Origin of the sequence: Paraburkholderia nemoris (assembly GCF_905221015.1) — a bacterium.
GTDB lineage: Bacteria > Pseudomonadota > Gammaproteobacteria > Burkholderiales > Burkholderiaceae > Paraburkholderia > Paraburkholderia nemoris.
Window position 1 is genome coordinate 56,810 of sequence record NZ_CAJNBO010000012.1, and the last position, 56,790, is coordinate 113,599.

54 protein-coding genes and 1 tRNA gene (2 of these 55 only partly in view) are annotated in these 56,790 nt (G+C 62.9%); 27 read left to right on the forward strand and 28 right to left on the reverse strand.

The annotated features are described in order from the left end of the window. Nucleotides 1-629: the 5' portion of a response regulator gene (locus KHO33_RS19635; RefSeq protein ID WP_054034404.1), read on the reverse strand. 34 nt of this gene lie to the left of the window's left edge; the window shows 629 of its 663 coding nt (coding positions 1-629); the start codon lies at nt 627-629; the stop codon falls past the left edge of the window. Nucleotides 630-845: 216 nt separating this feature from the next. Between KHO33_RS19635 and dacB the strand changes: the two genes are divergently transcribed. The 3 genes from dacB (at nt 846) to KHO33_RS19650 (ending at nt 5,004) form a co-directional block, all read left to right on the forward strand. Beyond that, nucleotides 846-2,510, forward strand: a complete 1,665-nt coding sequence (gene dacB, locus KHO33_RS19640; RefSeq protein ID WP_200565153.1) for a D-alanyl-D-alanine carboxypeptidase/D-alanyl-D-alanine endopeptidase — start codon at nt 846-848, stop codon at nt 2,508-2,510. A gap of 195 nt (nt 2,511-2,705) precedes the next feature. Beyond that, nucleotides 2,706-3,656 carry a sterol desaturase family protein gene (locus KHO33_RS19645; RefSeq protein WP_200565154.1) on the forward strand — a complete coding sequence of 317 codons (951 nt, stop codon included), beginning with the start codon at nt 2,706-2,708 and terminating at the stop codon, nt 3,654-3,656. A gap of 94 nt (nt 3,657-3,750) precedes the next feature. Further along, nucleotides 3,751-5,004, forward strand: coding sequence for an SGNH/GDSL hydrolase family protein (locus KHO33_RS19650; protein ID WP_200565155.1), 1,254 nt, complete (start codon nt 3,751-3,753; stop codon nt 5,002-5,004). Nucleotides 5,005-5,180: 176 nt separating this feature from the next. Here the strand turns inward: KHO33_RS19650 and KHO33_RS19655 are convergent, their stop codons facing one another. From KHO33_RS19655 to KHO33_RS19695, 9 genes are all read right to left on the reverse strand, one after another. Further along, nucleotides 5,181-6,233 (reverse strand): L-threonylcarbamoyladenylate synthase, encoded by a 1,053-nt coding sequence (locus tag KHO33_RS19655; protein ID WP_200565156.1) that lies wholly within the window; start codon nt 6,231-6,233, stop codon nt 5,181-5,183. A 10-nt stretch (nt 6,234-6,243) separates the two neighbouring features. Then, nucleotides 6,244-7,440 (reverse strand): 5-(carboxyamino)imidazole ribonucleotide synthase, encoded by a 1,197-nt coding sequence (locus KHO33_RS19660; protein ID WP_200565157.1) that lies wholly within the window; start codon nt 7,438-7,440, stop codon nt 6,244-6,246. Between the two features lie 98 nt (nt 7,441-7,538). Then, nucleotides 7,539-8,057 carry a 5-(carboxyamino)imidazole ribonucleotide mutase gene (gene purE, locus KHO33_RS19665; RefSeq protein ID WP_029968172.1) on the reverse strand — a complete coding sequence of 173 codons (519 nt, stop codon included), beginning with the start codon at nt 8,055-8,057 and terminating at the stop codon, nt 7,539-7,541. Between the two features lie 131 nt (nt 8,058-8,188). Continuing rightward, nucleotides 8,189-9,079 carry a phosphoribosylaminoimidazolesuccinocarboxamide synthase gene (locus tag KHO33_RS19670; RefSeq protein WP_028196245.1) on the reverse strand — a complete coding sequence of 297 codons (891 nt, stop codon included), beginning with the start codon at nt 9,077-9,079 and terminating at the stop codon, nt 8,189-8,191. Between the two features lie 132 nt (nt 9,080-9,211). Next, on the reverse strand, nt 9,212-10,276 hold the full coding sequence (gene fba, locus KHO33_RS19675; protein WP_054034414.1) for a class II fructose-bisphosphate aldolase: 1,065 nt from the start codon (nt 10,274-10,276) through the stop codon (nt 9,212-9,214). Nucleotides 10,277-10,503: 227 nt separating this feature from the next. Further along, complete coding sequence (gene pyk / locus KHO33_RS19680) at nt 10,504-11,940, reverse strand: pyruvate kinase (RefSeq protein ID WP_200565265.1); 1,437 nt, start codon at nt 11,938-11,940, stop codon at nt 10,504-10,506. A 427-nt stretch (nt 11,941-12,367) separates the two neighbouring features. Continuing rightward, entirely contained in the window at nt 12,368-13,561 is a 1,194-nt protein-coding gene (locus tag KHO33_RS19685; RefSeq protein WP_054034416.1) for a phosphoglycerate kinase, read from the reverse strand. 274 nt (nt 13,562-13,835) lie between these two features. Then, nucleotides 13,836-14,159 carry an AzlD domain-containing protein gene (locus KHO33_RS19690; RefSeq protein WP_054034418.1) on the reverse strand — a complete coding sequence of 108 codons (324 nt, stop codon included), beginning with the start codon at nt 14,157-14,159 and terminating at the stop codon, nt 13,836-13,838. After that, nucleotides 14,156-14,902, reverse strand: coding sequence for an AzlC family ABC transporter permease (locus KHO33_RS19695; protein WP_200565158.1), 747 nt, complete (start codon nt 14,900-14,902; stop codon nt 14,156-14,158). The genes KHO33_RS19690 and KHO33_RS19695 overlap by 4 nt, the downstream gene beginning before the upstream one ends. A gap of 190 nt (nt 14,903-15,092) precedes the next feature. On the opposite strand from KHO33_RS19695, the gene KHO33_RS19700 reads away from it, so the two are divergent. The 6 genes from KHO33_RS19700 to KHO33_RS19725 all read left to right on the forward strand — a co-directional run bounded on the left by KHO33_RS19700 (nt 15,093) and on the right by KHO33_RS19725 (nt 19,867). Next, nucleotides 15,093-16,016 carry a branched-chain amino acid transaminase gene (locus tag KHO33_RS19700; protein ID WP_200565159.1) on the forward strand — a complete coding sequence of 308 codons (924 nt, stop codon included), beginning with the start codon at nt 15,093-15,095 and terminating at the stop codon, nt 16,014-16,016. A 77-nt stretch (nt 16,017-16,093) separates the two neighbouring features. After that, on the forward strand, nt 16,094-16,288 hold the full coding sequence (locus tag KHO33_RS19705) for a zinc-finger domain-containing protein (protein ID WP_054034422.1): 195 nt from the start codon (nt 16,094-16,096) through the stop codon (nt 16,286-16,288). A gap of 152 nt (nt 16,289-16,440) precedes the next feature. Continuing rightward, nucleotides 16,441-17,466: a lipopolysaccharide heptosyltransferase II gene (gene waaF, locus KHO33_RS19710; RefSeq protein ID WP_200565160.1), complete on the forward strand. Its 1,026-nt coding sequence runs from the start codon at nt 16,441-16,443 to the stop codon at nt 17,464-17,466. Nucleotides 17,467-17,643: 177 nt separating this feature from the next. Further along, nucleotides 17,644-18,090, forward strand: a complete 447-nt coding sequence (locus KHO33_RS19715; RefSeq protein ID WP_054034426.1) for a nuclear transport factor 2 family protein — start codon at nt 17,644-17,646, stop codon at nt 18,088-18,090. A gap of 69 nt (nt 18,091-18,159) precedes the next feature. Further along, nucleotides 18,160-19,302: a hydrolase gene (locus KHO33_RS19720; protein ID WP_200565161.1), complete on the forward strand. Its 1,143-nt coding sequence runs from the start codon at nt 18,160-18,162 to the stop codon at nt 19,300-19,302. Beyond that, nucleotides 19,295-19,867, forward strand: a complete 573-nt coding sequence (locus KHO33_RS19725) for a DUF2946 family protein (protein WP_200565162.1) — start codon at nt 19,295-19,297, stop codon at nt 19,865-19,867. The genes KHO33_RS19720 and KHO33_RS19725 overlap by 8 nt, the downstream gene beginning before the upstream one ends. A gap of 63 nt (nt 19,868-19,930) precedes the next feature. Here the strand turns inward: KHO33_RS19725 and KHO33_RS19730 are convergent, their stop codons facing one another. Beyond that, nucleotides 19,931-21,664 carry a M48 family metalloprotease gene (locus KHO33_RS19730; RefSeq protein ID WP_200565163.1) on the reverse strand — a complete coding sequence of 578 codons (1,734 nt, stop codon included), beginning with the start codon at nt 21,662-21,664 and terminating at the stop codon, nt 19,931-19,933. Nucleotides 21,665-21,798: 134 nt separating this feature from the next. Between KHO33_RS19730 and moaC the strand changes: the two genes are divergently transcribed. Next, on the forward strand, nt 21,799-22,275 hold the full coding sequence (gene moaC, locus KHO33_RS19735) for a cyclic pyranopterin monophosphate synthase MoaC (RefSeq protein ID WP_175050798.1): 477 nt from the start codon (nt 21,799-21,801) through the stop codon (nt 22,273-22,275). Between the two features lie 69 nt (nt 22,276-22,344). On the opposite strand, the gene KHO33_RS19740 is transcribed toward moaC, so the two are convergent. The 8 genes from KHO33_RS19740 to recA all read right to left on the reverse strand — a co-directional run bounded on the left by KHO33_RS19740 (nt 22,345) and on the right by recA (nt 31,028). Beyond that, the gene (locus KHO33_RS19740; RefSeq protein WP_200565164.1) at nt 22,345-24,129 is read right to left on the reverse strand and encodes a PglL family O-oligosaccharyltransferase; all 1,785 of its coding nucleotides are present in this window, start codon (nt 24,127-24,129) and stop codon (nt 22,345-22,347) included. A gap of 137 nt (nt 24,130-24,266) precedes the next feature. Next, on the reverse strand, nt 24,267-24,827 hold the full coding sequence (locus KHO33_RS19745) for a pilin (RefSeq protein ID WP_328822802.1): 561 nt from the start codon (nt 24,825-24,827) through the stop codon (nt 24,267-24,269). A gap of 230 nt (nt 24,828-25,057) precedes the next feature. Beyond that, on the reverse strand, nt 25,058-25,762 hold the full coding sequence (locus KHO33_RS19750) for a TerC family protein (RefSeq protein WP_200565165.1): 705 nt from the start codon (nt 25,760-25,762) through the stop codon (nt 25,058-25,060). A 143-nt stretch (nt 25,763-25,905) separates the two neighbouring features. Then, nucleotides 25,906-26,787 (reverse strand): succinate--CoA ligase subunit alpha, encoded by an 882-nt coding sequence (gene sucD, locus KHO33_RS19755; protein WP_030101039.1) that lies wholly within the window; start codon nt 26,785-26,787, stop codon nt 25,906-25,908. Between the two features lie 126 nt (nt 26,788-26,913). Next, a complete protein-coding gene (sucC, locus tag KHO33_RS19760; protein ID WP_120303042.1) occupies nt 26,914-28,083 on the reverse strand; it encodes an ADP-forming succinate--CoA ligase subunit beta in 1,170 nt (389 codons plus the stop codon). Further along, complete coding sequence (locus KHO33_RS19765) at nt 28,080-28,829, reverse strand: DUF2889 domain-containing protein (protein ID WP_200565166.1); 750 nt, start codon at nt 28,827-28,829, stop codon at nt 28,080-28,082. The genes sucC and KHO33_RS19765 overlap by 4 nt, the downstream gene beginning before the upstream one ends. A gap of 185 nt (nt 28,830-29,014) precedes the next feature. Next, on the reverse strand, nt 29,015-29,944 hold the full coding sequence (gene recX, locus KHO33_RS19770) for a recombination regulator RecX (protein WP_407946187.1): 930 nt from the start codon (nt 29,942-29,944) through the stop codon (nt 29,015-29,017). A gap of 7 nt (nt 29,945-29,951) precedes the next feature. Beyond that, nucleotides 29,952-31,028, reverse strand: a complete 1,077-nt coding sequence (gene recA / locus KHO33_RS19775; protein WP_054034441.1) for a recombinase RecA — start codon at nt 31,026-31,028, stop codon at nt 29,952-29,954. Nucleotides 31,029-31,261: 233 nt separating this feature from the next. Here recA and KHO33_RS19780 point away from each other — a divergent pair, with 233 nt between their 5' ends. The 5 genes from KHO33_RS19780 (at nt 31,262) to KHO33_RS19800 (ending at nt 36,056) form a co-directional block, all read left to right on the forward strand. Further along, nucleotides 31,262-32,041 (forward strand): response regulator transcription factor, encoded by a 780-nt coding sequence (locus KHO33_RS19780; protein ID WP_054034674.1) that lies wholly within the window; start codon nt 31,262-31,264, stop codon nt 32,039-32,041. Between the two features lie 9 nt (nt 32,042-32,050). Continuing rightward, complete coding sequence (locus tag KHO33_RS19785) at nt 32,051-33,589, forward strand: sensor histidine kinase (RefSeq protein WP_054034443.1); 1,539 nt, start codon at nt 32,051-32,053, stop codon at nt 33,587-33,589. 230 nt (nt 33,590-33,819) lie between these two features. Further along, nucleotides 33,820-35,478, forward strand: coding sequence for an MFS transporter (locus tag KHO33_RS19790; RefSeq protein ID WP_054034445.1), 1,659 nt, complete (start codon nt 33,820-33,822; stop codon nt 35,476-35,478). An 86-nt stretch (nt 35,479-35,564) separates the two neighbouring features. After that, nucleotides 35,565-35,641, forward strand: a tRNA-Met gene (locus KHO33_RS19795). An 85-nt stretch (nt 35,642-35,726) separates the two neighbouring features. Beyond that, entirely contained in the window at nt 35,727-36,056 is a 330-nt protein-coding gene (locus KHO33_RS19800; protein ID WP_200565167.1) for a hypothetical protein, read from the forward strand. Nucleotides 36,057-36,184: 128 nt separating this feature from the next. Here KHO33_RS19800 and KHO33_RS19805 read toward each other — a convergent pair whose 3' ends face one another. Further along, entirely contained in the window at nt 36,185-36,628 is a 444-nt protein-coding gene (locus KHO33_RS19805) for a MarR family winged helix-turn-helix transcriptional regulator (RefSeq protein ID WP_054034675.1), read from the reverse strand. 137 nt (nt 36,629-36,765) lie between these two features. On the opposite strand from KHO33_RS19805, the gene KHO33_RS19810 reads away from it, so the two are divergent. After that, the gene (locus KHO33_RS19810; RefSeq protein WP_200565168.1) at nt 36,766-38,301 is read left to right on the forward strand and encodes a DHA2 family efflux MFS transporter permease subunit; all 1,536 of its coding nucleotides are present in this window, start codon (nt 36,766-36,768) and stop codon (nt 38,299-38,301) included. Between the two features lie 47 nt (nt 38,302-38,348). Here the strand turns inward: KHO33_RS19810 and KHO33_RS19815 are convergent, their stop codons facing one another. Continuing rightward, nucleotides 38,349-39,056 carry a FadR/GntR family transcriptional regulator gene (locus tag KHO33_RS19815; protein WP_200565267.1) on the reverse strand — a complete coding sequence of 236 codons (708 nt, stop codon included), beginning with the start codon at nt 39,054-39,056 and terminating at the stop codon, nt 38,349-38,351. Nucleotides 39,057-39,298: 242 nt separating this feature from the next. Between KHO33_RS19815 and dgoD the strand changes: the two genes are divergently transcribed. The 3 genes from dgoD (at nt 39,299) to KHO33_RS19830 (ending at nt 41,235) form a co-directional block, all read left to right on the forward strand. Continuing rightward, on the forward strand, nt 39,299-40,447 hold the full coding sequence (dgoD, locus tag KHO33_RS19820) for a galactonate dehydratase (protein ID WP_093635551.1): 1,149 nt from the start codon (nt 39,299-39,301) through the stop codon (nt 40,445-40,447). Nucleotides 40,448-40,675: 228 nt separating this feature from the next. Beyond that, nucleotides 40,676-40,978: a hypothetical protein gene (locus KHO33_RS19825; RefSeq protein WP_054034449.1), complete on the forward strand. Its 303-nt coding sequence runs from the start codon at nt 40,676-40,678 to the stop codon at nt 40,976-40,978. A gap of 26 nt (nt 40,979-41,004) precedes the next feature. Further along, nucleotides 41,005-41,235, forward strand: coding sequence for a YodC family protein (locus KHO33_RS19830; RefSeq protein ID WP_054034677.1), 231 nt, complete (start codon nt 41,005-41,007; stop codon nt 41,233-41,235). An 85-nt stretch (nt 41,236-41,320) separates the two neighbouring features. Here KHO33_RS19830 and KHO33_RS19835 read toward each other — a convergent pair whose 3' ends face one another. Both KHO33_RS19835 and copC read right to left on the reverse strand, forming a co-directional pair. Then, a complete protein-coding gene (locus KHO33_RS19835; RefSeq protein ID WP_200565169.1) occupies nt 41,321-42,253 on the reverse strand; it encodes a CopD family protein in 933 nt (310 codons plus the stop codon). Then, a complete protein-coding gene (gene copC / locus KHO33_RS19840) occupies nt 42,250-42,627 on the reverse strand; it encodes a copper homeostasis periplasmic binding protein CopC (protein ID WP_054034451.1) in 378 nt (125 codons plus the stop codon). The genes KHO33_RS19835 and copC overlap by 4 nt, the downstream gene beginning before the upstream one ends. 369 nt (nt 42,628-42,996) lie before the next feature. Here copC and KHO33_RS19845 point away from each other — a divergent pair, with 369 nt between their 5' ends. From KHO33_RS19845 to KHO33_RS19860, 4 genes are all read left to right on the forward strand, one after another. Further along, complete coding sequence (locus tag KHO33_RS19845; protein WP_054034453.1) at nt 42,997-43,728, forward strand: c-type cytochrome; 732 nt, start codon at nt 42,997-42,999, stop codon at nt 43,726-43,728. A gap of 21 nt (nt 43,729-43,749) precedes the next feature. After that, on the forward strand, nt 43,750-45,048 hold the full coding sequence (locus tag KHO33_RS19850) for a c-type cytochrome (RefSeq protein ID WP_054034455.1): 1,299 nt from the start codon (nt 43,750-43,752) through the stop codon (nt 45,046-45,048). A 118-nt stretch (nt 45,049-45,166) separates the two neighbouring features. Then, nucleotides 45,167-45,787 (forward strand): PAQR family membrane homeostasis protein TrhA, encoded by a 621-nt coding sequence (trhA, locus tag KHO33_RS19855; protein WP_054034457.1) that lies wholly within the window; start codon nt 45,167-45,169, stop codon nt 45,785-45,787. A 233-nt stretch (nt 45,788-46,020) separates the two neighbouring features. Then, complete coding sequence (locus KHO33_RS19860; RefSeq protein WP_200565170.1) at nt 46,021-47,601, forward strand: DEAD/DEAH box helicase; 1,581 nt, start codon at nt 46,021-46,023, stop codon at nt 47,599-47,601. A gap of 45 nt (nt 47,602-47,646) precedes the next feature. Here KHO33_RS19860 and KHO33_RS19865 read toward each other — a convergent pair whose 3' ends face one another. The 4 genes from KHO33_RS19865 to ggt form a co-directional block, all read right to left on the reverse strand. Further along, nucleotides 47,647-48,171 (reverse strand): pyridoxamine 5'-phosphate oxidase family protein, encoded by a 525-nt coding sequence (locus KHO33_RS19865; RefSeq protein ID WP_200565171.1) that lies wholly within the window; start codon nt 48,169-48,171, stop codon nt 47,647-47,649. 137 nt (nt 48,172-48,308) lie between these two features. Continuing rightward, complete coding sequence (locus KHO33_RS19870) at nt 48,309-49,136, reverse strand: ferritin-like domain-containing protein (protein ID WP_200565172.1); 828 nt, start codon at nt 49,134-49,136, stop codon at nt 48,309-48,311. A gap of 343 nt (nt 49,137-49,479) precedes the next feature. Then, entirely contained in the window at nt 49,480-50,844 is a 1,365-nt protein-coding gene (locus KHO33_RS19875) for an MFS transporter (protein ID WP_200565173.1), read from the reverse strand. Next, complete coding sequence (ggt, locus tag KHO33_RS19880) at nt 50,845-52,482, reverse strand: gamma-glutamyltransferase (RefSeq protein ID WP_175050773.1); 1,638 nt, start codon at nt 52,480-52,482, stop codon at nt 50,845-50,847. A gap of 342 nt (nt 52,483-52,824) precedes the next feature. On the opposite strand from ggt, the gene KHO33_RS19885 reads away from it, so the two are divergent. The 3 genes from KHO33_RS19885 (at nt 52,825) to KHO33_RS19895 (ending at nt 54,837) form a co-directional block, all read left to right on the forward strand. Further along, on the forward strand, nt 52,825-53,604 hold the full coding sequence (locus KHO33_RS19885; RefSeq protein ID WP_054034463.1) for a DeoR/GlpR family DNA-binding transcription regulator: 780 nt from the start codon (nt 52,825-52,827) through the stop codon (nt 53,602-53,604). A gap of 307 nt (nt 53,605-53,911) precedes the next feature. Further along, entirely contained in the window at nt 53,912-54,109 is a 198-nt protein-coding gene (locus tag KHO33_RS19890; protein ID WP_054034465.1) for a hypothetical protein, read from the forward strand. Nucleotides 54,110-54,210: 101 nt separating this feature from the next. Next, complete coding sequence (locus KHO33_RS19895) at nt 54,211-54,837, forward strand: TetR/AcrR family transcriptional regulator (RefSeq protein ID WP_200565175.1); 627 nt, start codon at nt 54,211-54,213, stop codon at nt 54,835-54,837. A 78-nt stretch (nt 54,838-54,915) separates the two neighbouring features. Here KHO33_RS19895 and KHO33_RS19900 read toward each other — a convergent pair whose 3' ends face one another. Continuing rightward, nucleotides 54,916-55,290 carry a hypothetical protein gene (locus KHO33_RS19900; RefSeq protein WP_200565176.1) on the reverse strand — a complete coding sequence of 125 codons (375 nt, stop codon included), beginning with the start codon at nt 55,288-55,290 and terminating at the stop codon, nt 54,916-54,918. 202 nt (nt 55,291-55,492) lie between these two features. Here KHO33_RS19900 and glpD point away from each other — a divergent pair, with 202 nt between their 5' ends. Beyond that, a protein-coding gene (gene glpD / locus KHO33_RS19905) for a glycerol-3-phosphate dehydrogenase (protein WP_200565177.1) crosses the window boundary here: on the forward strand, nt 55,493-56,790 show its 5' portion. The gene runs 232 nt beyond the window's last position; the window shows 1,298 of its 1,530 coding nt (coding positions 1-1,298); it begins with the start codon at nt 55,493-55,495; the stop codon falls past the right edge of the window.

Below are 56,790 nucleotides of genomic sequence, written 5' to 3' on the forward strand. Positions count from 1 at the left end.
CGCACGTTGCGGATCAGATCCGCGCCGAGCTTCTTGCGCAGCGCGTGGATGTAGACCTCGACCGTATTGCTGCCGATTTCCTCGCCCCAACCGTACATTTTTTCTTCGAGCTGGCTCTTTGAAAGCACTGCGCCGGGCCGTGCGATCAACGCTTCGAGCAGGGCGAATTCACGCGCCGACAACGCCACCGGCGCGCCGTCGAGCGTGACTTGATGCGAGGCCGGATCGAGCGTCAGATTGCCGTGGCGAATCGTCGAATCGCTGCGGCCCGATTGGCGGCGGATCAGCGCGCGCATGCGGGCGCCGAGTTCGTCGAGATCGAAAGGTTTGACGAGGTAGTCGTCCGCGCCGGCATCGAGGCCTTTGACGCGATCGGCAACCGCGTCGCGCGCGGTGACGATCAGCACCGGAATGGCCTGGCCCTTGGCGCGCAGCGTGCGCAGCACGTCGAGCCCGTCGCGTTTGGGCAGGCCGAGATCGAGCAGCACCAGATCGTAAGGTTGGCTGGCCGCGGCGCTGAGCGCCGCCTCGCCGTCTTCCACCCAGTCGACCGCGAAGCCTTCACCGCGTAGCGCCTTGCGTACGCCTTCGGCGATCATCCGGTCGTCTTCGACAAGCAATATGCGCATGGTTGGTACGGTCCCGAAACATTTGATGATGCCGCATTCTAGCGCCCAGCCCTAGCGTGCGCGCCACGCGACGCTTTTTCACCGCAGCGTGGCGGCATGTCTCTACAATGGGCGCTTTGCGTCGCGCCGCGGTTTTCCGCGCGCCACGCAATGCTTCGACACACTCTGGATTGCCGCGCGCCGCCGCGCCCCGAAATCTTGCCTCCTCGCCTGTCCATGACGCACGCTTTTTTGCCCGCTTTTTTGCACTCTCTCGCACGCCGTGTAGCGCTGCGTCCGCTGTCTTCTTGTGTTGCCGACTCTCTGCCTCGCCGGTTCGTACCGCGCACCGCAGCGTTGCTGCTCACCTGCGCCGCGCTCGGCAGCGGCGGCGCGGTGCTGCCGCTTACCGCACAGGCGCGCGTCAAGACCACGCATCCAAGCGTCAACGTCACCACGGTGCTGCCGCAGCCGGTGATGCTCGGCCTGCAGCGCGCGCACGTGCCCTTGTCATCAATCAGCGTCGTGGTCGAGAAAGTGGGCGACCGCACGCCGATCCTCGCCTTGAACGCCGGCAAGCCGATGATGCCCGCCTCGACGATGAAACTCGTCACCACCTACTCCGGCCTGTCGATCCTCGGCCCGGAGTATCGCTGGCGCACGAGCGCCTACGCGGACGGCACGCTCGACGCCAACGGCGTGCTGCACGGCAATCTGTACATTCAGGGCACGGGCGATCCGAAACTCGTGCCCGAAGAACTGATCGACCTCGTGCAGAAGATCCACAAGGCGGGGATCAATGGCATCGACGGTGCGCTGGTGCTCGACAAGCGCTATTTCGACGCCTCCACGCGCGATCTGCCGCCGTTCGACGACGACACCACTGCGCCGTACAACGTCGGCCCCGATCCGCTGCTGTACGCCTTCAAATCGCTGTCGTTCACGCTGACGCCTTCGCCGGACGGCAGCGTCGCCATCGACGTGCTGCCCGCGCTCTCGCAGCTGCAGATCGACAATCAGATGCACGCCGTCAACAGTCCGTGCCGCGGCGACGCCGCCTCCGTCTCGCCCACCGTCACGCCGCAGCCGAACGGCACCGTGGTGGCGTCGTTCGACGGCGATTACTCGGTGCGCTGCGGCCCGCGCACGATCAACGTCGCGGTGCTCGATCACTCCGCGTTCTTCGCGGGCGGTTTCCTCGCCCTGTGGCAGCAAACCGGCGGCACCTTCAGCGGCGCAACCCGCGAAGGCCCGGTGCCGGTCGGCGCGCGCCTCGTCGCCACGCACCAGGGACCGATGCTCTCCGACATCGTGCGCGACATCAACAAGTTCAGTAACAACACGATGGCGCGCAACCTGTTCCTGACGATCGGCGCCACGGAAGAAAAAGGGCCCGCCACGCCCGCGAAATCCGCGCGCGCCATCGAGGACTTTCTGCGCCGCGACAGCGTCGACATGCAATACCTGACGCTCGACAACGGCTCGGGCCTGTCGCGCGACGAGCACGTTACCGCGCTCTCGCTCGCCGATCTGCTGCAGCGGGCCAATGCGAGCCCGGTCGCCCAGGTGTTCGTGGAGTCGCTGCCGATTGCGGGCGTCGACGGCACGATGCGCAACCGCTTGACCAACCAGGGCGCGGGCGGCAACGCGCACATCAAGACCGGCACCCTGCGCGACGTGCGTGCGATCGCCGGTTATGTGGCCTCAGCGGATGGCAACAGCTACGTGGTAGTGAGCCTGATCAACGACCCGCATTCGGAGGCCGCGCGCGCCGCGCACGACGCCTTGCTCGAATGGGTCTATCAGGGACCGTCCCAAGGATTCACGAAGGTCTCCGACCCCGTCGCCGAACCGCGCGTCAGCAAGCCCAGGAAAAACCCGCACAAGCGCGGCGCCCATTGAGGATTCCTTCTATAGAACCCACGCGCGGCAATGCGCCCAAGCGTGTACGCTGTCGGGCAGTGTTTGAGGCGCGCGTAAAACGTTATGCGTAGCGCACGAGCCACGCAGCCGTTACGAAAGCGTGGCCCAATCAAACGATAACGACAACGTCCGCTGCGGCAAGCGCAGCGGCAAGGGACCGCGGAGGAAGACACGATGCAATTCGATGCCGAATTGCTGCTGCTCGCCATGGCGCCAGTCTTTCTCGCATGCATTGGCTGGGAGGCGTGGCACCTGCGGCGTACGCGCCCAGGCGCGCAGCTCTATAGCTGGCGCGACACGTTTTGCAACGCCGCGCTCGCGCTGATGCAGCAAGCCGCCGACAAGCTCGCGTGGCTCGTGATCATCCCCGTCTATGCATTTTTCTACGATCACTATCGCGTCTATACGTGGCAGGCGAGCTGGGTGTCGTTCGTCGTGCTGTTCGTTGCTCAGGATCTGCTCTATTACTGGTTTCACCGGTGCAGCCACCGCGTGCGCTGGCTGTGGGCCGCGCATGTCGTGCATCACTCGTCGGAGCGGATGAATTTTTCGACCGCCTTCCGCCAGAGCCTGATGTATCCGATTGCCGGCATGTGGCTGTTCTGGATTCCGCTCGCCGTGTTCGGCTTTCCGCCGAAGCAGATCGTCGCGATCGTGCTGATCAATCTCGGCTTCCAGTTTTTCGTGCACACGCAGGCGATCGGCAAACTCGGCTGGCTCGAATACGTGTTCAACACGCCGTCGATTCACCGCGTGCATCACGCGCGCAACGACCGTTATATCGACCGCAACTATGCCGGCGTGCTGGTGATCTGGGATCGCCTGTTCGGCAGCTATGTCGAGGAAGATCCGCGCGAAGCTCCGGTGTACGGCATCGTCGAACCGCTTCACACCTATAACCCGCTGAAGGCGACGTTTCATGAGTGGGCGTCGATGGCCGCCGATTTCGTGAGCGTGCGAGGCTGGCGCAACAAGTTGCGCGCGCTGTTCGCACCGCCCGCATGGGCCGCGGCTTATCACGCGGGCCGCGCTGCGGGTGCGGGTGCCGCTGCCGCGGCTTCCAGCGGCGCTACCAGCATTGAAGATAAGCATACGGCCGCGTTTCAAACACCGCGCAGGCCGTAGAAGATTCTGTAAGCTGTCGTCATGCCGCCGACGCGGTGGGCGCTGCCTGCAACACATGGCATAAGGGCCACACATACGAGGAGATGTAGTCAACATGAAACAAACAGCATCGAGGAAACGCAATTTCGTCCGCGTCACGCAGATCGCCATCGCCAGTGCGGCGTTTGCACTGCTCGCGGCTTGTGGCGGCGGCAGCGATAACAACAGCAGTTCGAGCAGCAGCACGCCGGCAGGTGGCGTGAAATTGCAGGTCGTTTCGTTTGGCGACAGCTTGTCCGATGTCGGCACGTACGCGCCGGTGATTCAGTCGAGCTTCGGCGGCGGCCGCTTCACGACGAACCCGGGTGAAGTGTGGGCCCAGAAGGTCGCGGAGTACTACGGCGGCACGTTGACCGCTGCGTATGTGGGCGGCTTCGGTCAACCGCTGGTTGCGACGGGCGGGCTCGGTTACGCGCAAGGCGGCTCGGATGTCGTGAACGCCCAGGGCGAAGGCTGGGCACCGAACAACGCGGCGGCTACAACCGTGCCGGTGGTGACCCAGGTGGCGAACTACCTGGGCGCGCATACGAGCTTCAACGCGAACCAGCTCGTGCTGGTGAACGGCGGCGCGAACGATATCTTCCAGTTCGCTGGGACCACCGCCAACCTGACCGCGCTCGCCACCGCGCTGCAGACGCAATATCCGCTGCTCGTACAGGCCGGCAAACTGCCGAACACGCAGGCAGGTCAGGTACAGTTCATCGCCGGCTACCTGCAGCAGCTGGCCAACCCCCAGATCGCGACAGCCGCCACGCAGCTCGCCGCGCAAATCCAGACCATCGTCAACTCGGGTGCGACCCACGTGGTGGTGTCGACGGTGCCGGACATCGGCAATACGCCGCAAGGCGTTCAGGCCAACGCAGCCTCGCCTGGTGCGGCTGCGCTCCTGTCGGGGATTACCGCGGCGTATAACGGCATTCTGGTCCAAACCATGACGTCCCTCGGCCTGCTGGGCACGGGCAAGGTCATCGTGGCCGACGCGTTCACGTGGATTGATCAGCAGTTGCCGAACTACCAGGCGCTGGGCTTCACGGTCTCCAACACTGGTACGGCGTGTAACCTGACGTCGATGGTGACCAACGCAACCGCGTACGCCACCGCCAATCCGAGCGCAACGAACGGGCTGACGCCGGCACAGTATGGCGCCCAGTTCGGCTCGTCGCTGTTCTGCTCACCGCAGACTTACACGGTGGCTGGCGCTGACCAGACCTACATGTTCGCGGATCTGGTGCATCCGAGCACGCACTTGCACGCCTTGTTCGCGCAGTACGTTCAGCAGCAGATCGCGGCCACGGGCTTGGGGAAATAAGTTGAGGGTTGCCGCGTAGCGGCAGCAGGATGTGAGTTCTGCGAACGCCCGGCTTGCTGGTCAAGCCGGGCGTTTTTTATTTATGTTTGTTGCGCGCGGCATAGTGGTTGAGACGACAGGTTGCCGCAACGGATTGTGGCGGCGCCGGTTAGCAAGCCGTACCAACCATGCAGTTCCTACCCTTGCGCTTCGAATGCAGCCGCGGCCCGGCCGAGCCGATCGTTCACAGCGATCCACTCGATCGTGTCCGGCAACTTCTCGATGAGAATCCGGCTCACATCCGCGCGATCGAGTGCCCTTAGCAGGCCATACAACTCGCGCGCATAAACATGCGGATCTTCAGGCGCGGCAATGAAATGCACGCCCTCGGCATGAGCCCACTCGCCTGCGCGGGAAGCACGGGCCACCAAGGCCACGCGTTCATCGCTCTGACGCGCCGCGAGCAAAATCTGCAACGCATCAAAAGGCAGCAAGGCCAACGGCGTGCGCGGCGCATAGTGCGCCTTTAACGTCCCCGAAGCGCGCGGTGCCGTGGCATCCGAACCGTCGGGCAGGCGTGGCGCCTCGCCGAGCACGTCGGCGATATCCTGCGGCGTTACGCGACCGGGCCTCAACAGCGCCGGAAATCCGCGTGACAAATCCAGAATCGTCGATTCGATCCCAACGTCGGATGCTCCGCCGTCCAGTACATGAATCGCACTGCCGAACTCGTCGCGCACGTGTTGCGCCGTAGTCGGGCTCACATGACCAAAACGATTCGCCGACGGCGCAGCCACGCCTCCATGTCCGCCGCGCAACGCACTGAACGCTTCAAGCAAAGCTTGGGCAACCGGATGTGACGGGCAGCGCAAACCCACCGAATCCTGGCCACCGCTGACAGCTGCATTGATCCGCTCGGCACGCTTCAGGATCAACGTGAGCGGCCCTGGCCAGAACGCATCGATCAAACGCTGCGCTTCCGCCGGCAAATGCTCGACCCAGTAGTTCGGATCGCCCTGCGGCGCCAGATGCACGATCACCGGATGATTCGCCGGCCTGCCCTTCGCCGCGTAAATACGAGCGACCGCGTCCGGACTTTCGGCGTCGCCGCCGAGTCCATAGACCGTCTCCGTGGGGAACGCAACGAGGCCGCCCGCGTCGAGCAGCGCGGCAGCGTGTTCGATCTGCTCGGCGCTCACAGGCAAGGCGCTTGCAGCGCCCCCATCGGCAGGTTTGCTTTGATCCGGCATGATGCTCACGTCAGCCCGTGATGATATGCAGGAGCCGCGCGCAATCGCGCGCCGACGTGCGGGCTTCTTCAAGTGTCGCCGCCGTGAAGTTCACGTGGCCCATCTTGCGGCCGCAACGTGCTTCTTCCTTGCCGTACAGATGCAAACGCGCCGCCGGCATCGCGGCGACTTCGTGCCACGGCGGCGTGACCGCGGCGCCCTTCGGGCCGCCTGGGAACCAGACGTCGCCGAGGATGTTCAGCATCACCGCCGGCGAATGCTGGCGCGTGTCGCCAAGCGGCATGCCGGTCATGGCGCGGACTTGCTGTTCGAACTGGCTGGTCGCGCAGGCGTCGACGGTGTAATGGCCGGAGTTATGCGGACGCGGCGCCATTTCGTTGGCGACCAGCGACCCGTCTTCGAGAATGAAGAACTCGACGCACAGCACGCCGACATAGCCGAGCTTGTCCGCAATTTGCAGCGCGGCCTGCTGTGCTTGCTGGACCAGCGTCGGGCTTGCATCCGGCGCAGGCACGATGGTGTGCGACAGCACGCCGTCGCGATGCGTATTCTGCGCCAGCGGATACACCACCGACGCGCCGCTCGCCGCGCGCGCGATCAGCGCGGACACTTCGAACTTCAGCGGCAAGCGCTTTTCCAGCACGCACGGAACGCCCGCGAGCGACGCATGCGCCTCGCGTACTTCCTCGGCGTTGCGCACACGGATTTGACCTTTGCCGTCGTAGCCCATGCGTGCAGTTTTCAGAATGCCGGGCAGCACCGCTTCGAGCTTCGCGTCGTCGAGCGCGGCCAGCGCGTCCGACGATTCGATCACCACGTGCGGCGCCACGGTCACGCCTGACGACGCGATAAAACGCTTCTCGGCGATCCGGTCCTGGGCGACGGCGACGCAACGGCCGGCCGGGCTCACGAAGGTGGTTTTCGCCATGAAATCGAGGCTCGCCGCCGGCACATTCTCGAATTCGGTAGACACCGCCGCGCACAGCCGCGCGAGTTCAGTGAGCGACGCTTCGTCGTCGTAAGCCGCCCGGATATGGCGGTCGGCAACTGTGCCCGCGGGACTGGTTTCGTCCGGGTCGAGCACGGCGACGCGATAGCCCATTGCCTGAGCGGCAAAACAGAACATGCGGCCGAGCTGGCCGCCACCGACCATGCCAAGCCATGCGCCGGGCAGAATCGGTGAAACCGGTGTGTTGTCTGGGTTCATCTTAGTGGTCGGTCGCGGCCGGGTGCTGCATTCATGCAATCGCAGCACCTGGCCGGGGGTCAGACAGGGGGACGTCTAAAAGCAATCAGCCTTGGCGCTTACAGCGCCGGCAGCACCATTGCGTGGGCCGCTTCGTTCTGGCGCACGCGGAACGCAGCCAGCTTTTCCGCATACTCGGCGCTCGTGCCGCTCAGAATCGACACCGCGAACAACGCCGCATTCGCCGCGCCCGCTTCGCCGATTGCAAACGTGGCGACCGGCACGCCTTTGGGCATCTGCACGATGGAGTGCAACGAATCGACGCCCTTCAGATACTTGCTCGCCACCGGCACGCCGAGCACCGGCACCGTGGTCTTGGCGGCCAGCATGCCCGGCAGATGCGCCGCGCCGCCCGCACCCGCGATGATCGCGCGAATGCCGCGCTCACGCGCGCTCTCGGCATACGCAAACATCTCGTCGGGCATCCGGTGCGCGGACACGACCTTGGCCTCATACGGCACGCCGAATTCCTGCAGAATCGCGACGGCGTTCTTCATCACTTCCCAGTCGGAACTGGAACCCATCAGCACACCGACAACCGGCGCGCCATGCGTATGGGCAGTTTGTGCTTCACTCATGGTACGGCTTTCCTTGTTTCTTGAGAGCGCCCCTACCTGTCGCTTCGCGCCAGCCCCCCGAGGGGGGTGAGCAAACTTGGGGGCGGCCCTGCGTTTTCTCACGCTATGCAGATATAACCAGGTAAGCGTACTTAAGCGAGCTTGTGTCCGGTCAGGCGTTCGAGCGCTTCCTGATACTTCTCGCCCGTCTTCGTGACCACGTCGTCCGGCAGCTTCGGTGCGGGCGGCTCTTTCTTCCACGGTTGGGTTTCGAGCCAGTCGCGCACGAACTGCTTGTCGAACGACGGCGGGTTGGTGCCGACCTGGTATTGGTCAGCCGGCCAGAAACGCGACGAGTCGGCAGTCAGCGCCTCGTCCATCAGATACAGCTGGCCGTGGTTGTCCAGACCGAATTCGAACTTCGTATCCGCGATGATGATGCCGCGCGTTGCAGCATAGTCAGCGGCTTCCTTGTACAGCTTGATCGAGATGTCGCGGATCGTGGCCGACAGTTCGGTGCCGATGCGGCGTTCCATCTCGTTGTACGTGATGTTCTCGTCGTGGTGGCCCATTTCGGCCTTGGCTGCCGGCGTGAAAATCGGCTCGGGCAGTTTTTGTGCGTTTTGCAGGCCCGGCGGCAGTTCCACACCGCAGACCGACCCGGTTGCCTGGTAGTCTTTCCAGCCGCTGCCGGCCAGATAGCCTCGCACCACCGCTTCGACGAGGATCGGCTCGAGGCGCTTCACCACTACCGCGCGGCCCTTGACCTGCTCGACTTCGTCAGCCGCGACCACTGATTCGGGCGCCACACCCGTGAGGTGATTCGGCACCACATGCTTGAGCTTCTCGAACCAGAAGTTCGCCATTTCGTTGAGCACGCGGCCCTTATTCGGAATCGGCTCGCCCATGATGACGTCGAACGCCGACAGACGGTCGGTCGTGACAATCAGCAACTGGTCGTTGCCCACCGCATAGTTGTCGCGGACTTTACCGCGGCCGAGCAGCGGCAGCGAGTGGAGCGTGGATTCGTAAAGGGTAGACATCGTCGTGGTTCGCTAAAAGTGGGGCAAAAAGTATGACCGGAACAAAAGGGAAACGCCGTTCCCCGGATGATGCGGGAACGGCGATCGGACGACAACCTGGCCAATCGGCCAGATGTAGAGCCTGCTTATAGCTTAGCGGACGACTTGCGCGAGCTCGCCCGATTTGTACTTCTCCGCGATTTTATCAAGCGAAACCGGCTTGATCTTGCCGGCCTGGCCTTCGCAGCCGAATTGCGTGAAACGCTCGAGACAGATCTTCATCGCGGCTTCGCGCGCCGGCTTCAGGTAGTCGCGCGGATCGAACTTGCCCGGATTGGTCGCCATGTAGCGGCGGATCGCACCGGTGATCGCCAGACGCAGGTCGGTGTCGATATTGACCTTGCGCACGCCGTTCTTGATGCCTTCCTGAATTTCCTCGACCGGCACGCCGTAGGTTTCCTTCATGTCGCCGCCGAATTCGCGGATTTCCGCGAGCAGTTCCTGCGGCACCGACGACGAACCGTGCATCACCAGGTGGGTATTCGGAATGCGCTGGTGAATTTCCTTGATGCGTTGGATCGACAGGATGTCGCCCGTGGGCTTCTTGCTGAACTTGTACGCGCCGTGCGACGTACCGATCGCGATCGCCAGCGCGTCGCATTGCGTCAGCTTGACGAAGTCGGCAGCCTGCTCCGGGTCGGTCAGCAGTTGCTCGCGGGTCATCGTGCCTTCCGCGCCGTGGCCGTCTTCCTTGTCGCCCTTCATGGTTTCCAGCGAACCGAGCACGCCCAGTTCCGCTTCCACCGTGATGCCGATCGAATGCGCCGCTTCAACCACCTTGCGCGAGACTTCGACATTGTATTCGTACGAAGCGACCGTCTTGCCGTCGGCTTCGAGCGAACCGTCCATCATCACGCTGGTGAAACCGCTGCGGATCGCCGCCATGCAGACCGCCGGCGACTGGCCGTGATCCTGGTGCATCACGACCGGAATATGCGGGTACGACTCGACCGCGGCTTCGATCAGGTGGCGCAGGAACGGCTCGCCCGCGTACTTACGCGCACCGGCGGACGCCTGCATGATGACCGGGGCGTTGACCTTGTCCGCTGCGAACATGATCGCCTGCACCTGCTCCAGGTTGTTCACGTTGAATGCCGGAATGCCATAACCGTTTTCGGCGGCATGGTCCAGCAGTTGACGCATTGATACGAGAGGCATGCTTAACTCCTTAGATTGAAACGAATTCTGTGCCGTCGGCATCTTTTGGGGCGATTTTATCGCGAAGCAAGCTGCATACCCGTTCACACATTCCCTAAAGCGCGTCACCTGCGGACCTTTACCGCACGCGCGATTGGAGTCTGTGCGCCGCCTCTCGCGGGGCATAACAGCCTGCTTCGCTCAATCAAGCCTGTGCGCCGATCGAGCAGTCTTCGGTCTACACCGAATCAATACGGCTCACCAACGCGCACGATCTTCAGTGTATTCGTACCGCCTGCCTGACCCATCGGCTCGCCGACGGTCAGCACCACCATGTCGCCGCGCGATGCGTAGCCCTTGCCGACCACGGTTTCCAGCGCCTGCTGCAACGCGGTGTCGCGGTCGGTGCTGGTGTCCAGATGCAGCGACGTAACGTTGCGGTAGATCGCCATCGCCCGTTCGCTGCCGACACGCGGCGTGAGAGCAAAAATCGGGACATGCGTCCAGTGACGCGACATCCACAGCGCGGTCGAACCCGATTCGGTCAACGCCACAATCGCCTTCGCGCCCAGGTGGAACGCCGTGAACAGCGCGCCCATGGCGATGGACTGGTCGATTCGCGTAAACGTGCGGTCGAGGAAATCCTTATCCAGCTCCGACTGCTCCGACTTCTCAGCTTCGAGGCAGATCGCGGCCATCGTCTCGATGGTCTGCACCGGGTACTTGCCGGCTGCAGATTCGGCCGACAACATCACCGCGTCCGTACCGTCCAGCACCGCGTTGGCGACGTCCGACACTTCGGCGCGGGTCGGCACCGGCGCGTAGATCATCGATTCCATCATCTGGGTCGCGGTGATCACGAACTTGTTCGATTCGCGGGCCATACGAATCATGCGCTTTTGCAGCGCAGGAACTGCGGCATTGCCCACTTCCACGGCCAGGTCACCGCGCGCAACCATGATGCCGTCCGATGCGTCGAGGATGCCTTGCAGCGCCGGAATCGCTTCCGCCCGCTCGATCTTCGCGATCATCTTCGGCTTGATGCCATAGGGTGCACCCGCGATGTTCGCGAGCTGGCGGGCCATTTCCATGTCGGTGGCGTTCTTGGGGAACGATACCGCGACGAAATCCACACCGATCGACATCGCCGTGCGGATGTCTTCCATGTCCTTGGCGGTCAGGGCCGGCGCAGTCAGACCACCGCCCTGGCGGTTGATGCCCTTGTTGTTCGACAGATCGCCGCCGACCTTCACGGTGGTGTGGATCTCGCTGCCGAGCACGCGCACGACGTCCAGCACGATCAGGCCGTCGTTGAGCAACAGCACGTCGCCCGGTTTCAGGTCGCGCGGCAGGTCTTTGTAGTCGAGGCCGACGCGATCGTCGTTGCCGAGTTCGCACTCGGCGTCGAGGACGAACGGGCTGCCGGCAACCAGCGTGGTCTTGCCGTTTTCGAATTTGCCGACCCGAATCTTCGGGCCTTGCAGGTCAGCCATGATGGCAACTTCACGGCCGGCCTGGCGGGCCGCCTCGCGCACGAAATCGGCGCGCTGGCGGTGGTCGTCGGCCGTGCCGTGCGAGAAATTGAGCCGCACCACGTCGGCGCCTGCCTGAATCATTTGCAGCAGGATTTCCGGCGTACTGGAAGCCGGTCCGATGGTAGCGACAATCTTGGTGGCGCGATGCATGAGTCTCCTCGTCTGGGTGGGATCGCTGGAATGAGCGCTGCGAGTCGGATGCGGAGGCTGCGCACCGAAGGGTGCTGCTGGGGGCTGCGCGCCGGTTGAAACCAGCGTCGCTTTATGGGGTGAAGCGGTGTTCGATACCGGCACGGGGCGCGCCGGTGAGGGGGCGAGCGTAATCTCGTCGTCCGGGAGTTCTGCGGGCGAGTGGGCGGCTTGTCCGGTGGACAATTCCGCTGCCTCGCCGGCAGTGGTCAACTCCGCAAGCGCGAGAGACAACTCGGATTCCTGCTGCTGCGGGACCGCGGCTTCAGCCACGGCCGTTGTGGCGGCGGAGCGCGCTTCGCGCTCCCCTGCCGTTGCTGCTGCGGTGTTGCGCGGCTTGCCGCCGCGCGCTTTTGCAGACTTCGCTGAGGGGGAGCGCGTCACCACGTTAAGCCCGCGATTCCAGAACTGCGACAGCGGGTAGTGTCTTGCCCTCGAGGAACTCGAGGAAGGCGCCACCGCCCGTCGAGATGTAGCTGACCTTGTCGTGGATGCCGTACTTGGCAATCGCCGCGAGCGTGTCGCCGCCGCCTGCAATCGAGAACGCCGACGATTTGGCGATCGCATCAGCCAGCGTCTTCGTACCGTTGCCGAACTGATCGAATTCGAACACGCCGACCGGACCGTTCCACACGATCGTGCCGGCTTTTTCCAGTTGCGCGGCGAGCACCTTGGCGGTTTCCGGTCCGATGTCGAGGATCATGTCGTCGTCTTGCACGTCGGCGACGGCCTTGACTTCCGCCTTCGCGGTCGGCGAAAACTCTTTCGCCGTCACCACGTCGGTCGGGATCGGCACCGAGGCACCGCGGGCTTTCGCTGCGTCGATGATCGTCTTGGCTTCAGCGACCAGATCGGCTTCGGCGAGCGACTTGCCGATCTTGAGGCCGGCCGCCAGCATGAACGTATTGGCGATGCCGCCGCCCACAATCAACTGATCGACCTTGTCGGCCAGCGACTTCAGAATGGTCAGCTTGGTGGATACCTTCGAGCCGGCGACGATCGCCACCAGCGGACGCTTCGGCGCGCCCAGCGCCTTGCCGAGCGCTTCGAGCTCGGCGGCCAACAGCGGGCCGGCGCAAGCGATCGGCGCGTATTTGGCGATGCCGTGCGTGGTGGCTTCGGCGCGGTGCGCGGTGCCGAATGCGTCATTCACGTAGATGTCGCAGAGCTTCGCCATTTTCTGCGCGAGCTCGTCGGAATCCTTCTTTTCGCCCTTGTTGACGCGGCAATTTTCCAGCAGCACGAGCTGGCCCGGCGCGACGTTCACACCGTTTTCGACCCAGTTGGCGACCAGCGGCACGTCACGGCCAAGCAGTTCAGCGAGGCGCTTCGCGACCGGCGCGAGCGAATCTTCCGGCTTGAACTCGCCTTCGGTCGGACGGCCCAGGTGCGACGTGACCATCACGGCGGCGCCCGCGTCCAGCGCGGCCTTGATCGCCGGCACGGAGGCGCGGATGCGGGTGTCTTCGGTGATGTTGCCTTGATCGTCCTGCGGCACGTTCAGATCGGCGCGGATGAACACGCGTTTGCCGGACAGCTTGCCTTCGGCGATCAGATCGGAGAGACGCAATACCTTGTTCATGGGCGTTTGTGCATGCGAGTTGATGAGAAGGCGGTGGCGGACGACGCGCTGAGCCTTAAGCGCGGCAGACTCCAGCGCTTCGGCACAGCAGCGGCTCCACTGAGTCGGGCGCCGGCGGCAAAGCCGCGGCTGTCGCGCCACGCAGCGGCGCGCTTATCCCGGAAACAGCCATTTTAACTTATCCACACGGCCTTCTGACCCGCAACCAGGCGAATGTCCCGTATTTGAAGAATGTGTCGCGCATGTCGCGCCGCAGCATTTTCGTTCCAATCAATTACATGAAGAGGCGCAAGAGCGTGAACACGGCCATCCCCACCACAATCGTGCCGAGCATGGTGCGCCGCCACATAAACCACGCCAGACCGGACAGCGTCGCGTAAAACTCGTGATTCGAGGGTGCGAACGAGAGCCCCTCCGGCGTCGCCAGCACATCGGGCAGCACGACGGCGGCAAGCGCCGCAGCCGGCGCATAACGCAGCATGCGCTGGACGCGCGCCGGCAAAACCGTGCGCTCGCCGCCGATTAGAAACATCGCGCGTGTCACCGCGGTGACGAAGGTCATGCCGATAATGGACAGCCAGATCTGTAAGGATGTCATTGGGAATCTCCGGCGCTGTTGCGGATGCGGCGCAAGTCGGCACGCTCGACCATTAGATCGGCCGCGCTGCCCGCGATAATCGCCGCAATCACTGCGAGCGGCAGCGCGAGCCGGTACGGCAGGTCGAAAGCGAGCAGCGACACGAGTCCGGCGATGCTGACCGCGACCAGCGTAGAGCGCGTGGCGATCGCCGACACCATGATGGGCAACAGCGCCAGCGTGCCTGCCAGCGCGAGGCCCCAGTTATCCGGAATCAGGCTCGCCAGCAGAATGCCGACGATCGACGAGACCTGCCATGACAGCCAGCTGCACACCGCCATGCCCCAGAAATACGCTTCCTTGCCCGGCACGTAACCGGTCTGGAAGCTCTTCTTCTGGAACAGCAGATAGATCACGTCGCCGTTGAAGTAGCCGAGCACGATGCGGCGCCACATCGGCAGATAGGAAAAATGCGGCGCGAGCCCGGCGCTGAAGATCACGAAACGCGTATTGACCATCGCGGCGGTGAGCAGCACCGTCCAGATCGGCAGCTTGGCGGCCAGCAACGGCAGCACAGCCAGTTGCGACGACCCGGCGTAGCAGAGCAGCGACATGGTGAGCGCCTGCGGCAGCGTGAGCACGGACTTGCTCATGGCGATGCCGGTGACGAGACCCCAGGAGAAGATCGCCATCAGCGTGGGCGAATAGTCGCGCGCGCCCTCTCGAAAGGAACGGCGATCGGTATCTGACAAGCGAGCGGGCATGAGGCGAAACGCGGGCGCCAAGCGTCGGCGCAACGAAGGGAGGTCGGCGCCAGGTCGTCAAGCACCCGCTGGCGCATCCGGATGAATTATGCGTGCGCCGAATTATAGCGCCCGGCATGCGGCCAAATGCCCGTTCCTTGTGCAAAAGACGCTAAAATAACGCTCTTTCACCGCAGCGCTGGAGAATCGCATGTCAATGGCCGATCGCGACGGCAAGATCTGGATGGATGGCAAGCTCATCGACTGGCGCGACGCCAAGATCCACGTGCTGACGCACACGTTGCATTACGGCATGGGCGTTTTCGAAGGCGTACGCGCCTACAAGACGGCTGACGGCGGCACGGCGATTTTCCGCCTCCAGGAGCATACCAAGCGTCTCCTGAATTCGGCCAAGATCTTCCAGATGGACGTGCCGTTCGGTCACGAAACGCTGGCCGCGGCACAGTGCGAAGTGGTCCGTGAAAACAAACTCGAATCCTGCTACCTGCGCCCGATCATCTGGGTCGGCTCGGAAAAGCTCGGCGTGTCGGCCAAGGGCAACACGATCCACGTGGCGATCGCCGCCTGGCCGTGGGGCGCTTACCTCGGCGAAGACGGTATCGCCAAGGGCATCCGCGTGAAGACCTCGTCGTTCACGCGCCATCACGTGAACGTGTCGATGGTCCGCGCCAAGGCGTCGGGCTGGTATGTGAACTCGATCCTCGCCAACCAGGAAGCGATTGCCGACGGTTACGACGAAGCGCTGCTGCTGGACGTAGACGGCTACGTGTCGGAAGGCTCCGGCGAGAACTTCTTCCTCGTGAACAACGGCAAGCTGTACACGCCGGATTTGTCGTCGTGCCTCGACGGCATCACGCGCGACACGATCATCACGCTGGCGCGCGACGCGGGCCTCCAGGTGATCGAAAAGCGCATCACGCGTGACGAGGTCTATACCTGCGACGAAGCGTTCTTCACCGGCACCGCCGCGGAAGTCACGCCGATCCGCGAACTCGACAACCGTACGATCGGCTCCGGCGCACGCGGCCCGATCACCGAGAAGCTGCAATCCGGCTTCTTCGATATCGTGAACGGCAAGAGCGACAAGTACGCGCACTGGCTCACCAAAATCTAACGCACGCTGTGCCGGCCCAAGGCCCCTGGCCTTTACCGGCGCAACGCACGCACCCTGCATACAACGAGAAACTCCTCATGAGCGAAATCAAAGAAATGCCGCTGGTCGAATTGACCGCAAAAGATCTGCCGGCGTACTGCCCGAATCCGGCCATGCCGCGCTGGAGCGCGCACCCGCGCGTCTTTATCGACGTCACGCACGGCGAAGCGAAATGCCCGTACTGCAGCACGCGTTACAAGCTGCGCGACGGCGAAGTGGTCAAGGGTCACTGAACGCAAGCGCTTCGCAGTAAGGCCGCAGCCGCGGCGGGACCGGTCATGCCGGATCCGCGCCGCAAGGCTCGCGGCTTTTCCCTTTTTACCCAATCGAACGCCACGCGCATGGTTCGCGCGGCGCTTCGTTTCGACACCGGACACCCACTCTGATGCGTCGCGCGTTGGTTATCGCACCGAACTGGATCGGTGACGCATTGATGGCGCAGCCGCTGTTTGCGCGCCTCGTGAAATTGCATCCGCGCATCGTGATCGACGCGGTCGCGCCCTCGTGGGTCGCGCCCGTGCTCGAACGCATGCCCGAGATTCGCGACGTCTACGCAACCGACCTCGCGCACGGCAAGCTGCAGATGCTGCGCCGCTGGCAGCTGGCGAGCGACTTGCGCGATGTCGGCTACGACGCGGCCTATGTGCTGCCGAATTCGCTCAAGTCGGCGCTGATTCCGTGGATGGCGGGCATTCCGCTGCGCATCGGCTACACCGGCGAGAGCCGCTACGGCCTGCTGAACGTACGTCATTCGAATCCGCGTAAAGACGAGCGCCCGCCGATGGTCGGCCATTACGCCGCCCTCGCCTACGCGCAAGGCGCCAAGGTCCCCGACGACCTGCCGATGCCGCGGCTCGACGCGGATCTGAATGAAGCGTCGCGGGTATCGGCACGCTTCAATCTGGATACGCGCGTACCGCTGCTGGTGTTCTGCCCGGGTGCCGAGTACGGTCCGGCCAAGCGCTGGCCGCCCGAGCACTTCGCCGCGCTCGCGCAAATCGTCGGCCAGTCGTTCCCCTACACGCAGATCGTCGCGCTCGGCTCGCCGAAAGACGCGCCGCTTGCCCAGGCCATCGCCGAGAAGGCGTCGAACGTGCGTAATCTGTGCGGACAGACCGCGCTGAGCGAGGCTTGCGCACTGATCTCGCGGGCCAACGCGGTCGTCACCAACGATTCCGGCCTGATGCACGTGGCCGCCGCGCTGCGCCGGCCGCTGGTGGCCGTGTACGGTTCGACCGATCCGCGCCACACGCCGCCCTTGTCCGAGCTCGCGAAGGTACAATGGCTTCATCTCGAATGCAGCCCCTGTTTTCAGCGCGAGTGTCCGCTCGGGCATCTGAACTGCCTGAAGCAGTTGAGTGCCGAGCAGGTGTTCGGCGATTTGCGCGGCATGTTGCTTGCGCAACGTTGAACCAGACTGATTCGGCTGATACTTGCACGCAACACCGCACGCCCTGAGCGCGTCGCGTCATGTTCGCGCCTTGCGGCGCGGGCATCCTCGCGCTTAGGTGCGATTGTCCGGTGCTCCGGACTGTCCCGCTGACCGCTGCCCCGCAACCGCGCGCCGCGCACAAGAGACTGACGAGCCATGCCACGTTTTGCCCATATCTTCGAAGCCGCCGCCGATACGCTGAACGCCTACTACCAGGCCATCGCCGAGGTGAATATCGACAGCTTGATGGGCCTGTGGATCGATGAGGAATTCGTCAGTTGCATCTGCGCCGACGGCTCCCATCTGCACGGCCTCGACAGCATTCGCGCCGGCTTGCAAATCCAGCTTGAAACCGCGCCCGTTTCGATTGAACCGCTCGATATTCGCGTCTACGACAGCCTCGGCACCGTCGTCTACGCCATCGCCGAGGCGCACCGCCCGGCCGATCCGAAGGCGGCTCCCGCGATGGTGTTCACCACGTACGTGATGGTCCACGAACGCGGCGAATGGAAAATTGCGCACATTCACGCGAGTCCGATGCCGAACGAGGCCGCCAGTCAGTTCGCGACCAAGATGCGGCATGGCCAGGGGTCATTGCACTGACGCCTGACGTGCGCATTTCGCTCGTTCGGCCTGTTTCACCGGTTCTACCTTTTTTGCTTTGACGCTGGTATGAGCACGCCCCGCAGGAAGTCATCCGTCCAGAACGAATCCCCGATAGGGGATTGGGAGACGGCGCACGATCAATCCGCCTCTACCGGCGCAGCACGCGCCGCGGCGGCGGCTGTCGAGGCCACCGTCGAATTGCTCTACCGCGCGCCGCTCTGGCTGCCGAACCGGCATGTGCAGACCATCGTCCCGGCGCTGTTTGCGCGCCGCCCGGCCATCGCGTTCCGGCGCGAACGCTGGGATACGCCGGATGGCGATTTCATCGATCTCGATTGGGTGGTGCATGACGGCAAGCCTGCCTCAGCGCTCACCCCTGCCACGCCCGCCAGAATTCCCGCAGACTCCGCGCCGTTGTTCGTGCTGTTTCACGGCCTCGAAGGCAGTTCCACGTCGCACTACGCCACCACGTTGATGGCGGCCGCGCGCGAGTACGGCTGGCATGGCGTGGTGCCGCACTTTCGCAGTTGCAGCGGACCGCTGAACCGGTTGCCGCGCTTCTATCATCTTGCCGACAGCAACGAAGTCGACTGGATCCTGCGGCGCTTGCGCGCCACGCATCGCGGGCCGATCGTGGCGGCAGGCGTGTCGCTCGGCGGCAATGTGCTGCTGCGCTGGCTCGGCGAGCGGCGCGAAGATGCATCGCCGGTGCTCTCGGCCGCCGCGGCAATTTCGACGCCGATCGACGTGCACGCCGGCGGCCGTGCGTTGTCGCAGGGCTTCGGCATGATCTACACGCGCAGCTTCCTGAAGACGCTGAAGCAGAAGGCCGAGCAGAAGCTGACGCAGTTTCCGGGGCTATTCGACCGCGATGCGATGCTGGCGAGCCGCACGATGTACGACTTCGACAACGTGGTGACTGCGCCGCTGCACGGCTTTCGCGACACTAACGACTACTGGAGCCGCGCGACCACGCGTCCGTTGCTGTCTGGGATCACCGTACCGACTCTGGTGCTGAATGCCCGCAACGACCCGTTCTTGCCGGCTGAAGCGTTACCGGCAAAGCATGAGGTGTCGGCGTCGGTGGAACTCGATCAACCCGAACATGGCGGCCACGCGGGCTTTATGACTGGGCCGTTCCCGGGCCGCATCGACTGGTTGTCGCAGCGCGTGCTCGGTTATCTGGAGCAGTACGTCGATCATGGATGACATCGTCAAGCAGGCCTTGGCCAAATGGCCAAACGTGCCGAGTTGTACGGGATGGTTGATGCTGGACCGGCGCGGCAACTGGCGCATGCGGGATGAAGCCGCTCAGGCCAGCGGCACGCCAGGCACGGCGATCCGGCATGAGGCGTTGCTCGGGTTTATCAACCGGAATTACGACGCCGACGAACGCGGGCAGTGGTTTTTCCAGAACGGCCCACAGCGGGTGTATATCGAGTTGGGCTATACGCCGTGGGTGGTGAGGTTGTCAGCCAATACCACCGGCGTGCTTTCCTTGACGGACCAGGCCGGCGGGGCTTTCGAGCCAACGGCCGTGTTTGTCGACGATGAAGGTGGGATTCTGTTCGTCGACGGCTCGATGCCGCCGAGAGTCGCGGTTTTGCATGATCACGACCTCGAGGTTTTTTCCGACCACGCAGCGTTGGGCGATGACTCGATGAGCGGGGCGTTTCGCTGGAACAATGGGCTTGTGTTGCCCTTGCAGGGCGTGCAGCGAAGTGAGGTTGCCGCGCGGTTTGGGTTTGTCGATAGTCCGGCGGCACACGTCTAGGTCGTTTGCCTGGCCATTTATCGCCTGGTTCTTTTGCAGGCCTCGCGTTCCGGTCGGATGGCGCTAACTCTTCTCATCAAGCCGCTCCTCTTTATAGCGGCTCTCCATTTCATGTAAGCGGGCGTCGACGGTCGCGAGATCGTAGTAGCCGATCGTCTTCAGATCCCGCGCTTCCTTCAATTGCCGGATGGCCGACGGCCACGCCCCCTCGAGCGCGAATTTTTCGGCGAGCGCCCGATGCTGCGTCAACGCATCACCGCTGCCGGCGCTTGCCTGCGCGAGATACATCCACCAGGCAGGCTGATCGGGTTGTACTCGCGTTTCCTTCAGCGCCAAAGACTGCGCGTCTGCGAATCGCTTCAAGGTCAGCAAGGTCTGGATATGCATGTCGATTGCAGCGTTCGACTGCGGCCAGCGCTTCTGCGCAAACTCGGCGAGACGTGCCGCCTCGTCATCCCGTCCGGCGCGGCGCGCGATGTCGGCCGCCAGCACGTCGAGGCTAGGCGAACTGCGCATGGGCTCGCCTTCGCCACGTTCGCCCGCGGCAAATGCTGCCCGCGACGAAGCCAGCGACGCCACCGCGTCGTCGTAACGCTCGAGCAGCATCTGCCCATAGGCAATCCCGTACCAGTTCGCAGCGACGTTCACCGCGGTGCGGTCCTCGATTTCGGAGCGCAGGCGCGAAATCTCATCCGCGTATTCGCTGCGCGAGCGGTCCTGCAGCAAGCGCGCCCGTGCCCGCACGAAGCCGTATTCGGAAGTCTGATGCGGTTGCCGGTAAGGCGCGCGGCGCGCACGGTCCTCCATGTCGGCGATCCGTTCGCCAGTCAGCGGGTGCGTACGCGCGTAAGCCGGTGTGCCCGTATCGCTCATCGCCGCGCGATCGAGGCGGCCGAAAAACGTCGTCATCGCGTAGGGATCGTAGCCGGCGCCGGCCAGCAGCAGAAAGCCGACGCGGTCCGCTTCGTGCTCGGCGGAGCGCGAGAAACGCAACTGGTTGTCGACCGCATAGGCCTGGCCGCCGATCGCAATTGCGCTGCCGAGGTCGCCGCTGTGCGCGAGCACGCCCGCCAGAATGCCGAACAGCAGGCCGGCGAGCGCGGCATAGCCGCTGCGCTCGCCGGTGGTGATCATCCGCGAAATGTGCCGCTGCAAGACGTGCCCCATCTCGTGGCCGAGCACGGAGGCGAGTTCGGACTCGGTTTGCGTCGCGACGATTAAACCGGTGTTCACACCGATAAAACCGCCCGGCAGCGAGAAGGCGTTGATTTGCGTATCGCGGACCGCGAACAGCTCGAAGTCCGGACGATAGCCGCCGATGTAGAGCGCGCTCGCCGCCGCGGAGAGTTTCGCGGCGACCGAGTTCAGATAGTCGCGCACGAGCCAGTCGTCGAGATAGTCGGGGTCGCGGCGCAACTCGCGCATCACGCGTTCGCCGAGCTTGCGCTCGGCTTGCGGCGTCAGCGAGCCGGAGCCGCCGTTGCCGAGGTCGGGCAATTGCTGGGTGACGATCGGGGTGCGCCAGTTGGTGGTTGCGCCTGAGTTGCCCGAGAAGCGACTCTGCGCGCCGCCATAGACGCCGAACACGCCTTGAGCGATGTCCGGTGGCACGATGGGGTCGGCGAAAGACTCGACCGGGCCGCTTTCCAACGGCGGTTCCGCGGACTGCATGTTGAGCGCGAGGGTCGTGCCCGTGTTGGTGTTTGCGTTCGATGCGCCGCGCGATTGCGAGTACACGCCCGGCGGCGCCGCGAGCGCGACAGACAACAACGCAGCAAGAAACCGTTTCGAACGCATCGCGAGCTCGATATGACGAAGTCGAAAAGCGGCGCCCGCCGCTCGGACTAAGATAGCGGGCATACGGTGATTGTAATCATCTCGACCCGTCCAATCACGCTGCTATGATAGGCGCCCTCTGAAGGAGCCCAACCATGCCTGAACTCACTCATTTCGACGCAGCCGGCCAGGCGCATATGGTGGACGTCGGCAGCAAGCAGGAGACCAGGCGCATCGCGATCGCGCGCGGCTCGATTCGCATGCTGCCTGAGACGTTCGCGCTGATCCGTGACGGCAACGCCAAGAAAGGCGACGTGATCGGAATCGCGCGCATCGCGGCGATTCAAGGCTCGAAGCGCACCGCCGATCTGATCCCGCTATGTCACCCGCTCGCGCTGACCCGCGTGAAAGTGGACTTCGAGCTCGATGAAACGTTGCCCGGCGTGCATTGCACGGTGCAAGTGGAAACGCTGGGACGTACGGGCGTGGAGATGGAAGCGCTAACCGCCGTACAGGTCGGGCTGCTGACCGTGTACGACATGTGCAAGGCGGTGGATCGCGGAATGACGATCACCGATGTGAAAGTGCTGGAGAAGCACGGCGGGAAATCGGGGGATTGGGTGGCGGGTTGATGACGGCCAACGTCATCGCCCCGCTCCATCTTTACGGCTAAAGGCAACGCTACAGAACGACAGCGCGGCTCAATCGTCCTCGCTGTCGTCGTCCTGATTGATATCCCCCGGCGGCATGCCATAGCGCTTGACCAGTTCAGCCTTGAAGCCGGTCAGCGTCTTCTGCTCGTCGCACAGCTCATACACATAGGCCAACTGCGACGGCCAGTCCTTCAACTCCTGCGCAAAAATCTTCAGACGCTCGACGGTATCGAACGCCCCCGCCGTATCGCCGCTCAGTGCCTGCAGCACCGCATACCGGCGCAGCACGGTCTCACCCGGCAGCAGCGCGATCGCCTGCTTGTGCATCGCGAGCTTGTGTTGCAGGTTCATCGAGTTCATCGGCTCCAGCGTCGCAAGGCCATACTCGCCCCACGCCTGGAACAGGAACGATGGATCCGCGCGATACTGCTCGGCAGGCCGCGAACCGTAGTACAGCACCTCGGCGCGCGCGTAGTCGCGATACACCGGATACAGCGCGGCGATGCCGCCAAACACGATCACGGCAAACGCGCCGAACGACAGGCGGCCAGGCACGAGCCGCAGCGACCGCGTCTCGAGCAAACCGAACACGAACATCGCCGGCAGCAGGAAGAACATGTACTGCTGCGGATATTCGACCAGCGCATGCATGACCAGCACGCCGATCAACGCGATGCCGAACACCCGCGCAGCGCTCTGCGGCGCGCGGACCACGCGCACCAGCCATGTAATCAGGCCGAACAGCACGATCGCAACGCCGATCAAACCCGTCTTCGCGAGCAGGTCGATGAAAATGTCGTGCGAGTTATTGGCGATCTCGACGCCGCCCAGCGCCTTCACATACTCGAACTGATAGCTCGGAAACTCGCCCCAACCGACGCCCAGTAGCGGATGCGCCTTGAACATCGTCCAGCCGTACTTCCATAGCGCGAGGCGCGGCGCGATCTGGCCGGCGTCCTTGAAGCGCTCGGCCGCCGACTGCCCAAGCTCCAGGTGATAGTGCACATTGGCCCAGCGGATCAAGGCATTGATGACGAAGAACAGCACCGCCAAGCCGATCGGGATCAGCCATTCGCGATTGCTGCGGCGGAGCAGCGGCTGGCTGCGCATCTGCGCGAAGGCCATCCAGAGACCCGCCACCACGATCACGCCCATCTGCAACCAGGGGCCGCGCGACACGGTAAGTGCAAGCCCAATGGCAAAAATCGTCGACACGAGCAGCCAGATGCTGACGGCAATGCGGCGCGTCTGCACGAGGAACAGCGCACCGGCCATCGCGAAAGCGATATAGGTGGCAAGGTGGTTCGCCTGCGCCATATTGCCGAACGGCCGGCGCTCGACGGTCACGTTGTAGGCGACGACCAGCGGCGACACGCGCACTTCGAGGTGAAACAACTGGATCACCTGGCAAAACACCGCAAACAGACCGCCGACGATGAGTGCCCCGGCTGCCCAGCGCAGTGCTGTTTCGTTCAGCTTGACGCGTGTGAAGCCGTAACCCGCGTGCGTCGCCATGAATGCGGCGAGCAGGTAACCGCCGCCGAGCCAGTTCATCGACGGCTGCGAGACCGGCAGCAGCACCGACTGCGCCACCAGCACCAGTCCGAACAGCAACGGCACCAGAGCGACAACGGGCGACGCAAACGTCACGCGCGGCTTCGCCGTCCCCACCAGCAGCACGACGCCCGCGCCCGTCAGCAGATACAGCGCGAGCGCCGTAAATTCAGCGTAGAAGGTCGGAATCGGATACGTGTGGTTGGCGACTGCATAAGGCAGCACCAACGCGAGAGCCAACAGAATGAGAGACAGGTAGCGCGCAAATGGGGTGGGCATCGAGTAACCGGGAGGGCGTCAGCAACCGGCGCACTATACAAAAAAATTCTCCTGCTGTGCGCCGGCTGGGCTGAAATATCCCGAAAATCAGCGTTTTACGTTCGGATAACAACTCACCCGAACTTTCTCCCCATTGCTTACGCGCGGCACTCCGGCGGGGCAAGATTCGACGGTAAGGAAGGCGTATCGGCTGGTGCGGGCCCGGCGCCTGGCGCAGGCAACGAAGAGGCTGTTTTGCCGCCGGCGAAACATTCCCAGGTGACCGCTCCTGACTGCACCGCGCCCTTGCTCAAGGCAATTCGCGCAGTGGGTGCTTCGGCATTGTCCGGCACCGAGGGCACGAGAGTCAGCGTGTTCGACCCGGCAGGCGCGACGCGCGTCGTGAAGGCGACGGTGATCTGCCCGGTATCGTCGTCGACGTGAACGGATTCTACGTTGCGAGTGGCAGGCGGCGACGCATACCCGCCGCCGAACGCATTTCCGCTCGCAGCGTTTTCGGACACCGCAAGCCGCGCGGATGCTGCCAGCGAGAGACCCTCTCCGACGCGACTGCGGGCCAGATAGTCCTGATACGCCGGAATCGCATAGGCCGCGATCACGCCGACAATTGCCAGCACGATCATCAACTCGATCAGCGTAAAGCCGAAGCTGAATCCAAAACCGGAACCGAGGCGGCGGCAGGCACGAGCGAGCGGCACGGTCCAGCGCGCTCGCTCGAACGCGTTCCGTGGCGAAGGCCGTGGACTGTGAAAAAGGGGAATACGGCAAAGTAACGGTCATCGGCAGGCTCCTGAAACGAAAAACGCCTGCCCCTCGAATCGGGGACAGGCGTTTCAATCGTAGCCAGCGGCGCGCGTTCGACACAGTCAGCCAAATGGCTAACGTTGCGCTGAAGCGGCGATGTTCAGGTCAGCCGCGCCCGGCAGCCTCAAGCCGCCGCGCGATTCGCGTTGCGGCGCTTGAGCAGATAACCGAGGATCACGACGAACGCCGCACCGGCGATGCTCATGCCGTACTCGGCCAACGGCGTATCGAGGATCGGCCACCGGTCGCCTGCGGGATCGTTGATGATCAGGCCGCCGGCAATCCAGCCGAGCAGCGCGGCGCCGAGCGTGATGACGATCGGAAAACGGTCGAGCAGCTTCAACACCAGCTGACTGCCCCAGACGATCAACGGAATACTCACCACCAGCCCGAAAATCACCAGCGCAAGGCGATGCTCCGGGTCGGCCGCTTCGGCCGCGCCGGCAATCGCGATCACATTGTCGAGACTCATCACGGCATCCGCGATGATGATGGTCTTGATCGCCGACATCAGCTTGTCGGCCGGCTTGACGTTCTCGTGGACATCATGCGCGGGTGCCATCAGACGCACACCGATCCACAGCAGCAACAGGCCGCCGGCGAATTTCAGCAACGGCACGTCGAGTAGCGCCACGGCGAACGCAATCAGCGCGACGCGCAGCACGATGGCGCCGGCCGTGCCCCACAGCACGCCTTTCGTACGCTGCGCGGGCGGCAGGTTACGGCACGCAAGCGCGATCACGACGGCATTGTCGCCACCCAGCAGGATATCGATGACGATGATCTGAATGACTGCGCCCCAATGGAGCGTGGCGAAGAACTCGAGCATGAGTAAAAAATAAGAAGGAATCGGACGCGCGGGCAATAAAAAAGCGGAGGAGTCTAGACTCCCCCGCTTTTTAGAATTGCACGCTTACGAAAGGATCTCGTAAGCGTATCAAAAAATGCGCTGTACGAGCCGCAAATTTCGAATTACAGCATCGCCTTCAGAAGACGCGCCATTTCCGACGGGTTCTTCGTGACCTTGATACCGCATGCGTCCATGATTTCCAGCTTGGCTTCGGCCGTGTCCGCACCGCCCGAGATCAGCGCGCCGGCGTGGCCCATGCGCTTGCCCGGAGGCGCCGTAACACCCGCGATAAAGCCAACCACCGGCTTCTTCATGTTGTCCTTGATCCACTCAGCGGCATTCGCTTCGTCCGGACCACCGATCTCGCCGATCATGATGACGGCGTCCGTTTCCGGATCGTCGTTGAACATCTTCATCACGTCGATGTGCTTCAGACCGTTGATCGGGTCGCCGCCGATACCGACTGCCGACGATTGGCCAAGGCCGATCGCCGTCAATTGGCCGACTGCTTCATACGTCAGCGTGCCCGAACGCGACACGACGCCGATGCGGCCCTTGCGGTGGATGTGACCCGGCATGATGCCGATCTTCAGTTCGTCCGGCGTGATCGTGCCCGGGCAGTTCGGTCCGAGCAGCAGCGTCTTGCTGTTCTTTGCGCGCATGCGTGCCTTGAGCTCGATCATGTCACGGACAGGAATGCCTTCCGTGATACAGATTGCGAGATCCAGGTCGGCTTCGACGGCTTCCCAGATGGCAGCAGCAGCGCCTGCCGGCGGAACGTAAATCACCGACACGGTCGCGCCCGTTTCAGCCTTGGCTTCAGCGACGCTAGCGTAGATAGGAATGCCTTCGAAATCTTCGCCGGCCTTCTTCGGGTTCACGCCTGCAACGTACGCTTCGCGGCCGTTTGCATATTCACGGCAAGCACGCGTATGGAACTGACCGGTCTTGCCGGTAATGCCCTGCGTGATGACCTTGGTGTCTTTGTTAATCAGAATCGACATGTATTGACCTCTGTTCGTTTGGCGTCATGCGGTGGCGCCGCGAAGCGGAATGTTCTCGCCCGCGTCGCTGTTGCGCCACTCACGCGCCGCCATTCGTAATCCTGGTAAACGCGCTCGGGGTTTGGCTTACGCCTTGCCCGCAGCAGCCGCGACGACCTTCTGAGCCGCTTCTTCCATGCTGTCAGCCGCGATGATCGGCAGACCGGATTCAGCGAGCATCTTCTTGCCGAGGTCTTCGTTCGTGCCCTTCATGCGGACGACGAGCGGCACCTTCAGCGACACGGCCTTCGACGCCGCGATCACGCCTTCCGCGATCACGTCGCAGCGCATGATGCCGCCGAAAATGTTGACCAGAATCGCGGTCAGGTTCGGGTTCTTCAGCATGATCTTGAACGCTTCCGTGACCTTCTCGGTCGTGGCGCCACCGCCCACGTCCAGGAAGTTCGCCGGTTCGCCGCCGAACAGCTTGATGGTGTCCATCGTTGCCATTGCGAGGCCAGCGCCGTTCACGAGGCAGCCGATGTTGCCGTCGAGCGAGATGTAGGCGAGGTCGAACTTCGACGCTTCGACTTCAGCCGGATCTTCTTCGTCCAGATCGCGATACGCGACGATTTCCGGATGACGGAACAGTGCGTTCGAATCGAAGTTGAATTTCGCGTCCAACGCGATGACCTTGCCGTCGCCGGTCAGGATCAGCGGGTTGATTTCGGCCAGCGATGCGTCGGTTTCCCAGAATGCCTTGTACAGGCCTTGCAGGATCGCGCGTGCTTGCGGCAGCGAAGCGGCGGGCACGCCGATCTTCGTTGCGAGCTCGTCGGCTTCCGCGTCTTTCAGACCGGTCGACGGGTCGACGGCGATCTTGTGGATCAGCTCAGGCGTCTTTTCCGCGACTTCTTCGACGTCCATGCCGCCTTCGCTCGATGCCATCACGACGATCTTCTGCGAAACGCGATCGATCACGAGGCCGACATACAGTTCCTTCTTGATGTCAGCGCCTTCTTCGATCAGCAGACGATTCACCTTCTGGCCTTCCGGACCGGTCTGGTGCGTGACGAGCTGCATGCCGAGGATCTGGTTCGAGAATTCACGAACCTGTTCCAGCGACTTGGCGACTTTCACGCCGCCGCCCTTGCCACGGCCACCCGCATGGATCTGAGCCTTCACGACCCATACCGGGCCGCCGAGCTCTTCCGCGGCCTTGACCGCATCATCCACCGAGAAGACCGGCTTGCCGCGCGGTACCGCGACGCCGAATTTCCGCAGGATTTCCTTACCCTGGTACTCGTGAATCTTCATGCGTGATTCCCTTCAGTCTGAGAGTTGGATTGAACATCGTTTCCGCTGCCGTCGTTCATGCCGGACGCGTTGCCGCCCTCACCTGTCTGGCGGGCTGCCCCGTCGCCTGACGATGCCGCGCGATCCGCTGTATACGGAGCGCGGCCATACCAGCGCGGATAAAACTGTTGCACCGCCTCGCCGTCGAAACGCAGCGCGTGGCAGCGTCCCAGCTGGAATGGCGGTTTGTTTTTGGAATGCTCGTCTGTGCTGTCTTTGCTTCTGGACTGCTCGGTCCCGGAACTCGCCGCTTCGCCTGGCGTGTCGTCATTGGTGTTCCACACGTCGCCGGCAAACGCCTGGATTGCGGCGGTCGGCAAAAGCGCGCACAACTCGGTGAGATGCGTGCAGCCGGCCGTGCCGGCCAGCAAACGGGCAGCATCGCGACGGAAGTTGTGGAACAGATTGAGCCCGATGAGGGCACGGTAGGCGGGATTGCTGGCCTGGCACAACCCTGGATAGGGCACCCAGTCGGACGACGCTTCGGCGTCGACGACGTTGAGCTTGCGATCGATGGTGATGCGAAGCCAGAGTTCATGGATCGGCTGACCATTGGGCCGGACGCCCGACGCAAGCACCACATCGCGCGGTTTTTCGTCGGTCAAGCACGCTTCCACATCCCACAGGCCATCGGCTCGCTCATAGGCTTCCGCTCTGATTGCGCGACGATGGCGCAACTGACGGGATACAGGCGGGGAGAGCGGCATGCGGGAAGGAAAGGCCGGATTGGAAAACCCACGAATTTTAGCATACTGGGTATTTGAGACAGGCCGGAATGCGCAGGGCCGCCCAGCAGGCCGGAGAGCGCGGCAGACGCTATCTCAAAGTGGGAAGCGCGCAGGTATGCTGCACGCACTGTGCGTCAAACGGGATGGCGCAGCTAGCCGTCGCGTCACTCCTCGTCGAACCCTTTGAGAATTTTGCCGATCGTCGCGCCCGAGAAACCGCGCGACGCCAGAAAGCGCGCCTGCTTGGCCCGCTCGGCGGCAGTTTCGGGAAGCCGGTCGAATTTCTTCCGCCAAACGGCTTGAGCACGCGCCAGCTCGGTTTCGCGCAGTTGCGCACTGGCTTCTTCGACCAGTGTTTGGTCGACCGCATGCTGCTTCAGTTCGCCGACGATCCGGCTCGCGCCCAGGCGCGACGAGCGCCGATGGATCAGACTTTCGGCAAAACGCGAGTCGGACAGCCAGTTTTCGGCTTCCAGCGCATCGAGCAAGGTATCGAGCGAATCGGTTTCCTCGACGAACGGCTTCAGCTTGCGCGCCAGTTCGGAGCGGCTGTATTCACGCCGGGACAAATAGCCGAGCGCACGCCCTTTTAGCGAACGGGCCGGGCGTTGGGATTTTTTTGCCTCGTCCTGTTCCGGCTTCGCCTCGCCAGGTGTGCGGCGCGAGCGGGTGTAGGTGGTTTCGGACGGGTCCGCTTCAGACTGCGCGGAGGGATCAGACTGCGGCTGGCGACCTGCGGCGCGATCGTGCGCGTCGAACGACTCGAAGGGATCGGCCTCGCCGGCTGCGGCAAAGGGATCGGGATCGGATGTGTATGAGCGTCTGGGAGCAGCGTTGCCGGCAGGATCACGCGGCGAACGTGAGGTGGAACGCCCGAAAGAGCTTCCGGAAGACTTGCCGAACGATGAACCGGATGAACGACTGAACGAACTGCTGGATGAATTGCTAGACGACTTTCCCGACGACCGCCCAAACGACCGAGTGGATCGGGAAGTCGATGAAGAGGACGACGACTCGAACGAATCGTCGTCACCGTCACGCGGGCCGTCCGCGTTGTGTCCAGCGTTGGACGACGGCCGGCCCTTGCGTATCACGTGCTGGTTACTCTTCTTCGCCCGCGACTTCAGCGGCCGCACCGGTCGCCACTTCCGCCATGGCATTCACGCCCAGCGATTCGCGGATACGGTTTTCGATTTCACGAGCGATGTCCGGATTTTCGCGCAGGAATTCACGCGCGTTGTCCTTACCCTGACCAATACGTTCGCCGTTGTAGCTGTACCAGGCACCGGCTTTGTCGACGATCTTGGCCTGCACGCCGAGGTCGATGACTTCGCCCTGACGGGAGATGCCCTCGCCATACAGAATGTCGAAAATCGCTTCGCGGAACGGCGGCGCAACCTTGTTCTTCACCACCTTCACGCGCGTTTCGTTACCGATCACTTCGTCGTTCTTCTTGATCGAACCGATCCGGCGAATGTCCAGACGCACCGACGCGTAAAACTTCAGCGCGTTACCACCCGTGGTGGTTTCCGGGTTGCCGAACATCACACCGATCTTCATACGGATCTGGTTGATGAAGATCACGAGGCAGTTGGTGCGCTTGATCGTACCGGTGAGCTTGCGCAGCGCTTGCGACATCAGACGCGCTTGCAGACCCGGCAGCGAGTCGCCCATTTCGCCTTCGATTTCGGCCTTCGGCACGAGTGCCGCGACCGAGTCGATCACGATCATGTCGATCGAGCCCGAGCGCACGAGTGCGTCAGCGATTTCGAGCGCCTGTTCACCAGTGTCCGGCTGCGAAACCAGCAGGTCGTTGACGTTCACGCCGAGCTTGCCCGCATACTGGATATCCAGCGCGTGCTCCGCGTCGATAAACGCTGCCGTGCCGCCGAGCTTCTGCATTTCGGCGACGACTTGCAGCGTCAGCGTGGTTTTACCGGACGACTCCGGACCATAAATTTCAACCACCCGGCCACGCGGCAAACCGCCGACGCCCAGCGCGATATCGAGGCCGAGTGATCCCGTTGAGACCACCTGGATATCTTCGACCGCCTCACCTGCGCCGAGCCGCATGACCGACCCTTTGCCGAACTGCTTTTCGATCTGCGCAAGCGCGGCAGCGAGTGCCTTGCTCTTTTCAGCAGTCAGTCCAGCCGAGCCTTTCTTGCTTTCTTCCATGAATCGTCCTTTGCTATGATGAACGGCGTCTGAGGCAGATGTGCAGCCCAGTTTTCACGGACAGCACACGAAACTCAGACACTGTATAAAAAAACAGTAGTTTTGGCAAGCGCGATTCTCATGCGAACGCGCATTTTTACTGTCGCGCTGCCCAACTACCCACAATAATTTTCGGAGACCGCTGCGCGCCGGGGGGACACCCCAAGGTGCCGGCAAGGCCAGGCTTGCGCACCATGCGAATTCTGATTGCCGAAGACGACAGCATACTCGCGGACGGTCTGGTTCGATCACTCCGCCAATCGGCCTATGCCGTTGATCATGTGAAGAACGGCGTCGAGGCCGACACCGCCCTGTCGATGCAAACTTTCGACCTGCTGATCCTCGATCTGGGCCTGCCGCGCATGTCCGGGCTCGAGGTGCTGCGCCGCCTGCGCGCCCGCAACTCGACCGTGCCTGTGCTCATCCTCACGGCGGCGGACAGCGTCGACGAGCGCGTCAAAGGCCTCGATCTCGGCGCTGACGACTACATGGCCAAACCTTTCGCGCTGAACGAACTCGAGGCGCGCGTGCGCGCCCTGACCCGGCGCGGCGCCGGCGGCGGCCCGACGGTGGTGCGGCACGGTTCGCTGTCGTTCGACCAGGTTGGCCGGATCGCCTATGTCAACGAGCAGGTGATCGACCTGTCGGCGCGCGAACTCGGTTTGCTCGAAGTGCTGCTGCAGCGGATCGGCCGGCTGGTGTCGAAGGAACAGCTCGTCGACCATCTGTGCGAATGGGGCGAAGAAGTCAGCAATAACGCGATCGAAGTCTACGTGCACCGGCTGCGCAAGAAGATCGAGCCGAGCGGCGTACGCATCATTACTGTGCGGGGCCTCGGGTACTGCCTCGAGAAAGCCGCCCTGCCGTCGAACGTGAACGCGAACGTAAGCCCAAGCGCCAATCCGCCCGCCGAATCGGAGCCGCCCTCTTCGCCCCCGTCGGCCGCGATGCCCGCGAGCCACCACTTCAAATAGAGGGCTTCCATGTCCGCACGCGCAGATCGCGCCACGGCGCACGCGGCGGACCTCGACGAGGTGCGCGACGAGCGCTACGCCAATCCGTTCGCTCCGCCTGACGAGACCGAAGCCGCCGCCGAAGCGCGCCCGCGCTCGCTGTTCGGCGAGATTCTGGACTGGATGCTGGCGCCACTCCTGTTGCTATGGCCGATGAGCCTCGCGGTCACCTACCTGGTCGCCAAATCGATTGCCAACGGCCCGTTCGACCGCGCGCTCGAAACCGACGCCTACGTGCTCGCCCGCCAGATCCATCCGATCAACGGGGTGGCGGAGCTGTCGCTGCCCGACTCCACCCGCGACTTTCTGCGCGCCGACAACGTCGACAGCGTGTTCTATCAGGTGCTCGGCACGCGCGGCGAACTGGTCGGCGGCGAGCGCGACATGCCGCTGCCACACGAGGAAGACCGGCCACCGCCGGGTCTCGTCGAATTCCGTGACGACGTGCTGCGCGGCAACGATATCCGTGTCGCCTATACGACCGTCGAGTTTCCGCAGACGCCCGGCGCCCAGCCGGTGCTGGTGCAGGTCGCCGAGACGCTCGACAAACGCAGCCAGCTCGCTAACGACATCATCAAAGGCGTGATCCTGCCGCAGTTCGTGATCCTGCCGCTGGCGATCCTGCTGGTGTGGTTCGGCCTGTCGCGCGGACTCGCGCCGCTGCATGCCCTGCAGGCACATATTCGCGCGCGCCGCCCGGACGATCTGTCGCCGCTCGAAGCCCGCCGCGCGCCGCCGGAAATCGAGCCGCTGGTGACATCGTTCAACGATCTGCTGACGCGCCTCGAGCAGAACATGGAGTTGCAGAAGCGCTTTATCGCAGACGCCGCGCATCAGATGAAAACGCCGCTTGCCGGCCTGCGCACCCAGGCTGAGCTCGCGCTGCGCCAGGACGCTTCCGAGGAAGTCCACCGCTCGCTCGAACAGATCGCCACCAGCTCCGAGCACGCGGCGCGCCTCGTCACCCAATTGCTGGCGCTGGCGCGCGCGGAAAACCGGATGTCGGGCCAGATTTTCACGCCGGTCGAGGTGACCGAAGTAGCGCGCAGCGCGGTGCGTGACTGGGTACAAGCCGCACTCGCCAAGCAGATGGACCTCGGTTACGAAGCCCCCGAAGAGCCGGTCGAAGTCGACGGCAATCCGGTCATGCTGCGGGAAATGCTGTCGAATCTGATCGACAACGCGATCCGCTACACACCGCCTGGCGGGCGGATCACCGTGCGGGTGCGGCACGACGTGTCCGCGCGACTCGTGCATCTGGAAGTAGAAGACACCGGGCTCGGCATTCCGGTGGCCGAGCGCTCGCGGGTGGTCGAGCGTTTTTACCGGATTCTCGGCCGCGAAGGCGACGGCAGCGGCCTCGGGCTTGCGATCGTCCGCGAGATCACGACGATGCACGGCGGGGAGATGACCATCGACGATAACGTCTATCAAACCTCCCCACGGCTCGCCGGAACCCTCGTGCGTGTCAGCTTGCACGTACTCGAACGGGCACGGGACTTACCCTAAGAGCGCAAAAATCCACGCTTGGTCCGGCGTCATATTGAGATATGTTTGCCGAAAATTATAAGAACTTAGTGGCCAGTTGCCGCATTTTGATGGGATTTCCCTACACACACCGGAAACCGCCATTTCACCCCTCCACGTCAGTACGCCGTAAGTTTCCACTCCAATAATCGGTTTCACGGGAACGCCTTTGCCGGCGGACCGCGTGCACATATCAATATTGGAGACGACATATGGCTACCGTTGGCGGGCAAATCTCGCACGTGCCGATGACGCGCGATGAGAAGCGGGTGATCTTCGCATCGTCGCTAGGTACGGTTTTCGAGTGGTACGACTTCTATCTGGCCGGTTCACTTGCAATCTTCATCAGCAAGAGCTTCTTCTCCGGCGTCAATCCGACTGCCGCTTTCATCTTTACGCTTCTTAGTTTCGCCGCGGGCTTCGCGGTACGGCCGTTCGGCGCGATCGTATTCGGACGCCTCGGCGATATGGTCGGGCGCAAATACACGTTCCTCATCACAATCGTGATCATGGGTCTGTCGACCTTCCTGGTCGGCTTCCTGCCCGGCTATGCGTCGATCGGCATTGTGTCGCCAGTGATCTTCATCGCGATGCGGATGCTGCAAGGCCTCGCACTCGGCGGCGAGTACGGCGGTGCGGCCACCTACGTCGCGGAACATGCGCCGGCGGGACGCCGAGGCTTCTACACCGCATGGATCCAGACGACCGCCACGCTCGGCCTGTTCCTCTCGCTGCTGGTAATTCTCGGCGTGCGCACGGCCATGGGCGAAGACGCGTTCGGCGCATGGGGCTGGCGCATTCCGTTCATCGCGTCGATCATCCTCCTCGGCGTGTCGGTGTGGATTCGTCTGCAACTGCATGAATCGCCGGTGTTCGAGCGCATCAAGGCCGAAGGCAAAACCTCGAAGGCGCCACTGTCCGAAGCGTTCGGTCAATGGAAGAACCTGAAGATCGTGATTCTCGCGCTGATCGGCCTGACCGCCGGCCAGGCCGTGGTCTGGTACACGGGTCAGTTCTACACGCTGTTCTTCCTGACGCAGACGCTGAAGGTCGACGGCGCGACGGCCAACATCCTGATCGCGATCGCGCTCCTGATCGGCACGCCGTTCTTCCTGTTCTTCGGCTCGCTGTCGGACCGCATCGGCCGCAAGCCGATCATCATGGCCGGCCTGCTGATTGCTGCCTGCACGTACTTCCCGCTGTTCAAGGCGCTGAGTCACTACACGAACCCGGCGCTGGAAGCGGCCACGGCGAAGTCCCCGATTGTCGTGATCGCGAACCCGGATGAGTGTTCGTTCCAGTTCAATCCGGTCGGCACGGCGAAGTTCACGAGCTCGTGCGATATCGCCAAGAGCGCGCTCTCGAAAGCCGGTTTGAACTACGAGAACGTCGCGGCGCCTGCCGGCTCGCTGGCGGAGATCAAGGTCGGCGATACGGTGATCAACACGTATGACGGCAAGGCCGCCGACGCCAAGGACCAGGGCAAGGTGTTCGACAAGACTCTTGCGACCACGCTGAAGACCGCCGGCTATCCGCCGAAGGCCGATCCATCGCAGATCAACTGGCCGATGAGCGTGGTGATCCTGACGATCATGATGATCTACGTGACGATGGTCTACGGGCCGATTGCGGCGATGCTGGTGGAGATGTTCCCGACGCGCATCCGCTATACCTCGATGTCGCTGCCGTATCACATCGGCAATGGCTGGTTCGGCGGCTTCCTGCCGGCGACCGCCTTCGCGATCGTGGCGGCCAAGGGCAACATCTACTCGGGGCTGTGGTATCCGATTGTGGTCGCGCTCATCACGCTCGTGATCGGCGTGCTGTTCGTGAGGGAAACCAAGGACTCGGACATCTACGCGAAGGACTGAAACGCCTGACAGCCCGGGCAATTTAAAAAAGTTGCGGGCCGGGGGTTGACAGCCTCCGGCCCTATCCTCATAATCTCGCTTCTTTCGGCGAATTAGCTCAGTTGGTTAGAGCGACGGAATCATAATCCGCAGGTCCGGGGTTCGAGTCCCTGATTCGCCACCAGTTGCAAGAAGAAGCCGCTGATCCACAAGGTCAGCGGCTTTTTTGTTTTGGCTTTCCCAAACAGCAACTTCAAGGAGGTTTCTTGATGACGTTCCGTACCGCCGCGCTTGCCGTGGCCACCGCATCCAGCACGCTTCTCGCCGCCGCATCGCCGCTCTCCGCCAACGCCCAAACGCCGCCCGACAGTCAGTGGCGCGCCAGTACCCTCACCCTTTCGACGTTGCTGCAGGACGGCTACAAAATCGTCGCCGTAGTGAACGGCGCGCGCGGCAATGCCGGCCCAACCGATACGATCTTCGTTCAGCGCGATCAGAGCGCCTTCAAATGTGTCGACCCGTCGTCGACCGATGCGAAATCGAAGGCTGCGTGCTTCGAACTGGTTCAGCCGTCGGGCGCCGCCCCCGAATCCAAATAGGCGGATGACTTTGCACAATCGAGTTGTCGGCTTTAACGCTCGCAACTAAAAAAGGAGCTAGCTTGCGCTAGCTCCTTTGCAGTGTCTTAACCCGGTGCTGCTCTAACAAAAACGGCCAAGCCCCACGCTCACCGATCCACCAGTCGACTGAGATTCCCGCGCACCCGTTGCAGCAGCGCGATGAGCTGCTTCGCTTCTTCGTCGGTAAAACCGTTCAGCGCTTCGAGCGCAACTTCATCGCCCACTTTGCGGGCCTTGCCGAGCGTGCGCTCGGCCTTCGGTGTCATGCGCACCTGGCGTTCGCGGCGATCCTCCGGATTGGCCGTGCGCTCGATCCAGCCGCCCTCTTCCATCCGGTCCAGCAGACGCCCCGCCGAAATCGGCGCGACTTCGAGCAGGTCCGCGAGCCGCGCCTGATTGACGTCGCCGTAATGGGCGAGATTAGCCAGCACGCGGCACTGCGCGCGCGTCAGATCGACCGATGACTTCGCGAGATCGTCGAAACGCTTGCCTGTCAGGCGGCCGACGTCGGAAATCAGAAAGCCGAAGCGCTCTTCGAGTTGGGTAGTCATGCGCGGATTATACGAAAGGGTTTCGTTTGTCATCGTCGGAATGGACACAATTCAGGCTCCGCATAAATCCTGGTGGGCGGAGGCATTTGCAACCAATATAATAAGCATGCTTACTATATCGAAGGTCCTGCTCTCCCATGTCAACCGACTCCGCGTCGACGAGCGCCGCCCCGCTCAATCGGCCGATGATCACCGTCTCGATCATGCTCGCGACGCTGATCCAGACGCTCGACAGCACCATCGCCAACGTCGCGCTGCCGCACATGCAGGGCACGCTGTCGGCGTCGCAGGATGAGATCACGTGGGTGCTGACTTCGTATATCGTCGCGGCCGCGATCGCCACGCCGCTGACCGGCTGGCTGTCCGACCGGCTGAGCGTCAAGCGGCTGCTGATCTTTTCGATCGGTGGCTTCACGGTGGCCTCGGCGCTATGCGGCTTGTCGGAAACGCTGACGCAGATCGTCGCATCGCGTTTGCTGCAGGGGATTTTCGGGGCCTCGCTGGTGCCGCTGTCGCAATCGATCCTGCTCGACATCAATCCGCGCGAAAAGCAGGGCCAGGCGATGGCCGTGTGGGGCATGGGCGTGATGGTCGGACCGATTCTCGGGCCGACGCTCGGCGGCTGGCTCACCGATAGCTACAACTGGCGCTGGGTGTTTTTCATCAACGTGCCGATCGGCGCGTTCGCGCTGTTCGGCGTGGCGACCTTCCTGCCCGCGCGTGAACCAAAGCACGACGCGAAGTTCGACGCGTTCGGCTTTGCCACCTTGGGTCTCGCGATCGGCGCGCTGCAGGCGATGCTCGACCGCGGCGAGCAGCTCGACTGGTTCGGTTCGAATGAGATCGTCATCGAGGCGCTGCTCGCGGCGATCAGCTTCGCGTTCTTCCTCGTGCATACGGCTACGGTCGGCAAGAAGTCGTTCTTCAAATATGAGTTGCTGAAGGACCCGAACTTCGCCACCGGCACGTTCTTCATCTTCGTAATCGGCGCGGTGATGTATGCGACGCGCGCCTTGCTGCCGCCGATGCTGCAAAACCTGATGAACTATCCCGTCGCGACCACGGGCCTCGTCACGGCGCCGAGCGGCGCGGGAACCATGGTCGCGATGCTGTTCGCCGGACGCCTATTGAAGCGGATCGACGCGCGGCTTCTCCTGCTCGCCGGCTTCCTGATCTCCGCGTTCGCACTGTGGCAGATGATGCATTACACGATCGTGCTGTCGGAGTCGGACATCGTCTGGCCTGGCGTGGTTCAGGGCTTTGGTCTCGGCCTCGTGTTCGTGCCATTGAGCGCGCTGACCTTCTCCACGCTCACGCCCGAACTGCGCGCGGACGGCACCGCGACGTACAGCCTGATGCGCAATATTGGCAGCAGTATTGGCATTTCGATCGTGCAGACACTGATGACCCGCAACACGCAGGTCTCGCATGCCGACCTCGCGGCGAATGTCACGCCGTTCAATCCGGCAATCCAGCCGATGCTCAATAGCGGCTCGAATTACGACCTGGCGGTGCTGAATGCGTCGATTACGCAGCAGGCGTCGATGATCGCTTATCTGAACGACTTCAAGCTGATGTTCGTGGCGACGCTACTGGTCATCCCGCTGCTGCTGTTGATCCGCCCAGCGCGCCACGCGCCGGACGCCTCAGTGGCGCACGCGGCGATGGATTGAGTACGGTGATGGCGTCAAGCGGGAGCGGCAGAGTTTTCGCGCCACGCTCACGCCTCGATTCTTCCGCGCGTCACACCCAGCAATCCTGCCATTGCCTCTCGCGCCGCCGTTGCATCACGGTCGCGGATCGCCTCGAACACCGCCGTGTGTTCGGCCAGCGACGCGTTGAACACGTCCGCGCGTTTCGCGTTCAGGCGTAGCTGCGCTTCGAGCGTTCTCTCGATCAGTGTGCCGAGCGGAATCAGCAATTCGTTGCTGCAGGCCGTCAGCACGCTTAGATGAAACTGCAGATCGGCGCGCACCCATTCATCGACGTTACGCGCCCCGACCATGGACGCATGCGCTGCCGCGAGCGCATTGAAGGTGTCATCCGTATGCGAGGCCGCCGCCAGACCCGCGGCGTACGGCTCGATCATCTCGCGCATTTCCTGCAGCTTGAGCGCAAAGGCCATCGGCTCGGCAACACGTGAATACCAGTCGAGCACATCGACATCGAGCAGGTTCCACGCATGTTTCGGCCGCACTCGTGTGCCCACCCGTGGCCGCGATTCGATCAGCCCTTTCGACGTCAGCGTACGCAGCGCTTCGCGCAACACTGTCCGGCTCACGCCGAAGGTGTCCATCAACTCCGCCTCGCGCGGCAGGATCGAATCGGGCGCGTAGTCGCCGCGCAGAATCGCGGTCGCCAGCAGATGGGCGACGCGCCCATGCAGATCGTGCTGAATAGCTTTCTCCCAGCGGCCTCTCGGCGCTATTGATATCGGACCTGAGCCCGGAACGACCGCGATTATCCGGCATCTCCACCTGCCAACTTCCGGATTCAACGACGTTGCGGAGTTGCCATGCTCGGTGGCGTTCAACTGCGACCTTATCGTCACCCGGCCACTATTTGGCCAATAGTACTATTAATAGTACTTAATCGCACTTTTGTTGTAGCATGTGAATCCTCGAAATTGCCCGCACACGCAGGCACCCAGGCCGCAAGGAGACGCACGCCATGAAAATCACCAAACTCGAAACCTTTATCGTCCCGCCGCGTTGGTGCTTCCTGAAGATCGAGACGGATGAAGGCATCGTCGGCTGGGGCGAGCCGGTGGTCGAAGGCCGCGCGCATACCGTAGCGGCCGCCGTCGAGGAGCTGTCCGACTATCTGATCGGCAAAGACCCGCTGCTGATCGAAGACCACTGGCAGGTGATGTATCGCTCGGGCTTCTACCGCGGCGGTCCGATCACGATGAGCGCGATCGCCGGCGTAGACCAGGCGCTGTGGGACATCAAGGGCAAGCATCATGGCGTGCCGATTCATGCGCTGCTGGGCGGCCAGGTGCGCGACAAGATCAAGGTGTATTCGTGGATCGGCGGCGACCGTCCGAGCGATGTCGCGAACAACGCGCGCGCCGTGGTCGAGCGCGGCTTCAAGGCCGTGAAGATGAACGGCTCCGAAGAGTTGCAGATCATCGACACCTTCGACAAGGTGCAGGGTGTCATCAACAACGTCGCCGCTGTGCGCGAAGCGGTTGGACCGAACATCGGCATCGGCGTGGACTTCCACGGCCGCGTGCACAAGCCGATGGCGAAGGTGCTGGCCAAAGAACTCGACCCGTACAAGCTGCTCTTCATCGAAGAGCCGGTGTTGTCGGAAAACGCGGAAGCCTTGCGCGACATCGTCAACCAGACCAACACGCCGATCGCTCTGGGCGAACGTCTGTATTCGCGCTGGGACTTCAAACACATCCTGTCGGGCGGCTATGTCGACATCATCCAGCCGGACGCGTCGCACGCGGGCGGGATCACCGAGTGCCGCAAGATCGCCTCGATGGCCGAGGCGTACGACGTCGCTCTCGCGCTGCACTGCCCGCTCGGTCCGATCGCCTTGGCGACCTGCCTGCAGATCGACGCAGTGAGCTACAACGCGTTCATCCAGGAACAGAGCCTGGGCATTCACTACAACCAGGGCAACGACCTGCTCGACTACATCAGGAACCCCGAAGTCTTCAAATACGAAGACGGCTTTGTGTCGATCCCGCAAGGCCCGGGCCTCGGCATCGAAGTGAACGAAGAGAAGGTGCGCGAGATGGCGAAGGTCGGCCACCGTTGGCGCAATCCGGTATGGCGCCATGAGGATGGCAGCGTCGCGGAATGGTAATGGCCGGCGCGCACGTTACGGCAGACGTAGCGTGCGCCGTCTCAGTTACGTAACACCACGGACCGAAGCCGCCGGAATACGCCCTTTCCGGCACTTTACCGGTTCGGTCGCATCACCCGCAAAGCCTTATCCATAAAGGCTTTCAAGCCGTTTGTTCGGCATCAGACATACGCATGGCCCGCTCCTTGCTCAAATGCATTCAGAACGACAAATGCATCGGGGAACATCATGGGCGAATTCCTTCCAGACTATCTGATCCGCGAACAGGCCGCCGTCGGCGCACTGGTGGTATTCGGCGTGCTTCGCATCATCGGCGCGATGCTCGCGTATGAACGCGGCTGGCGCATCTCGATAGTCGAAAAATGCTTTATCGCGGCCGCGGTGCTGTACTGCCTGCCGCAACTCTTCGACCTGCTGACGCACATGTACGGCTCACGCGCCGCCGGCGCTGAACTGGAAGGCAAAGCAGCGGGCTGCGCGATCGCGCTCTTCTGCGCGCCGATTCTCGGACATCGGCTAGGCCTCGAATGATCGGTTTCATCGGACGGACGCTCATCATGCGGCTGCGAAAGAGACCTGCGAGCCCCGCGAAACCTGCCTACCGGGCCGGCGATGTCCTGACGCTCAAATCCGGTGGACGTCCGATGACCGCCACCTGGAGCGGACCGGTGCTGTTCGCGCCGGGCAACTGGTTGATCTGCCAGTGGTTCGGCAACGACGGCGAACTGCAGCAGGAAATGTTTCCGGAAGAGACGCTGGAACGGGCGCACAACGCGTTCACCGCCTAGAGGGCAGTAACGGATCAGCCGGCCACCGCCGGGCGACCGTGTGTATTGCGCCGCACGCCTTTGCTGTGCGGCGCTTTTTTTAGCCCTAACTGCCCAACGCGGCGAATGCCGGCACACTGTGCGACAACACGGCCGCTGCGACGAACACGCCGATCATCGCCAGTGCTTCCAGATACAGCACGTTGACGAAAGTATGCGCGTCCATCGTCGAGGCCGTGCGGCGCAGGCGCGGCAGCGCCGAGAAGCGATTGAGCCCGCCGAGCACCAGTGCGAGCGCGACCAGCGCAAGCTTCAGCGTCAGCACATGGCCCCACGTGCTCATCTGGATGGCTTCGAACGAGCCGCCCGAGCCACGCACGGCGTTGAAGACACCAGTGAGCAGCACCAGCCCGACCGCCACGACGGATACGCTCGACACCTGGGTCGCCGTGCGGATCAGCATCCCGCGCGCGGTCGACGTGCCGAGCGCGGGCAATACCGCGAGCCCCGCCGCCATCGCCAGTCCGCCCCAGACGCTTGTCACCAGCACATGCAACGTCTGCATGCCGATCGCCGCCGAGGCCGGGCCGGCATCGGCGGCATGTCCGAGCGACGCCTTGCCTGCCGCAATTGCGATCACCGCGAGCCACAGCAGCGCATTGCGCAGCATGCCAGTATGACTGGCCATGGCCGTGCCCAGCAGCACCAGCGCGCCGGCGAACGCCACGCTCCAGCCGTAACCGACATGGGTTTGCGTCAAGACAGTCGGCACCACGCCAATCGCCGCCGGCAACGCGACGCCGCTCATCGACGCCGCCTGATACGGCAGCCAGCCCAGATCCGCGAGCACCAGCACGACGGTGGCCGTCAGCATCGACCGTTGCGCGCGCAACCAGGCGGGCCGGGCGGGGTTGATCTTGCTCTGCGCGTCCTTGGCGAGCCAGGCGCTGAGCAACGCCGAACCGACAGCAAACGCAAACGCGACATTCATGAGCGCGGCCATCGCGACCTGCCCGATCCACAGTCCGTCCATGCTCATTTGACGATAAACGCGAAGTTGCCTTGCGTACGGTGGCCGTCCGTGGCTACCGCGATCCAGTGCACCGCGTAGCGGCCGGCCGTCAACTGCGGCAGCGCCAGGTGCATCACCTTTGCATCACTTTGGTCGACTTGCGACGCAGCCGGCGCGGCGGACTTGCCGCTCGCGTCGCTCAGTTCGATCCGGCTGAAAGCCGGTTCGAGCGGCTCGGTGAAATGAATCGTCACTTCAGTGGCAGCGGCCACTTCGGCGTTTGCCGCAGGCTCGCTCGACACCAGATGCGCATGCGCGAAAGCCGTGGACGTCATGACCAGCGCCGCGGCGCCGAACGTCAACGCATGGAGCGCCGGACGGGAAAAATTGAATAGCTTCATGTAAGGCCGATAGCTCGTGGAAAGTAAAACGGTAGACGGTGAGCCGAAGGTCGTCCGCGTCGGACGGACGCCGGCGCGCCCGGAAGTGTACGCTTCGATGGCCGGCGCGCGCGTCGGTTCAACCTGCTTTGTTATGCGAGCCGGCAGGAACGCAACATGTGCCCGCGATACCGGGGATAGAATCGGGACGCCCGCTCCGCTTGCCAGCCAACGACGCGCGTCAAACTGTCGCATCGCCGTGACACCCGGAACCTTCTCTAATGTGGCAAATAGTCACCATCACCCTTCGATGATAGAATGCTGCGTCGCCGCAGCGCCGGCTGCCCTTCACACCGAGCCGCTCGAAGTTCGGTCAGGTCCCCGATTTTGATGGAGTTACGCGTGTCTTCAAGACGCATTTTCCGCCCGTTGCTTGCCCTTCTGCTGATCGGCTCCGCGGGTGTCTATAGCGCTGCGAAAGCGCAGACTCAACCGAAGGCCCCCGATACGATGGAAGCGCGCGTGCAAGGCTGCACGGCTTGCCACGGTTCGCACGGCCAAGGTACCGACAACGACTACTTCCCGCGTCTGGCGGGCAAGCCGGCCGACTATCTGTACAACCAGTTGCAGAACTTCCGCGAAGGGCGCCGCAAGTACCCGCCCATGAACTACCTCGTCACGTATCTTTCTGACGACTACCTTCATCAGATCGCCACGTACTTCTCGCAGCAACGCCCGCCCTACCCCACGCCGGCCAAGCCGACCGTGTCGGCGGCCATCGTTGCGCGCGGCCAGCAGATCGTCCTGAACGGCGACGCATCCAAACAGATTCCGGCGTGCGCGGCTTGCCACGGCAAGGCGCTGACCGGCATGGAACCCGCTATCCCGGGTCTGGTCGGCCTGCATGCTGACTACATCAGCGCGCAATTGGGCGCATGGCGTTCGGGCTCGCGCCATGCCATCGCACCGGATTGCATGCACACCATCGCCACCCGCCTGACTGACGAAGACGTGAACGCCGTTGCTGCCTGGCTTTCCACGCAAAAGGCTCCACAAAACCCCGTGCCGGCTCCGGCCCGCTCGTTGAAGACTCCGCTTGCCTGCGGCAGCGAACCGCAATAAGGCACCGGGAGAGACACTCAAATGAAACGCAAGTCTTTGTTCGCCCTCTCGGCAGTCGTCGTCGTTGCGGCTGCCGCACTCGTTCCCGTCCTGTGGTCGGGCGGCGACAACCTGCATAACGGCACAGCCATGGCGGCAACGCCCGCCGACCAGGCCGCGCTGATCAAGAAGGGCGAGTACCTCGCCCGCGCCGGCGACTGTATCGCCTGCCACACGGTGCGCGGCGGCAAGCAGTTCGCCGGCGGCCTGCCCATGCTGACGCCGTTCGGCACGATGTTCACGCCGAACATCACGCCTGACGACCAGTACGGTATCGGCAAGTGGACGCAGGACGACTTCTACCGCGCGATGCACACGGGCCGTTCGAAAGACGGCAGCCTGCTGTACCCGGGCTTCCCGTTCACGAGCTACACGAAGGTCACGCGCGCCGACTCGGACGCGATCTACGCGTACCTGCGCTCGGTCACGCCGGTCAATGTGGCGAGCCGTCCGCACGAACTGAAATTCCCGTTCAATCAGCGCAACATGCTGATCGGCTGGCGCACGCTGTTCTTCCGCGAAGGCGAGTACAAGGCTGATCCGACCAAGTCGGTCGAATGGAACCGCGGCGCGTACCTGATCGAAGGCCTCGGCCACTGCGGCATGTGCCACACGTCGATCAACGCCATGGGCGGCCCGGTCAGCTCGGCTGCGTTTGCCGGCGGCCTGATCCCGCTGCAGAACTGGTACGCACCTTCGTTGACGTCGAACAAGGAAGCCGGCCTCGGCGACTGGGAAACCAAAGACATCGCCGATCTGCTGAAGACCGGTGTGTCGAACCGTGGCGCGGTGTTCGGTCCGATGGCTGAAGTGGTTCACAACAGCCTGCAGTACATGTCGGACGAAGACATCAACGCGATGGCCACGTACCTGAAGACGATTCCGCAGAAGAGCGAAGCACCGGAACCGCTGCAGCTCGAAACCTCGGAAAAGTTCGGTGGCGAACTGTTGAAGCAAGGTCAGAAGATCTACGCTGACAACTGCGCGAAGTGTCACGCGGAAAACGGTCTTGGTATGCCGCCGTCCTTCCCGCCGCTGGCGAACAACCAGTCGATCCAGATGCCGTCGGCGGTCAACCCGATCCGTATGGTGCTGAACGGCGGTTATCCGCCGAGCACGGACGCCAACCCGCATCCGTATGGCATGCCGCCGTTCGCACAGGCACTGTCGAACACGGAAGTGGCCGCCGTCGTGACGTACATTCGTATGTCATGGGGCAACCACGGTACGGCTGTGTCGCCGCAGCAAGTGTCCGATCTGCGCTCGGCGCCGCTCGACTAAGCAGCGTCAGATGCACTTGGGGCGCGGCCTGCGAATAACGCGGCCGCGCCCTTCGTTTTTGCAGGACCGGTATCATGTGGGTATAAACCCTTATGAAATCGCGCAGGAGGAAAGAGCCGTGCAAGTCGGTGAGCGTTTCAACAGCATTACCCATCTCGTCGGCGCCGTGCTGTCGGTGGCGGGGCTGGCTACGCTCGTGACAATGGGCGCGCTCGACGGCGACGCGTACAAGGTGGTGAGTTTCAGCGTCTACGGCGCGATGCTGTTCGTGCTGTATGCTATCTCCACGCTCTACCACAGCGTGCGCAACCCGCGTGTCAAAGCGGTTCTGCAAAAATGCGACCATTCGGCGATCTATCTGTTGATTGCCGGCAGCTACACCCCGTTCACGCTGGTCACTTTGCGTGGACCGTGGGGCTGGTCGCTATTCGGCGTAAGCTGGGGGCTTGCCGCTCTCGGCATCGTGCAGGAACTGACGCTCGGGCGACGCACCCGCAGCGTTTCGATGGTGCTGTATGTCTTGATGGGATGGCTCGCGCTCGTTGCCGTCCGCCCGCTGGTTCAAGCTTTACCGGCAGCGGGTACCGCCTGGCTCGTGGCCGGCGGGGTCATCTACAGCGCCGGCATCTACTTCTTCATCAACGACGAGCGCATCCGGCACGGACATGGTATCTGGCACCTGTTCGTACTGGCGGGCAGTCTGTGTCAATTCGTCAGTGTTGCGCGCTACGTCGCGTGACATCCCACGGCGGCGAAATGCAACTTAAGGCCAGTCAACGTGTCTTGATAGCGCGTTGAAGCATTCGGCACGCATGTGAGCGTGCCGCCGATTTCTCTGCGACCGGAACTGGGCTTTGGCCTCGAACGCGCCATAGAGGCGTGTTCATGCCGTGCCTGTACCCGCTGGTACCCGCCTGGGTCCATTGGGTGCCGTCTGGTGCCGTTCGCGAAACTGCATTGCAAAGAGCATTTATGTCTTTTGATTCCCTCGGCTTGTCCGAACCGCTGGTCCGCGCTGTACACGAACTCGGCTACACCACCCCGACTCCGATCCAGACACAAGCAATCCCCGCCGTGCTCAACGGCGGCGACCTGCTGGCTGGCGCGCAGACCGGCACCGGCAAGACCGCCGGCTTCACGCTGCCGATCCTGCAGCGTCTGAACACCATGCCCGCTGTCACCACGGCGTCGGGCAAGCGCGCCGTGCGCGCGCTGATCCTCACGCCGACGCGTGAGCTGGCCGCACAGGTCGAAGAAAGCGTGCGCGCCTACGGCAAGTACCTGAAACTGAAGTCGACCGTGATGTTCGGCGGTGTCGGCATCAATCCGCAAATCGGCGCGCTGCGCAGCGGCGTGGACATCGTCGTCGCGACGCCGGGCCGCTTGCTCGACCACATGCAGCAGAAGACCATCGACCTGTCGCACCTCGAGATTCTCGTGCTCGACGAAGCGGACCGCATGCTGGACATGGGCTTCATCCATGACATCAAGCGCGTGCTCGCGAAGTTGCCGCCGAAGCGTCAGAACCTGCTGTTCTCGGCTACGTTCTCGGACGAGATCAAGACGCTCGCCGACAATCTGCTCGACTCGCCGGCGCTGATCGAAGTCGCCCGCCGCAACACGACGGCTGAACTCGTCGCACAAAAGATTCACCCGGTCGACCGCGATAAGAAGCGCGAGCTGCTCACGCACCTCATCAAGCAACACAACTGGTTCCAGGTGCTGGTGTTCACGCGCACCAAGCACGGCGCGAACCGCCTTGCCGAACAGCTGACGAAAGACGGCATCAGCGCACTGGCGATTCACGGCAACAAGAGCCAGTCGGCCCGCACACGCGCGCTCGCCGAGTTCAAGGACGCCACGCTGCAAGTGCTGGTCGCGACCGACATCGCCGCACGCGGCATCGATATCGATCAGCTGCCGCACGTGGTCAACTACGATTTGCCGAACGTGCCGGAAGACTACGTGCACCGCATCGGCCGCACGGGTCGTGCAGGCGCATCGGGCGAAGCGATTTCGCTGGTGTGCGTCGACGAATTGCAACTGCTGAAGGACATCGAGAAGCTGATCAAGCGTCAGGTGCCGCAGGAAGTGATCGCCGGTTTTGAGCCGGATCCGACTGCGAAGCCGGAACCGATTCTGCGCCGTGGCCAGGGTGGTGGTGGCGGCGGTGGCAATCGTCAGCCGCGCCAGAGCCAGGGTGCGCCGAAGCGCGAGGGTGGCCAGCGTGACGGCGGCCGCCGCGATGGCGCGTCGTCGGCCAAGCCCGCACAACGTTCGGGTCAGCGTCCGGCGAATGGTCAGCAGCAGCCGAAGCCGCAAGGTGCGAAGCCGGCCGGCAACGGCGGCCAGCCGCGCCGCGATGGCCAGCGTCATGACGGTCAGCCGCGTGCAGCGGCGCACGAAGGCAGCGCCGCACAACATGCACCGCGCAAACCGCAGGCTGCAAAGCCGCAAGGCGGCAATCCGGGTGCGTTGCTGGGTGGCGCAAAGCCGCGCAACGACGCGCCGCGTGGCGGCCAGCCGACACGCAGCGGCCAGCGCGGCCGTTAAGTTTCAAGTTTCAAGCACTGCCCGCTCGCTAGCCGTAGTCGCTGACTATCGGCTAGCCGCAGCGGCAGCCTGCTTCAGGTGCTCGATCTGGCGTTCCCATCGATCGAGCACCGCCTCCCCTTTCCCCTCCAGTTCAAACGTGATGCCGCTTGTCAGGCGCGCATAACGCACGCTCTGCGCCTCCGCTGTGTCGATCGAGCCGATGAGATACACGAGACCGCTGTCGTCGCCCGTTACGCCCGTTAGCGGCGTCAAACGCAACTGCACCTGATAAAACGCCTCGTCGCAGACGAACGTCAGCGCGGCCCGGCCGTTTTGCGCGATCACACGCGCCGCCCGAGCCTGTGGCCACAATGCGATGCACAGCGAGCGCGAATCCGGCGCGTACAACTCGCCGACGCCAAGCAGCGACGTGCGCACATGGCCGTTTGCATCGACGGTGAGCAACGATGCGGTGAACCCCGTCTTGCTCGCCAGCGACGACCCGTCGAACAATGTGCGGACGGCGTCGGGCCATTCGTCGAACACGTTCTGTTCGAGCGGACGTTCGGGTGAAGGAGAGTCGCTCATGGTATCGATCCAGTCGGTGGCGGGTCGCCGAGGTTGCGAGGGTTGCCGAGGATCAATCATGCCTCGAAAAGCAAATGGCCCGCATAAGCGGGCCATTCATTTTCATCTCTGTATGCGTTGGACTCAGCAGAAAACCATTAACGAAAGAACACGTGCTGCGTGATCTTGGCGAGCGGATAATGCACGCCCGGCTGAATCTTGGCCGGCAGATCGAGCGGCTTAAGCAGCATCTTCACGCACATGTCCGCCGACAGATTGCGCCGAACCAGCGCATTGATGCGCGCGGCGCGTTCGCGGTTATAGGCCGAATCGTGCACGCGTTCCGGATAACGAATCGCGAAGACATGGCGCAAGGCGATCTCCGAGTCTTCGTTCTTGATCTCCATCACACGCCGCATCAACGCGCCGAGAACCGCAAGACGGCCATTGCCTTCGATCTTGTTGTACTTCTTGAAGAACTTGAAAAAGTGTTTGTAGTGCCGGACTTCGTCAGTGCGAATGTTGTCGGTGATCTGCTTGAGCACGGGCTCGTCCGAACATTCTCCGATCGCGCGATACAGCGTTGCGGTACCCGTTTCCACCACACATCGCGCGACCATCTCGAGCGCGCGGGTCTTTTCGAAGTCTTCGACCGAGCAGGTCAGCGAGTACTCCTCCATGAAATTGCTGAAGGCGGTGTCCCAATCGAACTCAGGCCAGACGTAGGCGATATAGGTCTTGAGCGCCCGGCCGTGCTGCATCTCTTCCGGCTCCCATTCCTGGTTGAGCCAGGCCGAAACTTCGGGGTCGCCGTCGAAGAAAGTGCTCAGATTACTCGTGTAAAGATCGGTACCGCTTTCGATGAACGAAGCGGCGCACAGCAGAAGCAGCAGGTCTTCATTAGCGACGGCCTTCTGACGATCTATGCGGGTGAGGTCGATATCCTCGATCCGCCAGGGCATCACATGGTTCAGCTCAGTGTGCATTGTGTCTTTGCTCCGAAAGCTGTATCGACTCGTGGAGCGCGCTCGAAACCGCCCACTATCGCAAGGGCGGTCCGCCGGGTCAGATACAGCGCCTTGATTAGAGTTAACCCCTTGTATCCTGCATCTTAGCCGGTGTTTCACAATTCTGCAGATAACCCAGCACAGACCATGCCGAACCGCCGCAGTTCAAATTTCACCGTAGTCGAATGCTTCAGTTGGTTACAAGCGACGCTCGCAAGGCACAAAAAAAGCCAGCTCGAAGAGCTGGCTTTGACTTGCAAAGAAATTCCACGTCAACCGCGGCAAGGCTCGCTGCAAGGCACAACGGCCGCCGGCAATGCCATCATGCGGGCTGAACACCTTCGAGACGCCTAACGCGCCGCATACGCCACGCGACCACGACAAGCGACAACCCGGACAGGACTGCCGCAATCAGGACGTAGTAACTTGGCGCCAGCTTGTCGCCGGTCAAGTGAATGAAGGTCTCCACAATCGTCGGCGCGAAGCCGCCGAAAATCGTCACGCCGATGCTGTAACCGATTGAAAGACCCGTCGAACGCACCTGCGTTGGAAAAATCTCGGACATCAGTGCGGGCATCGGTCCGGAGTAAGCCGCCTTGAAAATTCCAGCGGTACCTTGCAACAGCAGCAGCCAGCCGATCGTCGGATGCGACTGCAGCAAAGCGAACATCGGATAAATCAGCAAGCCCATCAGTATCGACGTCGTCAGCATGATGCGAATCCGGCCGATGCGGTCGGACAGCGCGCCCATCACGGGCGACAGCAGGAACTGCAAGCCACCGTTGAGCACCACCACCCCGAACGACGCAGCAGCCGGCATGTGCAACTGCTTGACTGCGTACATCGGCATGTAGAGCTGCAGCACGTACACGCCAACCGTGGATTGCGCGACGATGCCCACGGCCAGCAGCAAATTCACCCACTGGTTGCTGAACGACGCGTCCTTCGCGTCAGATGCAATCTGATGCTTGCTCGCGGACTCGCGCGCTTTACGCAAGGCGAGAAATTCGGGGGTCTCATCGAGATGCGAACGGATGTAATAGCCCACCGGCCCGACCAGCAGACCAAAGATGAACGGAAGGCGCCAGCCCCAGCTAGTGAGTTGCTCGGGCGGCATCCACGCGGTCAGGAGCGAACCGAAGGCCGCCGCGGTGATCGCGGCCAGACCCTGGCTCGCGAACTGCCAACTCGCGTAGTAGCCACGCCGCGACGCGCTGTGTTCGACCATGAAGGCCGTCGCGCTACCGAACTCACCGCCTACCGCGAAGCCTTGCACGAGCCGCGCGAGCAGGATCAACACGGGCGCCGCCAGACCGATCGACGCATACGGCGGCATCACCGCCATCGTCAAGGTGCCGACCATCATCAGCGCGATGGCGAGCGTGAGCGCCGCCTTGCGGCCCTTGCGGTCGCCGTAGACGCCCAGCACGATGGCGCCCAACGGCCGCATCAGGAACGAGATGCCGAAGGTGGCGATGGCGAGCAGCGTCGAGAGCCACTCGTCCTGCATCGGGAAGAACTCTTTCGCGATGATCGTCGCGAAGTAGCCGTAGACCAGAAAGTCGAACCACTCGAGCGCATTGCCGACCGACGACGAAAACACGATACGCCGCACCATCGCTTTGGACAGCGGTGCGGACGTGGAATGCGGAGATGCAGTCGCGGATTGCGACGCGGGGATGTTCATTTAGAACCCCGCTGCCAGGCCGTCGCGACGGCTGTCGCTTGCCGCCACATAGCCGCGGTCCGGATCGTTGCGGTCGAGCTTCCAGATGTACTGGCCGGAGCCGAAGTCCATGTACGGATCGTCGACCGACTTGATCGTGTGACCCAGCTTCTGCAGCGCCGTGGCGGTCGCCGGATCGAGCGTCGATTCGATGTCGATGGTGAAGTCGCGGTTGACCTTCCAGCGCGGGGCATCGCAGGCGGCCTGCGGTTGCTGACCGTAGTCAAGCATCCGCACGATCGATTGCAGGTGGCCTTGCGGTTGCATATCGCCGCCCATCACACCGAAGCTCATCACCGCTTCCTGCTTGCCGTCCACCTGCTGCGTCAGGAACGACGGGATGATCGTATGGAACGGCCGCTTGCCGCCTTCCACCACGTTCGGCGACTTCGGATCCATCGAGAAACCGCAGCCGCGGTTCTGCATGGCGATACCGCTATCGGGCACCACGATGCCCGAACCGAAGCCCATGTAGTTCGACTGGATGAAGCTGACCATCATGCCGCGCTCGTCCGCCACCGACATGTAGATCGTGCCGCCGGCCTTCGGCATGCCGAAGTCGAATTGAGTGGCGCGCTTGTGGTCGATCAGCTTGGCGCGCGACGTGAGGTACGCGTCGTCGAGCATCTGCTCGGGCGTGACGTCCATCGAACGCGGATCGGCAACGTAACGGTAGACGTCGGCGAATGCCAGCTTCATGGCTTCGATCTGCAAATGCTGCGACTCGACGTTGTCGACGGCGAGTTCTTTCACGTCGAATTTTTCGAGGATGCCCAGCGCGATCAGCGCCGCGATGCCCTGGCCGTTCGGCGGAATTTCGTGCACGGTGTAGCCGCGATAATCCTTGCCGATCGGCTCGACCCAATCCGCTTTGTAGTTGCGCAGATCATCGAGCGTCAACGCGCCACCGCCTTCACGCGCAAACGCCGCGATCTGTTCGGCGATCTCGCCTTCGTAGTACGCACGCGGGCCTTGTTCGGCGAGCTTGCGCAACGTCTTCGCGTGGCCGGGAAAGCGCACCAGTTCGCTGACTTCCGGCGCGCGGCCGCGCGGCATGAAGGTTTGCGCGAAGCCCGGCAGGTCCTTCAATTCGGGGACGGCTGCCGCCCATTTGTAGGCCACGATGCTTGCCACCGCATGGCCGCGCTCGGCGATCTCGATCGCCGGCTCCATCAGATCGGCGAACGGCAGCGAGCCGAATTTCTGATGCAGCGCTTCCCAGCCGGCGATCACGCCCGGCACCGTCACAGCGTCCCAGCCTCGCTTGGGTTGTTTGGCAAGACCGTTTTCCTCGCCGTACTTGCGCTTGAAATAATCGACATTCCAGGCCGCCGGCGAGACGCCCGACGCATTCAGGCCATGCAGCTTCTTGCCGTCCCACACCAGCGCGAAGGCGTCGCCGCCGAGGCCGCAGGAGACCGGCTCGACCACCGTAATGGCGGCGGCCGCCGCGATCGCCGCGTCGACGGCATTGCCGCCTTTCCACAGCATCCGCAGACCGGCTTGCGCGGCGAGCGGATGCGAAGTCGAAACGATATTGCGCGCGAATACAGGCAGACGCGGCGTCGGATAGGGGTTTTGCCAGTTGAAGCCAGTCATGTCGAACACTCTCGAAAGCGCGGTCCGGCGCGTTCTATAACGCCGGAAACCATGGGAAACGGGTAAGACTCAGGTAGCACGCGGGGTAAAACGCGGAGCCTTGGATTGCAGCGCGATCCGGCACAAAAAACAAATTCATTTATTAAATGAATAAATGCGTAAATGACCTGAATGGATCGCTGCACGGTCGTCCTGGATCCGAACCATGGCGCACGAGTTGGCAGACAAGACGCGCGATGGTCTTACAATACGCTCACCCTCGTTCACGCATTACCCGTCTTCCGGCTCGGCTTCTCGCGCCGGCAACGGGCAGCGCCGATAAAAACCCACGACCCGAGACACATGACCCGAGACCCCCGCCTGACTCTCAACGCCCGGCAACAGGAACTGCTGGAGTGGGTGCAACGCGACGGCTTCGTGACCGTGGACGACCTCGCGGCCCACTTCGACGTGACGCCGCAGACGATCCGCCGCGACGTCAACTGGCTCGCCGACATGAACCTGCTGCGCCGCTATCACGGCGGCGCCAGTCTGCCGACCAGCTCCGAGAACGTCTCGTACACGGCGCGGCAGCGGATGTTCCACGAAGAGAAGCGGCGCATTGCGGCGCTAGTGGCCACTCACATTCCCGATCAGGCATCGCTCTTCATCAACCTCGGCACGACCACTGAAGAAGTCGCACGAGCGCTCAACCGGCATCGCGGCCTGCGCGTGATCACCAACAATCTGAATGTCGCCAGCATGATGAGCGGCTATCCGGATTGCGAAGTGTTGGTGACGGGCGGCATCGTGCGGCCGTGGGACAAGGGTATCGTCGGCGAACTGGCGATCGACTTCATCCGGCAGTTCAAGGTGGACTTCGCGATTATCGGTACGTCGAGCATCGAAACGGATGGAACGCTGCGCGATTTCGACACCCGCGAAGTGCGCGTGGCCGAGGCGATCATCCAGCATGCACGCACCGTGTTTCTCGCCGCCGACAACTCCAAATTCGGCCGCCCCGCGCTCGTTCGCCAAGGGCACCTCGATCAGATCGATGCGCTTTTCACCGACGCCGCACCGCCCGCCGAGATGAGCGAAACCCTCGCCGCCGCCAACTGCCAGGTCTACGTCGCCGAGTGATCCCAGGCGTCTTCCGCCATGTTGCAGTGCACGCGAAACTTCGAGTGAAATCAAGGATCTGAGCGCTGCCCCAAACCGCCTCTGCGGGTCCCAATTGTCAAAGGGAAAATTTACTGGGGCCCATTTGGTGTTTGACGGGTGGTTGACTACACTCCAGTTCCCCGGCGTCGTTCCGCGTTACGCGGAGTGCCGGCAGCGTGAACCTGTCGTGATAGCCGCACCTCCCGCCTGATCCTCTAGCGGACTCCACTGGCATCGTGCCAGTCGCCTCCAAGGCCGTCCGCGTTTGCTTGACATGGAGAGAACGATGCTGAGTCCGCATGAATTCGCCACGTTGTTGCTCGTCAAGGACGCTCCCAATCAAGTCGATATGGAGCGAGAAGAACTCGACGCCTTGCTGGAACGCCAGCTTGTGCAACTCGAACGGCTCGCGTCGGGCAACGAACAATGGCGCGTAACCGAAACCGGCGACAGTGCGCTCCGGGCCATCAAGCGTTTTTCCTAGTACCCTGGATTACCAAGCAAAGCGGCCGCATCAACGGCCGCTTTGTTGTGCCCAATTCATTTACACAGTAAATTGACGCGACGGACCTTCTGCCTTCGCGCATGCCAAAAACGCTCTCTTCCGACGACATCCTGCAATTTCGCGAAACCATGCGGCGCGTAGCTGAAAACGCGTTTGCCACGCGAGGCGCGCAAGGCGTGACGATGCGCGAACTGGCCAAAGAGCTGGGTTGCAGCGCGATGACGCCCTATCGCTACTTCCGCGACAAAGACGAAATCCTTGCGATGGTTCGTGCGGCGGCGTTCAACCGCTTCGCGGCGCGGCTCGAAGCCGTGGCGAGGGAAGCGCCCGCGACCGACCGCTCCGCCGTCAGCGACGCCTACGTGGCGTTCGCACTCGACGAGCCGCACGCCTACCGCCTGATGTTCGATCTGACGCAGCAGGATGGCGCCTATCCGGAGCTCCAGGCCGCATCGCATCGCGCCTGGCGCATGCTCGGGGCGCACTTCGAGCAGCTCGTGGCCGCGGGCCTTCTGGAAGGGGATCCGGAATTGATCGGCTACGCGTACTGGGCAAGCCTGCACGGCTTCACGATGCTGGCGCTCGCCAATCAGTTGCCTTTGCCACAGGCGCAGCAAGCAGCAGGGAGCAACGCGCCGACGCGCGAGGCCGTGTTCGCGCAGATTCGCCGGATGTTGTGGCGCGGGGCGCAGCCGCAGCGCGGCTAGCCCCGAGTTAACCCATCAAATCACTCAACGCGAATAAGCCGGCGAAACGTTCTAGGTGGGAACAACCAGGCGCGAAGCTCAGCCCGCACGCAAGGTCGGATCGGCGGCCGCGCGCCAGCTCAATGCTTTGGCGCGCTGGTCGGTGAAGAAAGTCACCCACTGATTGCGCGCTTGCGGGTCGGTACTCACCCCGAGGCTCGTGTAATGCTGGGCAAGCGACGCCTGAAACGCGCAGTAATCGTCCTTCGACAACTTGCCGCGCCGGTTCGCCACATACGCATCGAACAGCGTCGCGTAGACGCCTTGCGCGTCGTTGCCGTAGTCGACCGTCTGGGCACTGCACATCTGCTGCAACGATGCGAACGAGGGTGCGCCCATCGTCCCGCTCAAGCTCGGCGAGCTGATGCATCCAGTCAGGAGTGCAGCGGCGCCGATTATCCAAAGTCCACGCATGAATTCACCTCGAAATGGCTGCTGCCGAGAGTATCGTCCGTGGCCGCGCGTTACGCCACCACCTTAGCCAACCGCTAGAGGAGGTCGTAAGAAAACCGAACTTTACTTTTTCGAATATGTTCATTAAAGTTCGCAAACGAACACTATCGGTTCGATAGTTTTTCCAAACCAGTTTCCGAATACGACGCAGAGGACACAGCAGGTGACGCAAGGCTCGAGATACGATTTGCTCGTCGTGGGCGGCGGGATCAACGGCGCAGGCATCGCACGCGATGCGGCGGGCCGCGGCCTGTCAGTGCTGCTCTGCGAACAGGACGATCTGGCGGCCCATACGTCGTCGGCCAGCACCAAGCTGATTCATGGCGGCCTGCGCTACCTCGAGTACCGCGAGTTCGGGCTGGTACGCAAAGCCCTGCAGGAGCGCGAAACGCTACTGCGCGCGGCGCCGCACATCATGTGGCCGTTGCGCTTCGTGATGCCGCACATGCCCGATCTGCGTCCGGCCTGGCTGATCCGCGCCGGCCTGTTCCTCTACGATCATCTGGCCAAACGCGAACTGCTGCCCGGCTCACGCGGCATCGTGATGCGCAACCATCCTGCCGGCGCGCCGCTGGTCGATTCGATCAAGCGCGGCTTCGTGTATTCGGACGGCTGGGTGAATGACGCGCGTCTGGTCGTGCTGAACGCGCTGGATGCGAAGGAACGCGGCGCAAAGATTCTCACGCGCACCAAGCTGCTGAGCGCGGTGCGTGCCGGCGGCGAATGGCGCGCACAACTCAAGCGCGACGACGGCACGATCCTCGACGTGCGCGCCGCTTCGATCGCGAATGCGGCCGGACCGTGGGTCGGCGAATTGCTGCATGGCGCGCTCGGCCGCGAGGCGACGCACAGCGTGCGCCTCGTGAAAGGCAGCCATATCGTCACGCGCCGTCTGTTCGAACACGATCACGCGTACATCTTCCAGAATCCGGACAAGCGGATCATCTTCGCGATTCCGTACGAACACGATTACACGCTGATCGGCACAACCGACCTCGAATATCGCGGTGATCCGTCGCAAGTGGCGATCAACGCCGACGAAACGCAGTACCTGTGCGATTCGATCAACCGCTACTTCAAAGAGAAGATCTCGCCGCAAGACGTGCGCTGGACCTACTCGGGCGTGCGTCCGCTGCTCGAGGAAGAAGGCGCGGACAATCCGTCGGCAGTCACGCGCGATTACTCACTCGAACTCGATGCGCCAGCAGGCGAAGCACCGCTGCTGTCGGTGTTCGGCGGCAAGATCACGACCTTCCGCAAACTGGCGGAAGAAGCCGTCGACAAACTCGCGCATGCGCTGCATAACGGCACGCCCTCGTGGACGGCCGGTGCGCCGTTGCCCGGCGGCGATATTCCGCAGGCCAACTTCGAGCGCTTCCTCGCCGGTTTCAAGCAGCAGAATGCGTGGCTGCCCGCCGATCTGGCACACCGCCTCGCACGTGCGTACGGCACGCGCGTGAA

Coding starts and splice junctions, on each gene's coding strand:
- dacB (WP_200565153.1), top strand. CDS start 846: ATGACGCACGCTTTTTTGCCCGCTTTTTTGCACTCTCTCGCACGCCGT.
- KHO33_RS19645 (WP_200565154.1), top strand. CDS start 2,706: ATGCAATTCGATGCCGAATTGCTGCTGCTCGCCATGGCGCCAGTCTTT.
- KHO33_RS19650 (WP_200565155.1), top strand. CDS start 3,751: ATGAAACAAACAGCATCGAGGAAACGCAATTTCGTCCGCGTCACGCAG.
- KHO33_RS19655 (WP_200565156.1), bottom strand. CDS start 6,233: ATGCCGGATCAAAGCAAACCTGCCGATGGGGGCGCTGCAAGCGCCTTG.
- KHO33_RS19660 (WP_200565157.1), bottom strand. CDS start 7,440: ATGAACCCAGACAACACACCGGTTTCACCGATTCTGCCCGGCGCATGG.
- purE (WP_029968172.1), bottom strand. CDS start 8,057: ATGAGTGAAGCACAAACTGCCCATACGCATGGCGCGCCGGTTGTCGGT.
- KHO33_RS19670 (WP_028196245.1), bottom strand. CDS start 9,079: ATGTCTACCCTTTACGAATCCACGCTCCACTCGCTGCCGCTGCTCGGC.
- fba (WP_054034414.1), bottom strand. CDS start 10,276: ATGCCTCTCGTATCAATGCGTCAACTGCTGGACCATGCCGCCGAAAAC.
- pyk (WP_200565265.1), bottom strand. CDS start 11,940: ATGCATCGCGCCACCAAGATTGTCGCTACCATCGGACCGGCTTCCAGT.
- KHO33_RS19685 (WP_054034416.1), bottom strand. CDS start 13,561: ATGAACAAGGTATTGCGTCTCTCCGATCTGATCGCCGAAGGCAAGCTG.
- KHO33_RS19690 (WP_054034418.1), bottom strand. CDS start 14,159: ATGACATCCTTACAGATCTGGCTGTCCATTATCGGCATGACCTTCGTC.
- KHO33_RS19695 (WP_200565158.1), bottom strand. CDS start 14,902: ATGCCCGCTCGCTTGTCAGATACCGATCGCCGTTCCTTTCGAGAGGGC.
- KHO33_RS19700 (WP_200565159.1), top strand. CDS start 15,093: ATGTCAATGGCCGATCGCGACGGCAAGATCTGGATGGATGGCAAGCTC.
- KHO33_RS19705 (WP_054034422.1), top strand. CDS start 16,094: ATGAGCGAAATCAAAGAAATGCCGCTGGTCGAATTGACCGCAAAAGAT.
- waaF (WP_200565160.1), top strand. CDS start 16,441: ATGCGTCGCGCGTTGGTTATCGCACCGAACTGGATCGGTGACGCATTG.
- KHO33_RS19715 (WP_054034426.1), top strand. CDS start 17,644: ATGCCACGTTTTGCCCATATCTTCGAAGCCGCCGCCGATACGCTGAAC.
- KHO33_RS19720 (WP_200565161.1), top strand. CDS start 18,160: ATGAGCACGCCCCGCAGGAAGTCATCCGTCCAGAACGAATCCCCGATA.
- KHO33_RS19725 (WP_200565162.1), top strand. CDS start 19,295: ATGGATGACATCGTCAAGCAGGCCTTGGCCAAATGGCCAAACGTGCCG.
- KHO33_RS19730 (WP_200565163.1), bottom strand. CDS start 21,664: ATGCGTTCGAAACGGTTTCTTGCTGCGTTGTTGTCTGTCGCGCTCGCG.
- moaC (WP_175050798.1), top strand. CDS start 21,799: ATGCCTGAACTCACTCATTTCGACGCAGCCGGCCAGGCGCATATGGTG.
- KHO33_RS19740 (WP_200565164.1), bottom strand. CDS start 24,129: ATGCCCACCCCATTTGCGCGCTACCTGTCTCTCATTCTGTTGGCTCTC.
- KHO33_RS19750 (WP_200565165.1), bottom strand. CDS start 25,762: ATGCTCGAGTTCTTCGCCACGCTCCATTGGGGCGCAGTCATTCAGATC.
- sucD (WP_030101039.1), bottom strand. CDS start 26,787: ATGTCGATTCTGATTAACAAAGACACCAAGGTCATCACGCAGGGCATT.
- sucC (WP_120303042.1), bottom strand. CDS start 28,083: ATGAAGATTCACGAGTACCAGGGTAAGGAAATCCTGCGGAAATTCGGC.
- KHO33_RS19765 (WP_200565166.1), bottom strand. CDS start 28,829: ATGCCGCTCTCCCCGCCTGTATCCCGTCAGTTGCGCCATCGTCGCGCA.
- recA (WP_054034441.1), bottom strand. CDS start 31,028: ATGGAAGAAAGCAAGAAAGGCTCGGCTGGACTGACTGCTGAAAAGAGC.
- KHO33_RS19780 (WP_054034674.1), top strand. CDS start 31,262: ATGCGAATTCTGATTGCCGAAGACGACAGCATACTCGCGGACGGTCTG.
- KHO33_RS19785 (WP_054034443.1), top strand. CDS start 32,051: ATGTCCGCACGCGCAGATCGCGCCACGGCGCACGCGGCGGACCTCGAC.
- KHO33_RS19790 (WP_054034445.1), top strand. CDS start 33,820: ATGGCTACCGTTGGCGGGCAAATCTCGCACGTGCCGATGACGCGCGAT.
- KHO33_RS19800 (WP_200565167.1), top strand. CDS start 35,727: ATGACGTTCCGTACCGCCGCGCTTGCCGTGGCCACCGCATCCAGCACG.
- KHO33_RS19805 (WP_054034675.1), bottom strand. CDS start 36,628: ATGACTACCCAACTCGAAGAGCGCTTCGGCTTTCTGATTTCCGACGTC.
- KHO33_RS19810 (WP_200565168.1), top strand. CDS start 36,766: ATGTCAACCGACTCCGCGTCGACGAGCGCCGCCCCGCTCAATCGGCCG.
- dgoD (WP_093635551.1), top strand. CDS start 39,299: ATGAAAATCACCAAACTCGAAACCTTTATCGTCCCGCCGCGTTGGTGC.
- KHO33_RS19825 (WP_054034449.1), top strand. CDS start 40,676: ATGGGCGAATTCCTTCCAGACTATCTGATCCGCGAACAGGCCGCCGTC.
- KHO33_RS19830 (WP_054034677.1), top strand. CDS start 41,005: ATGCGGCTGCGAAAGAGACCTGCGAGCCCCGCGAAACCTGCCTACCGG.
- KHO33_RS19835 (WP_200565169.1), bottom strand. CDS start 42,253: ATGAGCATGGACGGACTGTGGATCGGGCAGGTCGCGATGGCCGCGCTC.
- copC (WP_054034451.1), bottom strand. CDS start 42,627: ATGAAGCTATTCAATTTTTCCCGTCCGGCGCTCCATGCGTTGACGTTC.
- KHO33_RS19845 (WP_054034453.1), top strand. CDS start 42,997: ATGGAGTTACGCGTGTCTTCAAGACGCATTTTCCGCCCGTTGCTTGCC.
- KHO33_RS19850 (WP_054034455.1), top strand. CDS start 43,750: ATGAAACGCAAGTCTTTGTTCGCCCTCTCGGCAGTCGTCGTCGTTGCG.
- KHO33_RS19860 (WP_200565170.1), top strand. CDS start 46,021: ATGTCTTTTGATTCCCTCGGCTTGTCCGAACCGCTGGTCCGCGCTGTA.
- KHO33_RS19865 (WP_200565171.1), bottom strand. CDS start 48,171: ATGAGCGACTCTCCTTCACCCGAACGTCCGCTCGAACAGAACGTGTTC.
- KHO33_RS19870 (WP_200565172.1), bottom strand. CDS start 49,136: ATGCACACTGAGCTGAACCATGTGATGCCCTGGCGGATCGAGGATATC.
- KHO33_RS19875 (WP_200565173.1), bottom strand. CDS start 50,844: ATGAACATCCCCGCGTCGCAATCCGCGACTGCATCTCCGCATTCCACG.
- ggt (WP_175050773.1), bottom strand. CDS start 52,482: ATGACTGGCTTCAACTGGCAAAACCCCTATCCGACGCCGCGTCTGCCT.
- KHO33_RS19885 (WP_054034463.1), top strand. CDS start 52,825: ATGACCCGAGACCCCCGCCTGACTCTCAACGCCCGGCAACAGGAACTG.
- KHO33_RS19890 (WP_054034465.1), top strand. CDS start 53,912: ATGCTGAGTCCGCATGAATTCGCCACGTTGTTGCTCGTCAAGGACGCT.
- KHO33_RS19895 (WP_200565175.1), top strand. CDS start 54,211: ATGCCAAAAACGCTCTCTTCCGACGACATCCTGCAATTTCGCGAAACC.
- KHO33_RS19900 (WP_200565176.1), bottom strand. CDS start 55,290: ATGCGTGGACTTTGGATAATCGGCGCCGCTGCACTCCTGACTGGATGC.